At 40.4% G+C, this 57,671-nt stretch carries 53 protein-coding genes and 2 pseudogenes (1 of these 55 running past the window's edge); 25 read left to right on the forward strand and 30 right to left on the reverse strand.

Annotated elements, in window-relative coordinates; all coding sequences use genetic code 11:
• Positions 1–272 precede the first annotated feature (272 nt).
• From GC098_RS14265 to GC098_RS14275, 3 genes and pseudogenes are all read right to left on the reverse strand, one after another.
• Entirely contained in the window at positions 273–632 is a 360-nt protein-coding gene (locus GC098_RS14265) for a Na-translocating system protein MpsC family protein (protein ID WP_171643815.1), read from the reverse strand.
• 149 nt (positions 633–781) lie between these two features.
• Positions 782–1,792 (reverse strand): ABC transporter substrate-binding protein, encoded by a 1,011-nt coding sequence (locus GC098_RS14270; RefSeq protein ID WP_171643816.1) that lies wholly within the window; start codon positions 1,790–1,792, stop codon positions 782–784.
• Positions 1,793–2,177: 385 nt separating this feature from the next.
• Positions 2,178–2,900 (reverse strand): annotated as a pseudogene (locus tag GC098_RS14275) (DUF72 domain-containing protein); the annotation flags it as partial.
• A gap of 409 nt (positions 2,901–3,309) precedes the next feature.
• On the opposite strand from GC098_RS14275, the gene GC098_RS14280 reads away from it, so the two are divergent.
• From GC098_RS14280 to GC098_RS14295, 4 genes are all read left to right on the forward strand, one after another.
• Positions 3,310–4,668 carry a PIN domain-containing protein gene (locus GC098_RS14280; protein WP_171643817.1) on the forward strand — a complete coding sequence of 453 codons (1,359 nt, stop codon included), beginning with the start codon at positions 3,310–3,312 and terminating at the stop codon, positions 4,666–4,668.
• 149 nt (positions 4,669–4,817) lie between these two features.
• Complete coding sequence (locus tag GC098_RS14285; RefSeq protein WP_171643818.1) at positions 4,818–5,291, forward strand: hypothetical protein; 474 nt, start codon at positions 4,818–4,820, stop codon at positions 5,289–5,291.
• A gap of 12 nt (positions 5,292–5,303) precedes the next feature.
• Positions 5,304–6,359, forward strand: a complete 1,056-nt coding sequence (locus GC098_RS14290) for a serine/threonine-protein kinase (RefSeq protein WP_171643819.1) — start codon at positions 5,304–5,306, stop codon at positions 6,357–6,359.
• Between the two features lie 41 nt (positions 6,360–6,400).
• The gene (locus tag GC098_RS14295; RefSeq protein ID WP_171643814.1) at positions 6,401–6,592 is read left to right on the forward strand and encodes a hypothetical protein; all 192 of its coding nucleotides are present in this window, start codon (positions 6,401–6,403) and stop codon (positions 6,590–6,592) included.
• A gap of 72 nt (positions 6,593–6,664) precedes the next feature.
• Here GC098_RS14295 and GC098_RS14300 read toward each other — a convergent pair whose 3' ends face one another.
• Positions 6,665–7,513: a DUF72 domain-containing protein gene (locus GC098_RS14300; protein WP_171643895.1), complete on the reverse strand. Its 849-nt coding sequence runs from the start codon at positions 7,511–7,513 to the stop codon at positions 6,665–6,667.
• A 204-nt stretch (positions 7,514–7,717) separates the two neighbouring features.
• On the opposite strand from GC098_RS14300, the gene GC098_RS14305 reads away from it, so the two are divergent.
• Positions 7,718–9,328 (forward strand): hypothetical protein, encoded by a 1,611-nt coding sequence (locus GC098_RS14305; protein ID WP_171643820.1) that lies wholly within the window; start codon positions 7,718–7,720, stop codon positions 9,326–9,328.
• Between the two features lie 333 nt (positions 9,329–9,661).
• On the opposite strand, the gene GC098_RS14310 is transcribed toward GC098_RS14305, so the two are convergent.
• The 6 genes from GC098_RS14310 to GC098_RS14330 form a co-directional block, all read right to left on the reverse strand.
• Positions 9,662–10,120, reverse strand: a complete 459-nt coding sequence (locus tag GC098_RS14310) for a ubiquitination-like system serine protease family protein (protein WP_216625275.1) — start codon at positions 10,118–10,120, stop codon at positions 9,662–9,664.
• The gene (locus tag GC098_RS14315) at positions 10,098–11,276 is read right to left on the reverse strand and encodes a ThiF family adenylyltransferase (RefSeq protein ID WP_171643821.1); all 1,179 of its coding nucleotides are present in this window, start codon (positions 11,274–11,276) and stop codon (positions 10,098–10,100) included. Before GC098_RS14315 ends, GC098_RS14310 begins: the two co-directional genes overlap by 23 nt.
• Positions 11,251–11,514 (reverse strand): multiubiquitin domain-containing protein, encoded by a 264-nt coding sequence (locus GC098_RS14320; RefSeq protein WP_171643822.1) that lies wholly within the window; start codon positions 11,512–11,514, stop codon positions 11,251–11,253. Before GC098_RS14320 ends, GC098_RS14315 begins: the two co-directional genes overlap by 26 nt.
• Before the next feature lie 278 nt (positions 11,515–11,792).
• Positions 11,793–12,200: a hypothetical protein gene (locus GC098_RS14325; protein WP_171643823.1), complete on the reverse strand. Its 408-nt coding sequence runs from the start codon at positions 12,198–12,200 to the stop codon at positions 11,793–11,795.
• Positions 12,201–12,483: 283 nt separating this feature from the next.
• Complete coding sequence (locus GC098_RS40820; RefSeq protein WP_281367035.1) at positions 12,484–12,609, reverse strand: hypothetical protein; 126 nt, start codon at positions 12,607–12,609, stop codon at positions 12,484–12,486.
• The gene (locus GC098_RS14330; RefSeq protein WP_171643824.1) at positions 12,602–13,807 is read right to left on the reverse strand and encodes a hypothetical protein; all 1,206 of its coding nucleotides are present in this window, start codon (positions 13,805–13,807) and stop codon (positions 12,602–12,604) included. Before GC098_RS14330 ends, GC098_RS40820 begins: the two co-directional genes overlap by 8 nt.
• 72 nt (positions 13,808–13,879) lie before the next feature.
• Between GC098_RS14330 and GC098_RS14335 the strand changes: the two genes are divergently transcribed.
• The 8 genes from GC098_RS14335 to GC098_RS14370 all read left to right on the forward strand — a co-directional run bounded on the left by GC098_RS14335 (position 13,880) and on the right by GC098_RS14370 (position 19,154).
• Complete coding sequence (locus GC098_RS14335; protein WP_171643825.1) at positions 13,880–14,257, forward strand: hypothetical protein; 378 nt, start codon at positions 13,880–13,882, stop codon at positions 14,255–14,257.
• Positions 14,258–14,434: 177 nt separating this feature from the next.
• A complete protein-coding gene (locus tag GC098_RS41575) occupies positions 14,435–14,689 on the forward strand; it encodes a hypothetical protein (protein WP_376773881.1) in 255 nt (84 codons plus the stop codon).
• On the forward strand, positions 14,686–15,579 hold the full coding sequence (locus GC098_RS14345; RefSeq protein ID WP_171643826.1) for a hypothetical protein: 894 nt from the start codon (positions 14,686–14,688) through the stop codon (positions 15,577–15,579). Before GC098_RS41575 ends, GC098_RS14345 begins: the two co-directional genes overlap by 4 nt.
• A complete protein-coding gene (locus tag GC098_RS14350) occupies positions 15,576–16,253 on the forward strand; it encodes a protein NO VEIN domain-containing protein (RefSeq protein WP_171643827.1) in 678 nt (225 codons plus the stop codon). Before GC098_RS14345 ends, GC098_RS14350 begins: the two co-directional genes overlap by 4 nt.
• Before the next feature lie 259 nt (positions 16,254–16,512).
• Positions 16,513–17,502, forward strand: coding sequence for a phosphotransferase enzyme family protein (locus GC098_RS14355; RefSeq protein ID WP_171643828.1), 990 nt, complete (start codon positions 16,513–16,515; stop codon positions 17,500–17,502).
• A gap of 161 nt (positions 17,503–17,663) precedes the next feature.
• Positions 17,664–18,653, forward strand: a complete 990-nt coding sequence (locus GC098_RS14360) for a serine hydrolase domain-containing protein (RefSeq protein WP_171643829.1) — start codon at positions 17,664–17,666, stop codon at positions 18,651–18,653.
• A gap of 1 nt (position 18,654) precedes the next feature.
• Complete coding sequence (locus tag GC098_RS14365; RefSeq protein WP_216625276.1) at positions 18,655–19,017, forward strand: PaeR7I family type II restriction endonuclease; 363 nt, start codon at positions 18,655–18,657, stop codon at positions 19,015–19,017.
• Positions 19,014–19,154: a hypothetical protein gene (locus tag GC098_RS14370; RefSeq protein WP_171643831.1), complete on the forward strand. Its 141-nt coding sequence runs from the start codon at positions 19,014–19,016 to the stop codon at positions 19,152–19,154. Before GC098_RS14365 ends, GC098_RS14370 begins: the two co-directional genes overlap by 4 nt.
• Positions 19,155–19,558: 404 nt before the next feature.
• Here the strand turns inward: GC098_RS14370 and GC098_RS14375 are convergent, their stop codons facing one another.
• Complete coding sequence (locus tag GC098_RS14375) at positions 19,559–19,912, reverse strand: helix-turn-helix domain-containing protein (RefSeq protein ID WP_171643832.1); 354 nt, start codon at positions 19,910–19,912, stop codon at positions 19,559–19,561.
• Between the two features lie 140 nt (positions 19,913–20,052).
• Here GC098_RS14375 and GC098_RS14380 point away from each other — a divergent pair, with 140 nt between their 5' ends.
• Positions 20,053–21,045 (forward strand): DGQHR domain-containing protein, encoded by a 993-nt coding sequence (locus GC098_RS14380; RefSeq protein ID WP_171643833.1) that lies wholly within the window; start codon positions 20,053–20,055, stop codon positions 21,043–21,045.
• A 26-nt stretch (positions 21,046–21,071) separates the two neighbouring features.
• Here the strand turns inward: GC098_RS14380 and GC098_RS14385 are convergent, their stop codons facing one another.
• The 8 genes from GC098_RS14385 to GC098_RS14420 all read right to left on the reverse strand — a co-directional run bounded on the left by GC098_RS14385 (position 21,072) and on the right by GC098_RS14420 (position 31,659).
• Entirely contained in the window at positions 21,072–22,328 is a 1,257-nt protein-coding gene (locus tag GC098_RS14385) for a hypothetical protein (protein WP_171643834.1), read from the reverse strand.
• Between the two features lie 461 nt (positions 22,329–22,789).
• Positions 22,790–22,951: a hypothetical protein gene (locus GC098_RS14390; protein ID WP_171643835.1), complete on the reverse strand. Its 162-nt coding sequence runs from the start codon at positions 22,949–22,951 to the stop codon at positions 22,790–22,792.
• Positions 22,952–23,029: 78 nt separating this feature from the next.
• The gene (locus GC098_RS14395; protein WP_171643836.1) at positions 23,030–23,770 is read right to left on the reverse strand and encodes a hypothetical protein; all 741 of its coding nucleotides are present in this window, start codon (positions 23,768–23,770) and stop codon (positions 23,030–23,032) included.
• A 7-nt stretch (positions 23,771–23,777) separates the two neighbouring features.
• Positions 23,778–25,439, reverse strand: a complete 1,662-nt coding sequence (locus GC098_RS14400) for a site-specific integrase (RefSeq protein WP_171643837.1) — start codon at positions 25,437–25,439, stop codon at positions 23,778–23,780.
• Positions 25,426–28,650 carry a hypothetical protein gene (locus GC098_RS14405; RefSeq protein ID WP_171643838.1) on the reverse strand — a complete coding sequence of 1,075 codons (3,225 nt, stop codon included), beginning with the start codon at positions 28,648–28,650 and terminating at the stop codon, positions 25,426–25,428. The genes GC098_RS14400 and GC098_RS14405 overlap by 14 nt, the downstream gene beginning before the upstream one ends.
• Complete coding sequence (locus tag GC098_RS14410) at positions 28,643–29,989, reverse strand: site-specific integrase (RefSeq protein WP_171643839.1); 1,347 nt, start codon at positions 29,987–29,989, stop codon at positions 28,643–28,645. Before GC098_RS14410 ends, GC098_RS14405 begins: the two co-directional genes overlap by 8 nt.
• A 449-nt stretch (positions 29,990–30,438) precedes the next feature.
• The gene (locus tag GC098_RS14415; protein WP_171643840.1) at positions 30,439–31,152 is read right to left on the reverse strand and encodes a hypothetical protein; all 714 of its coding nucleotides are present in this window, start codon (positions 31,150–31,152) and stop codon (positions 30,439–30,441) included.
• 231 nt (positions 31,153–31,383) lie between these two features.
• A complete protein-coding gene (locus GC098_RS14420; RefSeq protein ID WP_171643841.1) occupies positions 31,384–31,659 on the reverse strand; it encodes a hypothetical protein in 276 nt (91 codons plus the stop codon).
• 195 nt (positions 31,660–31,854) lie between these two features.
• Between GC098_RS14420 and GC098_RS14425 the strand changes: the two genes are divergently transcribed.
• Entirely contained in the window at positions 31,855–33,744 is a 1,890-nt protein-coding gene (locus GC098_RS14425; protein ID WP_171643842.1) for a competence protein CoiA family protein, read from the forward strand.
• A 37-nt stretch (positions 33,745–33,781) separates the two neighbouring features.
• Here GC098_RS14425 and GC098_RS14430 read toward each other — a convergent pair whose 3' ends face one another.
• From GC098_RS14430 to GC098_RS14440, 3 genes are all read right to left on the reverse strand, one after another.
• Positions 33,782–34,042 carry a hypothetical protein gene (locus tag GC098_RS14430; protein ID WP_171643843.1) on the reverse strand — a complete coding sequence of 87 codons (261 nt, stop codon included), beginning with the start codon at positions 34,040–34,042 and terminating at the stop codon, positions 33,782–33,784.
• A 967-nt stretch (positions 34,043–35,009) separates the two neighbouring features.
• Positions 35,010–35,765 carry a hypothetical protein gene (locus GC098_RS14435; RefSeq protein WP_171643844.1) on the reverse strand — a complete coding sequence of 252 codons (756 nt, stop codon included), beginning with the start codon at positions 35,763–35,765 and terminating at the stop codon, positions 35,010–35,012.
• Between the two features lie 320 nt (positions 35,766–36,085).
• Positions 36,086–36,457 carry a hypothetical protein gene (locus tag GC098_RS14440; protein ID WP_171643845.1) on the reverse strand — a complete coding sequence of 124 codons (372 nt, stop codon included), beginning with the start codon at positions 36,455–36,457 and terminating at the stop codon, positions 36,086–36,088.
• A 470-nt stretch (positions 36,458–36,927) separates the two neighbouring features.
• On the opposite strand from GC098_RS14440, the gene GC098_RS14445 reads away from it, so the two are divergent.
• Entirely contained in the window at positions 36,928–37,137 is a 210-nt protein-coding gene (locus GC098_RS14445; RefSeq protein WP_171643846.1) for a hypothetical protein, read from the forward strand.
• Between the two features lie 680 nt (positions 37,138–37,817).
• Here the strand turns inward: GC098_RS14445 and GC098_RS14450 are convergent.
• Positions 37,818–38,240 carry a hypothetical protein gene (locus tag GC098_RS14450; protein ID WP_171643847.1) on the reverse strand — a complete coding sequence of 141 codons (423 nt, stop codon included), beginning with the start codon at positions 38,238–38,240 and terminating at the stop codon, positions 37,818–37,820.
• Positions 38,241–38,925: 685 nt separating this feature from the next.
• Positions 38,926–39,045 (reverse strand): annotated as a pseudogene (locus GC098_RS14455) (DUF72 domain-containing protein); the annotation flags it as partial.
• Positions 39,046–39,216: 171 nt separating this feature from the next.
• On the opposite strand from GC098_RS14455, the gene GC098_RS14460 reads away from it, so the two are divergent.
• Positions 39,217–40,392 carry a winged helix DNA-binding domain-containing protein gene (locus tag GC098_RS14460; protein WP_246358609.1) on the forward strand — a complete coding sequence of 392 codons (1,176 nt, stop codon included), beginning with the start codon at positions 39,217–39,219 and terminating at the stop codon, positions 40,390–40,392.
• Between the two features lie 414 nt (positions 40,393–40,806).
• Here the strand turns inward: GC098_RS14460 and GC098_RS14465 are convergent, their stop codons facing one another.
• The 4 genes from GC098_RS14465 to GC098_RS14480 form a co-directional block, all read right to left on the reverse strand.
• A complete protein-coding gene (locus GC098_RS14465; protein WP_171643848.1) occupies positions 40,807–41,547 on the reverse strand; it encodes a hypothetical protein in 741 nt (246 codons plus the stop codon).
• Between the two features lie 68 nt (positions 41,548–41,615).
• Positions 41,616–43,028, reverse strand: a complete 1,413-nt coding sequence (locus tag GC098_RS14470) for a sensor histidine kinase (protein WP_171643849.1) — start codon at positions 43,026–43,028, stop codon at positions 41,616–41,618.
• Positions 43,022–43,726 carry a response regulator transcription factor gene (locus GC098_RS14475; RefSeq protein ID WP_171643850.1) on the reverse strand — a complete coding sequence of 235 codons (705 nt, stop codon included), beginning with the start codon at positions 43,724–43,726 and terminating at the stop codon, positions 43,022–43,024. Before GC098_RS14475 ends, GC098_RS14470 begins: the two co-directional genes overlap by 7 nt.
• Positions 43,727–43,910: 184 nt before the next feature.
• Entirely contained in the window at positions 43,911–45,581 is a 1,671-nt protein-coding gene (locus tag GC098_RS14480; protein ID WP_171643851.1) for a glutamine--tRNA ligase/YqeY domain fusion protein, read from the reverse strand.
• Positions 45,582–45,665: 84 nt separating this feature from the next.
• Here GC098_RS14480 and GC098_RS14485 point away from each other — a divergent pair, with 84 nt between their 5' ends.
• Entirely contained in the window at positions 45,666–46,895 is a 1,230-nt protein-coding gene (locus tag GC098_RS14485) for an aminopeptidase (RefSeq protein WP_171643852.1), read from the forward strand.
• A gap of 165 nt (positions 46,896–47,060) precedes the next feature.
• On the opposite strand, the gene GC098_RS14490 is transcribed toward GC098_RS14485, so the two are convergent.
• Entirely contained in the window at positions 47,061–47,882 is an 822-nt protein-coding gene (locus GC098_RS14490; protein WP_171643853.1) for a YybI family spore inner coat protein, read from the reverse strand.
• A gap of 150 nt (positions 47,883–48,032) precedes the next feature.
• On the opposite strand from GC098_RS14490, the gene GC098_RS14495 reads away from it, so the two are divergent.
• Complete coding sequence (locus GC098_RS14495) at positions 48,033–48,977, forward strand: helix-turn-helix transcriptional regulator (protein ID WP_246358610.1); 945 nt, start codon at positions 48,033–48,035, stop codon at positions 48,975–48,977.
• Between the two features lie 154 nt (positions 48,978–49,131).
• Positions 49,132–49,632, forward strand: coding sequence for a DinB family protein (locus GC098_RS14500; RefSeq protein WP_171643854.1), 501 nt, complete (start codon positions 49,132–49,134; stop codon positions 49,630–49,632).
• A gap of 439 nt (positions 49,633–50,071) precedes the next feature.
• Here the strand turns inward: GC098_RS14500 and GC098_RS14505 are convergent, their stop codons facing one another.
• Positions 50,072–50,767, reverse strand: a complete 696-nt coding sequence (locus GC098_RS14505; protein ID WP_171643855.1) for a metal-dependent hydrolase — start codon at positions 50,765–50,767, stop codon at positions 50,072–50,074.
• A gap of 177 nt (positions 50,768–50,944) precedes the next feature.
• Between GC098_RS14505 and GC098_RS14510 the strand changes: the two genes are divergently transcribed.
• The 5 genes from GC098_RS14510 to GC098_RS14530 all read left to right on the forward strand — a co-directional run.
• The gene (locus tag GC098_RS14510; protein WP_171643856.1) at positions 50,945–51,685 is read left to right on the forward strand and encodes a PaaX family transcriptional regulator C-terminal domain-containing protein; all 741 of its coding nucleotides are present in this window, start codon (positions 50,945–50,947) and stop codon (positions 51,683–51,685) included.
• A gap of 381 nt (positions 51,686–52,066) precedes the next feature.
• Entirely contained in the window at positions 52,067–54,448 is a 2,382-nt protein-coding gene (locus GC098_RS14515; RefSeq protein ID WP_171643857.1) for a helix-turn-helix domain-containing protein, read from the forward strand.
• Between the two features lie 261 nt (positions 54,449–54,709).
• Positions 54,710–56,317, forward strand: coding sequence for a type 2 periplasmic-binding domain-containing protein (locus GC098_RS14520; protein ID WP_171643899.1), 1,608 nt, complete (start codon positions 54,710–54,712; stop codon positions 56,315–56,317).
• 86 nt (positions 56,318–56,403) lie between these two features.
• The gene (locus GC098_RS14525; RefSeq protein WP_171643858.1) at positions 56,404–57,372 is read left to right on the forward strand and encodes an ABC transporter permease; all 969 of its coding nucleotides are present in this window, start codon (positions 56,404–56,406) and stop codon (positions 57,370–57,372) included.
• Positions 57,373–57,391: 19 nt separating this feature from the next.
• Positions 57,392–57,671: the start of a carbohydrate ABC transporter permease gene (locus GC098_RS14530; protein WP_171643859.1), read on the forward strand. It continues 596 nt past the right edge of the window; only the first 280 of its 876 coding nucleotides appear in the window; the start codon lies at positions 57,392–57,394; its stop codon lies beyond the right edge, outside the window.

Here is a 57,671-nt window from a genome sequence, read left to right on the forward strand (position 1 = left end):
ATTTGCAGCTTTTTCCGATTTCACCGCTATTTAACCGTAAATAGATGCACTTTTTACATCATCTCATTGCGAAGCCAGATTGCCAGGTAGATCGGGTTGTCAGGTTTCCAAGTTTCTGGGTAGCTAGGCTGCTAGGTTACGGGTTGTCAGGTTGCCAGGCACTAGTCACCAAGTAGTCGTGTTGTCGGACTCTCTGGTTACTAATCTACCAAGCAACTTGGGTTGCCAGGAAGTCTAGAGTCGGATCCTCGTTTCACTTAGCGCCAACATCTCTACTTACAAAACTTCTTTTCCAGATCCTGATCAAAAACGAACACCGACATCCCCTCATCCAGCTCGATATCGATATCGACGAACAGCTTAACGAACTTCGCGCCAAGCAGCTCCTCCATCTCGACTGGGGGGTGGTCCTTATAAATCTCTTTCACCATTTCCGTGCGAGCCGTGCGGAGCATTTGTCTGCCATCACCGGTTTTCGCCATAAACTTTTCTACGGGAGAGAGGTTTCCTGACATTTCGCATATCGCCCAGCACTTACAAAAGGTCGTCATCACGCGCTCCGGCCCCTTGCCCATATGCTTTTTGCGATAAGCCTTCACTAGGTTACTAAATTCGGCCTCCATTCGGTTCATTGGCCAGCCACCTTTATATTTACTGCTTCAATCATAGCAAGAAAGCGTATACCTGACAACTGAACCGCTAAACTCATTTATAAAAAAAGAGCGGACAACTTTGTCCACTCTCACACTTCCTACTATAAAGTAATTCTGCTTTGAGCGAATTATTTTTTCAGAAAATACTTCTCCAAGTCATCCAGCAATAAATTAGCAGCTTTAATTCCACCTGCCGTATTCCAAACCGCATCACTTACTTTATGCACTTTGCCTTGTTTCACGACATCGAGGTTTTTCCAAAGTGGATCATTCGTCCATTCTTGCTCGATTTTGTTCGCTTCTCCCTTTTCGTTATCCCATGTGAAGTAGAATAGAATGTCCCCATTCATATCCGGAATACGTTCTTTCGTCAGATCATCTGCGAATTTATCTTGATTCTGTGAAGCTGGCCGCTCAAAGCCCAGTTTATTGAGAATAACACCGGAGAATGTATCCTTCATATAGATACGAACTTTACCCGGCATAAAACGAACAATCGATACCTTCGTCTTTAACTGATCACCTGCTTTTGCTTTGAAATCTATGATACGTTTCTCAAAATCTGCAATAATTTTATCGCCCTCAGCCTTTTTGTTCAAAGCTTCTGCATACAGCTTGAAGTTGATCTGCCAATCCCCTGATAATCTCTCCGAAAATACGGTAGGAGCAATAGCAGACAGCTGCTCATATACTTTTTCCTGACGAACCTTATTTCCAATGATTAAATCAGGCTTTAGGGAAGCGATCATTTCTAAATTCGGTTGGCTTTCATCCCCAACTATTTTCACGCCTTCCATATCCGCTTTGATATGATCATACCAATCCCCTAATGTAAAAGACTTCACCGCACCAATAGGCTTAATCCCCATCGAGAGAACGGCTTCCGTACCTTCATTCGTTAACACGACAACCTTTTTGGGAGTGCCTTTTATCTTTGTTTCGCCCATGGCATGCTTAACGGTATATTCTTCGGATTGAGCGGGTTGACTTTCTTTCTTCGTATTCGTGGTAGCTGCAGCATCCGACTTCGAAGTGTCTGTTTGTTGTCCGCAGCTAGCTAGGATCAGCATGATCATCGTAACAAGAACAAGCAGCTTAACTCCATATGTACGATTTGCAACAGAAAAATGGGTATGCATAAATAGTTATCTCTCCTTCAAAATTATGAGAATGATTATCATTATCTATAACATCCTAATTCCTTTACTAACAAATGTCAATATCTCTACAGGCTAATAAAAAAAGACCAACCTTCATTTGAAGGCTGGCGCTTTAACATTCCATTTCGTAAATCAGTACTCTATCTTTAATCCTTATCTTCTTCATCCCATTTACGGGAGTACGCTTTCTTCGTTACCCAGAATGTCAAACCCACTATGATCAAAAGGGCAATAATACCTAAGATGATGGCACCAACCATTGTCTAACTCTCCTCTTTTGCTTATACTCAGCCCCAATTACTTATAACCCTTACTATAGCCCGAAAATCTTTATGCACGCAAATAAGCATGGCCTTTTCAATTGTTAAAACAAATCCAACTGACGTGGTCCCAGCCCTTCATATTCTAAACCGAGCAGCTTCATCAATTCCTTGGCATTCCCTGCGGCATGTCCGCCTGAATTGTTATTGAAGATCACGCATACCTCTCGCGTTTGATGTTGCAACTCTAGCAGCCACGTCTTCCACTCCAGCAGCTCCTGCTGATTGTAATGGTATAAGTATCGTACGTCACGCCAGTTCGCCTCGTTGTTTTGCACCCATCCGCCAACATTGCGGCCGTGGAATCGAACCATCGTCATCTCGGGGTGTGTAACCTCAAGCACTGTCGGGACCGAACCAATCCCTGCCTGAGGCTCGTCACAGATGCTGTGCATCCAACCCTCTCGCCGCATAAAGGTGAGCGTCTTTTTGCGCATTTCCTCCGTAAACCAGCTCTGATGGCGGAATTCCAACGCTACAGGTACATCGCCCAGCTTCTCTTTAGCATCACGCAGCACATCCACATTCGTCTTGTTGCAATCAAACCATGGCGGGTACTGAAACAGAACAGCTTTAAGCTTTCCCGCTTCTTGAACAGGTCGGATCGACTGTAAGAAAACCTCAAACATTTGCTCCATCCCACCGGCAAAAGGACTCTCTCCCCGCAGATGCCCCGTCATTCCTTGGTATGCCTTAATAATGAAACCAAAGCGTTCTGGCGTCTCTTGGTTCCATTTTATATAATTCCGCTCCGGTTGGATGGCGTATTATACCGATATTTACGAATGGGCATAATTATCAACACGCTGTTCCTATACGATTATTTCAATATTGCCCTATCTAAATTAGGGCAATATTATTTCGATTATTCATTATTTATTTTAGTTTTACAAGTTATAAGGAAATGGAACCAAATTTAATATAATAGATTAATCTAATTTAATTCAGTAACTCTATTAATTGGGGTATATTGTGAACTTTTGAGGTAGAACAAACCGATAGTATTCAGTCGCCCTGAAATGTAATACAATAAATGGAAGATCATTGAAATTTGTTCCTATTCCTCACCTCTTTATGAACCACAGTTTTCTTGTGGTTTTCTGTGTTATAAATACAACAGCCCAATTAACAATATTACCGAAATTCAATAGAATAGTAGACCTTTGGAGGTAAAAAATGGACATTCATAGCTTTAAGGACTTGTGGCTCGAAGAGCCAGTAGTTGTTCTGGATACTAACTGTTTGTTTGATGGTTATCGTTTCTCTTCCGCGACTAATCAATATATATTTGATGTTTTAGAATCAGCAAATGTGAATATTAAGCTTCCTGCCCAAGTGCTTCAAGAATTTGAGCATGGGAGGGAGACTGAAAAGTCGAAAGCTTTGGCGAGATACAAAGATGCCTCAAAGGAACTCTTACAAAATATTAAGACTTTCAAAACTGATATGTCAGGGAAATTGGCTTCTTATGAAAAGTCGGATTTTCCATCCGTTGATAACTTAAGCAACCGCTTGATGGATCTGATTAATTCAATGAGAGCAGAAGTAAATACATATGAGCAACAAATTGAGTCCGAAATCCAAACGAATAAAGAAGTATTGGATAAGGATTTACCTTCCATCTTAGTACGTTCTCTCTCATCTCTTGGAAATGTGGGGATTCCGTTTAATATCTCTGAATTGATTGCTATATTTGAAGAGGGAGAGCGTCGGTATAAATATAAACTCCCTCCGGGGTATGGAGATATTGGAAAGAGTAAGAACGGCGATGATCTAAAACGGCAATATGGCGATCTATTGATATGGAAAGAAATTCTTAAATGGGCTAGTCAATTACAGAAGCCTTTTATCTTTGTGACAAACGACAATAAAGAAGATTGGTGGGAATTGGAGAAAGGTAGCAAAAGGCCTCTGCAAGCTAGAGCTGAGTTACTTCAAGAGTTTTCCAGCTACAACTCTAACGGAATAGTATTCATGAATTTATCCGAGCTCGTAAAACAAGTAGCAATTATTTACGGTAAACATTCGTATCAGTCAGAAGTTGAAATGAATGCTGATAAAATAGTCGATGATGTTTTTCGAGATAAAGCTGATTTGCTTGAATTATTGGATGAGGATTACGATCTCACAAGCTATCTAGTTCATGGTGGTGACTTGGCAGGGCATTTAGATAATATTTTAGAAGATGTTGAGTTGAGTAATGCAAAGGTACCAAGAAAATATCATTCCTTCAGAGTTACGCATGAAGGGGCTAATGTCGAAATTGAGGCCGTATTTGATGTGGAAGTAAATGCAACATTATCGCTATTCGTTTCTAATGACTATTCGGCAAGAGAGGACACTGACATTACCGTTAGAGGGAAGATCAACGTTTCATTTGAAATTGACTTTGAGCGCGAAGATACTGGGCCTCTTTTCAAAACAGAGAGTGTACGCTCTAAGGTGGTCGGATATTACGAAGTGGTAGATGTCGAAATGGATTTTGTCGATGAAGATGCCTTGTACGAGGCTTATAGGGACTCTCGTTTTGAATGATTACAGTGAAATCAAACTTATCGCCAACTTTAGGCTAAATAAATCATAAAATTTTTCTTAGAGTACTGATTGCTGTACAAGGGAATTAGTTCAGATGTGAGCGATGCGTGACTCTATTTTTCTATATTCATATAAAAGGTGGTTATTTTGTGATAGCGATAGGCATAAGGGTTTCTCCCCAAACTATATATTATTCAATATTAGAGCAACAAGACGATGGAACAATAGAAATCAAAACAGTTGATACAATAATTGTTCCAAAAGCAATGGACGTTCCTAAAAGGCTAACATATATTCGGACAACCCTAATCTCAATTATCGCTGAGTATAAGGTTAAAAAAGCAGGAATTCGAATATTCGAAGGATCCTCAATGAATATTAGTACTGATCGTATCTATATAGAAGGTGTTGTCCAAGAGTTGTTTGCCAATTCATCCGTTGAAAAATACTTCCTTGGAACGAAAGGAACATTAGCTAAACTTCTTGAAGTGAAAGTCACTGATATAACCAAGTGGATTGATGAAAAAGGGCAATCAGAAGATCTTGAAATTGAAGGTTGGGAAACAATGAAAACTGAATCAAGAGAAAGCAGTCTTACTGCATACGCAGCCATTAATTCTTAGAGGAGAAGTTAAATGAGAGTAGAAACTAAATTAACATTTATACAAAAAGAAAACATTGGCGCAGAAGGTAGAAATTCTGATGTGTTTATTGCTGAAGATATTCAGTTAGGAACGGATATCGTGGTAAAAACCATTAAAAAAAAAGACTTAGACAGACTTAGAATTTCTGACTATTTTGCCGAATCAAAGATACTTTATGCGAGCCAACACCCTAATATCGTTGAACTTAACTATTCCTGTGAAAATGATGATTATATTTTTCTCTCTATGCCTTTATATAAGAAGGGTTCAATTAACTCCTTAATTAACAAAAGATTTTTATCTGTAAGGGAAATTATTACATACTCATTGGAATTTCTAAGTGGTCTTCATTTTGTACATAGCAGAGGGCTTCTTCACTTTGATATTAAACCGACTAATATACTAATTAGCGATTCAAACACAGCATTGTTAACCGATTTTGGATTAGCAAAATATACTGATGTAAACGGGTTTGCTACACCTGACCAATTATATCCTCCACACATGGCACCAGAAAGATTTAGCGTCGATAAATTTGATATTTTTTTCGATATTTATCATTGTGGTTTAACATTATACAGGATGTGTAATGGTAACGAAGAATTCATTAACCAACGCGATGTTGCAACCACAGACGATATCGAAAACGGAACTTTTCCGAATAGAAATAAGTTCCTTCCGCATATACCTAAATCATTGCAGAATGTTATAAAAAAGGCTTTATCTGTGAACCCTGTAGATAGATACAACACTGTTCTTGAAATGTTAAATGACTTAAGTAAAATTGACAAAAATTTAGATTGGTTATACACTCAGGATAACCAAACAAGAACATTTGTTTGGAAAATTAATGAAGATAAAACCGTGAAATATATAACTGTTTCTGAAATGAAGGGTAAATGGAGTATCGCTGGAAAACAATACAGCAAGTCTTCTAATAAAACCTCTAAAATAACCAAATGGGATTCTGACGGATATAAGAGTCTAGAAGAAGCCTTTAAAAAAGCAGCTAAGTTAATTTACGATTACGAAAACACTAAAAAATAACGTTTTTGATGTCGATGTAATTCATAAGGAGGATGAGTTGAATGGCTAAAATTGTGATGAAAAACAAATTACAGTCCAGACATCAACTAACTAACCCCTTTTCAAGTGAAACTCGGCACGAGAGACTTATTAAAAGTGGTGCGGTTGATATAAAAGACAATATGATTATTCAAGATATGGGCAATGGATATGCCACGATCTTACCTATTGATAAAAACAAAAGGTTGAAGTAAAAAACAGCACTGGGAAACTCCTGTGCTGTTTTTTTATATTTATTTTGAAAGCTTATCTCAAAGTATTACCAGTTAATCAAACATTTCTATTTGTTTTGGGGGAAGCTGCGGCTCTTCCAGTCCAAAAATATTCGTAAGTTGAAATGCATTAGAAGCTGCATCTCCTCCAGAGTTATTATTAAATATCACACAAATCTCATCTGTCTCTTCTTCCAGTTTCATAAGGTTCTCTTTCCACTCAAGTAATTCATCGTCATTATAGCGATAGAGGTATCGCACTTCTCGCCAGTTTGTTGTCCCGTTCGATGTCCAACCTGATGTATTTCTACCATGGAAACGAACAATTGTTAAATCTTTATTTGTTGGTCTTAAAATTGTCGGGATCGACCCCGGAAAAACTTGAGGCTCATCACAAATACTATGTATCCAGCCTTCATTAACCATATATGACAATGTTTTTTCTTTCATTTCTGGACTAAACCAGCTCTGATGGCGAAATTCGAGGGCTACAGGGATATCTCCCATTCTTTCCTTAGTCAATCGTAATAATGATACATTGTCACGATTGCATTCAAACCAAGGAGGGTATTGAAAAAGGACGGCTTTTAATTTGGATGTTTCTAGAACAGGATTTATAGATTCAATAAAATTTTGAAACATAGCTTCTATTTCTGTATTAGAATAATTCTGCCGCGTATGTCCTGTCATACCCTGATAAGCTTTTATTAAAAACGAGAAATTATTTGATGTGTCTGAAACCCACCTACGGTATAAACTTTCTTTATGAATGGCGTAATAAGAACTATCTACTTCAACAACTGAAAAATATTTGTTGTATTCTTTTAGCTTGTCTTGCGGTCTAGTACCAGCCTTATATAACTCCTCATGATCTCCCCATCCAGCAAGCCCGATTGATATCATTTTCCCACCACTCTTTAAGAAGTTAATACTCATACTATATTTTATCGGCATGTACCAATAAATCCAAACTTAATTAAATAATAAGCAGCATCTAAAAGGTGTGCCTTTCTACAAATTAATAATAATATAATTATATTCAGTTATAATATTTTAGAAATATCACTTTAACAATTACCCCCAGAAAGCCGGTGAGCTATGAAGACAATGGCTAAATATATAGGCACTTATGCTACCTATAGTGATATTTTCGGGTATAAATATAACCAAGATAAGCTAATCGAACTGATCAAAGAGGTGCCCCTTGGCGGGGTGCTAAACGTGTTATCTCAACTTAACTCTATCCCAGGAAATGATAAAACGATTAGATCTAATTTTTTTAATCACTTGCATGAAGTAGCCCCTGAATTAGAGTTTGTTGAGAAGAAAGTTGCTCCACATTTTCTTTATAGCGGCCAAGGGTTATTAGCGGTTTGGAAATGGCTATTAGCTCACGGTGATATGAAAAAACTAGACGATGAAATTTTAATTGTTAATGCAATTAATACTATAGTCTATCTTAATCTGCTTATCTCAGACTATCTGTATGATGAGAAAGTAGATGTTGAAAGATTGAAATACGACATGTTTTCTAATGCCGTATTTAATTCTGAATCCGATTTTAGAAATTCTTTGGCAAGAGCTGCCCTAATGTTTGATGAGATCGCAGGGGATAGTAGCTACTTTAATCCCAAAGAATATCTTGATATTAAAAAAGCCTTCCTTGATCATTACGGGTATTCGATAAAAGAATATTTGTCTGTCGTTTTCGCATTATTTGCTGGGTTTATGAAGTCAAAAAATGAAGTTATTCCTGAATGGAACCGAGCAAATGATTACTTTTCTGCTTCAAAGATACCTACAATTGCAAACAGCATTCTAGAAGAATTGTCAATGACAATATCTGAAGGCAGTACGTGGTCTAAGGATACCTTGGATGAAACTTGGAACTATACAAAATTTCGCCAAAAGCCAATTCTTAAACTTGAAAATGGAACCTTCTTTCCAATCAATATCAAATATTTATACGAGCAAGTTTTTGATGAACTCTACTTTAAAATAAGACAAGCATATCCAGGAAGTAGCACACAAATCTTTAGTTTTTATGGAAGGTGCTTTGAAAAATATATTGAAATTTTAGCTCAAGAAGCCATTGATAGTTCCCCACTACCGTATACAATGATTAAGGAATTCTCTTTTGGATCCAATAAGTCACCCGATGTAATGATTCGGTTAGGAAGTAAACTGTTGGCTGTGGAAGCGAAAGCAAAAAGGCTTAGCATGGATGCTTTTATTTCTGGATCAAAAGAGGCTATAGAAAAAGATACGCACCGATTGGTAATAGATCCTATTTTACAGCTTCATAACTGTGTAAAAGAGTTAAAGGAAAGAGGTCACGAAGCCTTACATGGAATTGATGAAATTTATTTAATGTCTGCTACATTAGGTGAATTTCCTACTTTATCACCATTTGAAGAAGATATTCGACTAAGTGTCGAAAAGGGCTTCGAACTACCTATTAAAGCTTATTATCATGTTGATATAGAAGAATTTGAAATGTTTGTTGAAATTATTTCACGCAAAAATGCGAAGCCTTTATTTAAATATCTCGATAACAAAAAGAAACACTCAAATCATCTTCCCTTTAAAAACTTTTTGATTAGCAGCTCTTTAAAACCAAAGAGGCTAAGATATATTGCTAAGAAATTCAAAAAACATATTGATGAAATTTCAGGGATTATCTTTAATAATCCTGAATTTGACAAGAGCATCGACTAACCATCTGACAATCAAATACACACGCAGCTATGTAATAATCGATAAATAGATGCTTCTTCTCTACTAGGCGAGAAGTGTTTATTTCGCGAGCTTGACCGCGTCGTGGACAATATAAAGGATCGGTTCGGGAATAAGGCGCTCATTCGTGCATCTAGTCTAATGAAGGCCGGTCTTGCAGCGGATAGGGCAGGAAAAATCGGTAGCCATTACAGGTAGAGTTTAGTGAAATCGCAATTCATTCCACTTAGCTTACGCTTGAAGTAGGGGGATGAAATGCTAAAATGAAAAAAAGAGGATGCTCGACTAATAAGCAATCCTCTTTTTGTTTCTTCCTTACTTGAAGAGATTTTTGATGAGATCCCAAAAGGTTATTGGTTTGTTTGTATTTTGGTTTTGTTCATCTCCTGTTAGAACCTTTGTTGTTGTTTTCTGCTGATTACCGTTTGAAGCGAGATTTTTCTTTTGTGCTTCCAATTGCCTTGCTCGTTTTACTTGTTCATCAGACCAATCCTCAGCCCATAGGATCTGGTTTTCCCTGATCCAATAATGGGATCTGCACTTGTATGACCAGTTTCCTATGGATGGATGTAGCGATACCGTTTCGCCATCATAGATCACTTTCCACTCCGAAGGCTGTAGCGGAGTAACAACTTCCTCACCGCATCCGCAGGCGCATAGGTGTGCCACCGTATTGTAATCAAGACTGATATACACCTTGTCTCGATCCAAGATATCTGGAATGATCGATGTAAATACAGGGTAAATCTTTTTAGTTTTCATGACGGTCTTCATTTATCAGATCCCCTGTATATGTGGAATAGATGCTGTTAAATTCGTAACTGTGATGATTATAAAATCCGTATAACTTCTTCCATTGAATCACCGCAAGTGAAGCATTCAGCGAATTGAGTTCAGCAATTTGAATGTTCGTTGAATACGCATCTGCGACTCCATCGCTAAACGAAATCCGATCATAGATATGGTCGTACTTTTGGTGGTTTCCTGTTGTTAATCGAATCTGACCCATCAGAGAATCATCCACGATCTCAACACCGATGCCAACATCAATAAATGGTTTCCCATGTGTCAGCAAGGTGTTTACAATCTCACGCTTTGTACTGCCTTCATCAATAGCGATGAACACAAAATCAGCAAACTGAATATTTCCAATGTTTGTTGCGGTAAGGAATTCGGAATGATTATGAATTCCCTTGTGCATGTTTGAATAAATGCTATGGAAGTATTCAGATTTGTTTTTTCTCTCTTTCAATGTCTCCATTGTGGGTGCACCCGGTGCTCGAAAGGCATTGTGTTGCAGAAACTCATCCCCATCAAAGAGATGAATTTCCGAAACAGGGGTTTTTGCTACAAGATCCAAGATATACGAACCAGTACCGCCAAGACCGATAATCGCAATTTTTTGCCCTTCTAATTTGCTAGATATCGTTGCAATATTTGATCTACTGGCATTAGCGTCATAGTATTGAAACACCGATGCCTCATCCGATTCAATAGGTCGATAGGTTTGTGCTGTAACCGAATCATCTAACGCCTGAGCGGGTGCTAAGATGATTTTGATGTATTGAATGAACTTATCGTAATAATTCGCATAGCCTGTGTCTGGCTTGTTTGAGAATGAGTGATTACTAATTATGTAGTCAACAAGAGGCTGATCAATCGTTTGGTGCCGGATGCCCTCAATGGCGGTTCCGTACATATCACATGGATGTTCTCCGCAGAAAAACATAACATGGTTGGATATCGGATTTACGGTCACGTCGCCCGAGAGCACAAGATCCGAAACCAAGGTTCCATATTTAATTTCACGATTCACATTCACGTAAGGAACGTGATGGACTAAGGCGTATGCACTTCTTACTTCAATCTCATACCCTTCATCTCGCAATCGCTTTAAGTCGGGACTAAGACTTATCAGTTTTTGTGACATGAAACACCATCCCTTTGTGAGCCATAACATCCTTTCCATCCACAAGCGAGCCTTTTTCATCGTGTATCCCTTTGGAATACGTTACGGTATATACGACATTTGGGTTAGGGTCAAATTGACCGTAAGCCAACTCTACTACATATCGGTAAGACAGCTTGTCTTTTGCCACTGTCCTTGGTCTGGCGTTAACAACGATCTCCACAGTTTTATCTTTTTCTTGACCTTCTGTATTATTCATAGATTCCTGCCTCCATTTTTGGTTTTTATTTGTTTATTGGCATTGGCAGGAATACAGCGTATGAACGTAGAATATAGTGGCATACTTATCTAACAGGAATGCCAGTATTTTAGTGTTTATCAATTACTTTTGGCGAAGGTTGATAAACACATTGTTCACGCTGGACTCCTACGAAAGCTCTCTAACCTCTATGTTAGAGGGCTTTTTTAGTTCTATTAAGTGGTTCTCTCTCCAGAGCCTGTACTATCAGATTGATCACCTCCTTTTAGTCAAAATATCTATGTAAACACCTGGTATTCTGATCTAGCAAGATCCAGATGGGCCACTCTAACATATTCCATGTTTCTAGTTATTGTTTGGGCTTTCAAAAAATGACCTCCTACGAGTAGCTTGTATTCTGAACCTGTCAAAACCAAGTATGTAGTAAAATCCTCTTTGCCCTTCATGTTAAAAGATACCAGTTGATTTACAGTGTATCTACTCTGGTAGCTTTTGCTTGTTTCTACTTCATAGATACATCTTTCAAAGGAATTCATCGCGATAATATCAGGTTTGTACCCGTTAATTGCAATTGGTTGGTTTGAAAGTGGCCAAGATCCATGATCAGCTAAAACGTTATATCCCCTTTTAACAAGTTCTTCAGCCAAAAAAAGAATAGAATCGTCGTGAAGTTTCTGGTCCCTCATTGAACGAGGTTGATTAAGCATAAAATCTTCTTCTCCTATTATGAATTAATTGGTAATTAATTAGAGTATATCAAAAGTTATACACAGTTAATAGAGGAACATGTGTTCTATGTTTCGACAATTAAACTATATATTGAACAAAAAAAATAACTTCACACAATATATTGTATATTGGAATCATGTTGTTCGCAATAAAAATTAGGAACAATTGGGTATATGAGTATTCTTGAAAACGAAGCACCTTCTCTTTAATAAAAAAGTTGCTTTTTTATGCTTATATACATTAGTTCTTTGCTTTCTTCATTAAATGTTTTGCTCCGATTACTGCGAAGCCAATGATTACAAGAATAAACCAAGCAGGAGCTGAAAAGGCTTTACCGCCACCTAGAGCTATTTCGACGTTACCCATTGAGTATCACCTCCTCTCGGTTCTCTTTTAATAGAGAAATTGCTGCGACGAACTGTTTCCAACCATTTCTAACAACTGGGTCGGCCAAGAACATCAATAGAACTTGGCGAAATCCACCACTTAGCAAAATGAGAATTACAAATCTATAAAACCATGGGCGGTCTGAGAAGATCTTGATTTGAAAGTTTTCCTCTAATTCTTGTACAAACCTACCAATGAAGGGGATATCATATATGTTACCGTTGTTTGGTATCAGGTCTGACCAATATTCTTTAAGTATGGTTATTAGCTCATAGGTTTCGATATAATCTTGCTCATCAGATTTCTTTACAGCATTTCGCCATGTCTTCATCTGAAGCCAGTTGTTTGCATGAACAAGAACGGATTCATTAAAATACTCAGAATCGATATTGGATTGTCGATTAAAGTCTTGAAATACATCCAGGGAGATGGCTTCTTTATCAAATATGTCAGAGATCAGCTTGCTCATGAGGGTGATTCGCGTAGATGTTTCACGTGCTGCTTTCTTTTGAGCTTCAATTGTGTATTTAGAAGGTCGACCGATAGATTTGTTTGTGTTCACTTCATCGGCGGCAATATCGTCAATTATCTCTTTGTAACTAGGGTTGGCAGTGAAGCCAGCGATGACTTTGAATGAATCCATGACGCTTGAATGAAATTCTAGAAGCCTTGCTTTGAGCTTGTCCCATTGGATAGGATAGCCTTTCCAGAATAGAATAAAAATGTAATCCTTCTGGTGCTTGAATAGCTTCATTAATTTAAGCTCATCAATTAACAAAATTGCTTTCAACGTACTCTCGTGGTAATGGGTGAAAACCCCTTTTGAGTATCCTTGGCTATCCTTATTACTGACAATCAGTCCGTATTCGACATATCTTTCTATCATACTGCTACTAAGTGCTATCCCATGTTCCTTAGCTTGTTGGAGAATTTCCTCTTTCAACATTTCTCTCACCTCTTGAACCGATTGTAGCCTTCCTAAAATATGAAAACAACGGGTATTGAATGCGGAAATGAATTCTGACTTCATAAATCTTAAAACGAAAAACGAAACGATATCCAAAAGTAAGAGAATCCGCGCTGATGATGCTAAGTCAATCGATAATGGGGCTTTCATAGTGATCACATTGACCTGGTCGTCATTAAAATAACAGAAAACGATTGCTCTTTGATCCATTAAAATTCCCGCATCTTCGCGAAATAGCTTTGCTGTATAATCGTTGTTAGATGAATTGGGGAGGCCTGAGCGATGAAATATAACGTAATTAGCAAGAGAACAGGTAACGTAAAAACGCTACTCCATTCTGAAGTAAACGATATGGACTACGACAGCAATGGACGGGGAATCAGAAGCCTATTATTTACTGGTAGATTCGGATCTAATAGCAGAGGATTAATGGCGTACGATTTAGGGGAGTTATCAAAAATTATCGGTTTTCATCGTAAGCATCAACGCGTACCTATGATGAAAGAAGTCGAACTAGTATATTTAGCAGCAAAGAATGGAGACATTGATGGGGCACTTCGGCTACTCGATTGGAAGCGGCATTGCTTCTACGTAAAGGATGAGGAACAGCGAGCGATAATGGCAAGAGTTTTTGAATGTGCTAGTGAGTTAATAAAATAACGCCAGGTGCAGCGGAATCTCCGTTACACTGGCGTTATTTCTTTAAATTCAGATTGTCTTCTTTAGCCTCAATCGTTTCTCTCACATTAAAAGCTATGGAATTTTATTGGCTATTAAACATTGAATAGCTATACATTTTAAACGTTTATACTTCCAAAACTGTGTGCGAATAATACACTGAAAGTATATCGATCAGTACGTGAGGTATTTCACCGTAATTGGAATGGTCTTCCGGTACGCAAGGTCGGCGTTACACTTGGCTCACTTGTCGATGAAAAACAAGGAGCAGTTCTTACCGCGGCAGCTGCTCCTTTTATTAAACCTAAAATGCAGATTAGCTCAATATTGGCATTGTTCCGCAGGAGTCTAAAACAGCCAAGTAATGGTATAATGTGGATATTCGTCATTTTCGGAGGGTGGAGTTTAGATTGAGAACAAAAACAACGAAAAGCAATGTTCCAAAGGAAGTTCACTTGCAGCGATTTAGTATTAAAAACCGAACATTATATCTAGGTTATGAAAAATGGTTAGATAATCACCCGAAGAAATACCAAATAGGAACTAAATCCCAGATGTCAAACAATGCTCTTAATTTGTTAGCAGCTTACCCAGATATAAATGCTGATAGTTTAGACATGCGAAATATCGAAGAGTTTGTTGGTGGAGTGGCTAGGGCTTCAAGTAACAACAACAAAATCAATTACACTAAAAATTTCTTGGTTTATTTGGTTGAAAACGGCACAGAGTTATCTTTTTCGCCTGACGTGCTGAACGGATATCTATTTAAGAACAATGAAGTGAAAGATGATTTCCAAGAGGAAAGACAACCGTTAACGATTGAACAAATCATTTTAATACGAAATGTATTTAAAACAGATTATGTGCGCCTATTTGTGTTTGAAATGGTGTATCAGTATGGCTTAAAACTGAACGAATTACATCAATGCATTGAGAAGAATTATGACTTTGAAAATCGCAACTTTCAACTAAAGGGTAGAAGCGAGCCTCTTCAGGTCAATGAACGTATCCATCAAATAATTGTTAACAATAAAAAAGTGTTAAAGTTGGTCAATAGTAATACGAACCAAGACAGATTAAGCGAGATTGGCAAAAAGCTTCAGGAACTAGGTCTTATGGATAGATTAGTTCGTTGGAAAGACGTCGATGAAACTCGAAACGTCAATTTCTTTAAATGTCCAAGGTGTAGAGAAATTTATGAAAACACTCCCGATAACTGGGCGTTGATTCAATATGAGTCCGATGAAACCGAAACAAAGTGGATTGTGTGTAAAAAAACATGCTCCCAAGGTGCCAGCAGATGAGCAAAATTAGAATTTACGATATCGCAGCTGGACTGCAACTGTATATGGTTAACGATAAAACTTCTGTTCGAATACAAGAGAAAATGGATGTAGAAATAGGCTCGTTTGATACAGACCTTGGTGAACGGCAAGTGGAACTGGAGCAACAAAACATACATTTTGAAGTTGCCAACGAAGACGACCCCATACCCGGGTGGGTGAAGGTTAATTCTGCAATTGGTCGATTTGGGGAAATGCTTGCAATTGAACACTTGGAAGTCGTGCATCCTGGTATGGTAAAGCTGGTCTCCGGAAATGCGAGGATTGGGTACGACATCGAAGTTTATATAGATGGCGAAACGCACGCGTTTGAAGTCAAAACTACGACGCAAAATAACAATAAATTTTACATCAGCCATAACGAACTACGGGTCGCTAACATGAAGCGAAATTGTTTTCACATCATGTTTATCAAGATTAATGATGATGAAAAAATAATTACTGGGTATATTCTGGATAACCCGATTGAAACGCTGGAGTTTGATTATGCAGCTATAACCCAATTGACAAGGCTTGCGAACATTGAAATTAAAGCCGACGGGTTTATCGTTAACATCAATGAAGAATTTATCTTGAATCAAGAGGGAATTTTACTGAACTCATACATTTCAAAAATAAGAAAATTATTGAATTAAAGGAAAAGAATTATAGATGATTCGGCTTCTAGGTGGTTCCCTATTTTGATTATTGACGGGCAGGTTAAAGTAATGGTTCAACCAAATTTCGTTTACTGTAAAAATCCGGATTTGCATGATTGCTAAGGAATAAAAATTTCTCGAAAATGAGGCTGTCACATGTCACCAGGTATTCATGTTATTAAGTTGAGGTAACAACCGGAGTTTGGGAAAAGTTCATTCGATTTTTCAATAACGACTCAATTACCAAGGAGAACTCATGGACCCAAAGATAAAATCAGTGTTCCTGGACGAACATGCCGTAGAAGGCGCTGCGCGGTTTGGCGTCAGCCCAAAGGAGTTGACTTTCATTGGAGGCTTCCAGAACTTTATTTATTCCTATAATCGCGATAAATTGAAATACATTCTCCGTTTTACCCCGAGCACTCTTCGCACGTGGGACGGACTTGCAGCTGAAATTGAATGGATTCGTTATCTTTCTGAGAATGGTTTGTCGGTCTCGGATTCGGTATATTCGGTTGATGGAAAGGACTTCGAACGAATCCAAGGAAATATGATTGATTTCTACGTGACCTCCTTCAGACACGCACCCGGTCGTAAAATTGGTTACCCAGAATGCCTAGGTAATTCCATACTTTATGAACAATGCGGACGAATGACCGGCCGTCTCCATGATCTTGCTAAGGAGTACAAACCTACGGCCAAAAGACATACGTGGGAGAATAATGAATACCTCTTACGGGCCAGAAATTACATACCGTCAGAGCAACAACAAATTCTTCTTGCCCTTGATGAACTTAAATCACTTTTGGCTAGTCTGCCTGTTACTGTTGATAACTTCGGTTTAATTCACGGGGATATCAATGTAGGAAATTTCACAGTTGATGAATCAGGGGAAATAACGCTCTTCGACTTCGACGAATGCCAGTACAGTTGGTATACCGAAGACATTGCCATCCAGCTCTATTACTTGCTGTATGTATTCGGGGAAGATTCGAAGTCCGAACGGAAGGTGCAGTACGAACTTTTCATTAAACATTTCGAGCAAGGTTATACAGAGGATGGCCGTCAAATGCCTGAAGGCTGGAAGGAACAGCTTGGGCTCTTCCTTAGACTAAGAGAAATTATCGTATTCGTCGGTATTCACCGGAGCTGGGATTTAAGTCAACCAGACGATTGGACACGAGATTTTTTGCAAGATAGTCGCATGCGGATTACAAAAGGAATTTCGTTAATCGACGAGTTTTGAACACCTAAAATGGCAGATATTATTAAACTAATGGAAACTATAGTTGAGGAGCATGCTTCGCGGCAGTTCCTCTTTTATTTATTAAAGTAACTGGCAGGATTGCCTTGTAATCTCCCGAATAACTAGTACATATTTCATTCAATAATGGGGAGAGAAGTGAAATGGATTATATTAAATCCAATAATGGTTTTGATGAACTTAATCGTTATGTTTTGAGTATTAGGAATCTGATATCTGCCTCTGCAGCATCGGTTTTAGTTATGCAAAATGACCATATCGTGAACGAGTGTTATGCAGGCAATCATGATAAATCTCCGAACAGTCGATCAATAGATGCAAAATCGCAATTCAATGTCGCATCCATACGTAAAACTTATCTGGGCTTCGCAATTAGTCTTGCTCTATATGAAGGAAAAATAAGAAGCATCAATGATTATGTAACTGAATATTTAGAGGATCTGGATGAAAATGTGTTAAATAATACAACGATACGACATCTCTTGACCCACACTCACGGTTTACAAGGCCCCAACAAAAGACTTTTTCCGCCTGGAACAGACTGGAAGTATAACAACGCTGGTGTTAATTTACTTATTAGGATTATTCAAAAGATTTTTGATAAGTCTCTTACACAGGTATTAGAGGAAAGAATATTTAAACCTCTTGGATTCACAGAGACTGGGTGGAGAAAAGAGAAAAATGATAAGTTGGTTTGGCTTTATGAGGACTACAGAGGAGACCAAGGCGGCGAGGCTAATCTATTTGTAAGTACACGGGAGTTAGCCTACTGGGGACAGATACATCTTACTAAAGGGAAATATAAGGGACAACAAATAATACCTAGTTCGATATTTGAACAATCTATTTCAATTGTGACTCCGAGCCGTCTTGATGAAACTTATCCTCGAAATGGATTCTTCTGGTGGGTACAAGACAAGCCCCGCCCCTTGTCCGAACTAGGTAATGAACTTCCTAAGGGGTCCTATCAATCGCTTGGTTTTTACGGCAATGCTGTGTTAGTTATTCCTGAGTATAATATTGTGGCCGTTCGAATGTTAAACCAAATTGAACCGAACCCAACAGAATATGATTATTTGAAAGACATTCAAAGCTTTGGAAACCTAGTGCTAAAAAGTTGCTTGTCACAATAATTTGATTCTTTCATTAAGCGTAAAAGACTGGGATATGATTGTCATTAAAAGTTTAGATGATGGTACAAATAGACTTTTAGCAGTTATTGAGTTTAAGTCCATGCATGGATCTGTAGGTAATATTTTAAACAACCGCACAGAGGAAGCAGTAGGTAGTAGCCATGATTTGTGGAAAGCTTTTGAACATGGTGCCTTTGGAGCCTCTCGTCCCTTTCTTGGATATATATATGTCATGAGCGACCATCCATCAAATCTTTTAGGAATTGATAGAAGAAATATGCTTTTCCAACCACTTGAAGAGTACATGAGGTTTCCACGTACGAGGATGCAGCTAATTATGAGGAACGTGCGGAATTATTCATGATTAAAATGGTTCAAGAACAGCTTTATAATAACTGCGCTCTTATAATCGCTGATACAGTAAATCACGGGAATTATCGTACTCCTAATGAAGAGTTGTCGATTGACATTTTGGTTGGTCATATCGTTGCTTATCAATAGAATAAATTGATTAATATCGAAAACCAACATCCCGATATTTGGCATGTAGGTTTTTTTATTAAATAAAACCCTAACCACCGGAGCTACCATCATCAGCAGATTGAGACGTTGGGAGGATCAATTGTAGATGTAGCTCACCCCGAAAAGAACAAATATCGGGCATTTTTTAAAAAGAAAAACCGCCGAAATAGGTGGCGAAGCTTAAATGGTATCATCAACCTAGAACGTAACTTGATTTACATACTTATAACCAAATAACTGATTTTCACGCGATTCAGCTTCCAGATCCTCTTCAGCAGATTATATCTACTAGGCATTGTAACACTAAATCTAACTTGCTATTGTAGAAACAACCCAAGTACATAAATTACGGTACTTGGGTTGTTTCTAAATTAACAAAATAGTTATTTGGCGTCATACGCCTTCAAAACGTCCTCGATCAATCTTGTAATAGTTGCTACTTCTCCAAGTTTACGACCCGTAAGTAAATGAATTAAGTAATCAATCAACCGATCCTTTTCTATTTGGTCTTTAGACTGTAATCCAATATAGGAACTAAACAAATCACCTGGTCGAATTTCTAAGGCTTCTACAATTCGTTCAAGTGTATCCAGCGATATATTTTTCTCTCCACGCTCTATTCCACCTACATATGATTGAGGCTGTTGTACTTTCTCACCCAATTGCTCTTGAGTAAGCCCTCTATTTTTGCGAACCATTCTTATTCTTGCACCTACATGTACTGATAGTTTAGGCATGTGTCCACCACCTCACTATCAGCTTAAGTAAGTAGACATCTAAGTTAAATACACCTATAACATATATAACCAATTGATTTTAGATCTTATAAGATCTATATTTAAAGTAAATAATCCATATAATATAAGGGGTAATCAGCATGAATACACTTCCAGCTCAAATCGTTATCGAAAATGTCCTACAGTGTAAAATGCGCGGAAAGGTAGCTTATCAAAGCCATTTTCCTTCTTCGGTCGGGCTACAACTCATATATGTAAAACCTTTTGACTTACCTTCTGGTAAAGGATATCAACGGCCTGTAGATTCTAAAAGGTGCGAGGATTTCGCGAGCTATTTATCTAAGGGGGAAGACGCTCTTTTTACTCCTATTTTATTAAACGCTGCTTCGAATTGGGAATTTTCATACTACGATAGGCAACGACCATCTTACGGTCGACTGTTTTGTAGAGGAAAGGCTTCATTAATGGATGGACAGCATCGAATGGGCGGAATAGAGAAATACACACGGGAAACAAACTCGGATTTAAATGTTCCTTTTCTTGCCTTTCATTCTTTAGATGAAGATGAGGAGGTAAAGCTATTTGATACTATCAATACAAAAGCAAAGGGTATAGGTCCGTCACTCAGCAAGTTCTTGCGTCGAGACTCCGATGACATCAGCTGGGTAGCTACAGAGCTCATGGTACGCAAAGAAAGCCCTTTTTATAATATCGGTAGTATCATTGGAAAACGCAGTAAAGGTCGTCACGTGACTCTCCAGAACGTCTACAGAACACTTCATCATTTAACAGCAGATTACCGGATTTCCAGCTTATCAAAAGAAGAAAAATTGGCTGTGGCTATGACTTATTATGATACCATTCGGCAAACATTTAATTCTGAATGGTCTGATTATAAAGGCTTTCGATTAACGCATATCGTCTGCTTAGACGCTCTTTCTTTGGCAGGAAATCATGTATTACTTAAATGTATGCCCGAGGGCAAGAAACGTATCGATCTCACAGCCATTCAGAGGCACGTAAAACGCTTATCTTTGGATTGGTCATCCCAAGGACCACTTAAGTACTTAAAAGGCATGAGTGGGTCGAGAACGCTTGCTACAGACTTAAAAGAACAAATGCTTCCCGCTTAATGGGAAGCATTTGTATTATATATTACTTATTCTTTTATTACATCCAGTACAAAATTGTGAAAATGAGCGTTAGTTTTGATCATAATCTCATATGTGCCTCCACCATAATAAATACTTCTCTTTAATTCTCGAACGACTTCAGCTTTATTTCCTTCACAACATAAGTTTATCGCACGTGAGTATGCTTTTTTAGCTTTTGATTTGTATTTTGCTTCTCTTTCATCAAAGAAATATCCAAAGATCATTGAACCAATAACATACGGAAATAAAACCACTTTAAATAATCTATCTACGAATTCTTTCAGTTCTTTATAATTAGATGTTTGAATCTTAATTATAGTTTCGTGGTAAAACTCATTGTTAGTTGGGAACCAATTTAAAAAGCTACTCAATAGGATTGCAATTTGGTTAGAGTACATTAAAATTAGAGCTGATATGATCCCAAAAAAGATACTGTTAAACTTAAAAGAAAGTTTCACTTTTTCGGTCAAGTAAGCAGGTGTTGCAAAAAACAACAATCCTTGGATAATAAAAGAAACCCCTAGATCAATAATTACATATTCAGTAAAATGATCTGATGCAAGAAAAGGTAGTAAGATCACATTGCTCAAAATATTGTCATAATAAAATGAAATAAAACTAGAATCATTTTCAAAATAAGAAACAGTAAATCCTAAAATAAATGTAATGGAGGCTAGCAATACAAAAAAACTAAAAATAGTCGAGAATGCTATAATAAATTGAAAGAAAAGACGATGACTAAAACGGAATATACAATACTTAATTCCTAAAGCAACAATACTTAGCAAAATAAATAACGCTATATATTCGACGTTCGAATTAAATTTATAACTTAAATTAAGGTTATTAGAGAATAAACCTAAATATACACTTGTTTGAAGTAAAAAACTGTAAAAAATATATACTATCATTTCAATCCATTGTCGCCTGTTTTTCAAATCTGATCGATATTCATTTGCCTTAAAATACTTTAAGTCTGAAATATCTCTTCTTAATTTAAGTAGGTATGTAATCATTCTATAGCCCGCACAAATAAAAAGAGCATAAAAGAGAATATCCAGAAAAAATATGCCTATTTGAAATCCTTTATACACTAACCAAATACTTGTAAAAATGCAAGGCAAATTTAATGCAAAAAATAACAAAGGTAAGTTTCTATCATTCATGGTAAGTATTTTCTTAAATATAAAAATAATAGATAATAATAATATTCTTAGAGTTATCTTGGTAAACTCCCATGCATATTTAGTTATATTATTCATATAATTTCCTTTATACACTTATTTTATAATAGTATAATTAACGTCTCAGAAATTTCGACAATAATTCCCAATTTCCTTCTTTAGCTTATTATTTGACCTTTTGGAAGCAATTTCACTAAACCCAAGGCCATTCAACGGTAGTAGAACGATACCTTTGGATTGGACAACTTAAGGGATACATAGACCTAAAAGGTATGAATGGGTCGAAATTGCTGGTACAGACTGTAAAGAACAAATGCTCCCCACATAATGGGAAGCATTTGTTTATTTATAAATCAAAAATATTTAATTGTTTCGGTGCTAACTCCAATGGCTCCATTCTGTTTTCGTCAACTTAATTTTGAGCCACAGCGATCACGTTAAAATTGAGCCACTTGTGAATCTTTGCACACCATTTATGGTGTATAATGTAAGAGATGGGGTATTAAGAATTCCCACCCCAAGTTGGAGTTGGAAAACGCTTAAAAGTGTACCTGTTTAAGCTTGAGATAGATTTCAAGATTACCATGAATGAGTGCATCTCGTTCTTCTGTAAGGCGCTGTATTTCTTCTCTGATTCGCTCTACTGCTGCTTGCATCTCATGGATTCCTTCTTGAAGTTGCTGTGTATTCACTTTAGGCATTGTCGTTCTCGACCTCCTTATCTCGCAGTTCCATTGTTTGTCGGAAGCGGTAGGATTCGCCGTATATCTCCACACATTTTATTCGAATCGTTGCTTTAACACACTTGAAATCCTCTTCTCAGTTCTAACATTATCTATTGATACTATTTTCCCACTCTCCTCCTCAGCCAATACCCTATCATCGTACCAATTATAAAAATCTACGGGTTTATCAAAGATACGATTTAATGCATTACTTACAACCTCAGTTTGCTTATTTCCTGTACGCAATTGGTTTATTAGAGGCACACCAGGATTATCACTATATCTAAATATTTTAAATAAAATACTTTGCATCTCGTCTCTTTGCTTTTGTAAATCTACGTTATTCTCCTTCATAGTAGTTATTATTCTTTCAGCATTATTCAACTTAATTTGGTACTTTCGCTCCTTTTCGCGACTGGCCGCTATTTGTTTCTCTAAAGGCAGTAAATTTTGTATAAGTTTCTCTCTGTCCTCAAAGTGCAAATTGATGATATTAATAACTGAAATATTGGGAACCTCATTGTCCACTAGGGGGGCTAATTGCTGAAAGTACACTAGATTAGCTTCATCTATCATTTTTTTACCCAATCTACCATCTTTTCTCCAGAAATCCTCACCTACTAATTTATTTGATATTTGATTTCTATAAAGTGATTTATGGTACTCAAACATTTCGCTATACTTGATCTTCCCGCTAACTTTATATTCTGTCTTATATAGGTAAATTTGCTCTCTAACTTCGTCCTTTGTTAACTTTGTTTTTCTCCCCGCATTCACATTCTTCTCTTTAATCATGATCAGATCATCTCCAGGAATGAAATTTCATTTTGGCTAACGCATTTATTTCATCATTTATTTGTTTTACAGTTATTTTTATTTCCGAGTAATTCTTAGGGTTAGATCTTTCTAACACATCCGAAAAAATAATTCTGTGCAGATTTTCTAAAAAGGCAGAGAGTTCATAGACATTGTTCCTTCTAATACTCATCCGTTTCTGTATTACTTCTATTTTTTCAATAAGTTCTTCTGGATCAATCCGCCAGTGGTCGCATAACATGCACTCACTTGTCATACATCTTTGAGCCTCATCTGTACAATAACCTACTGATAGCTTTTTCTTTATTTTAGAAAGAGCAGGTTTATAAGCTTTCGATTTAATCTCATCAGGTAAAAACCAATTCATACTCAGGTTATTATTTAATTCAATTTGTGCATTATGTTGAAATTTATTCATTAATTTAAAGACCTCTGAATCTATCCAATATTCTAAGTGATATGAATAATGGTACTGTGCTCTTATCGTTCTATGTCCCCCAAGTCTAGCAATTTCCACTGGGGAAATACCTTGCATCATTAATGAACAAAAAGCGAAATGCCGAGTGTCATTAGGACTTACTCTATTATCAGCTTGGATGTGTATGTTATATTTGGCTCCTATAATCTCTTTGTAAAATCGCTTAACTAAATTATCAAGCGCCTCTCTAGAAAAATAATTATGATCATTTTTGAAGGATTCTCTGACCTCTGTCCTATCTGCCCAAATAAGTGACCTATATGAAATTAGCGTTGCAGTTTCTCCATATTGTTTGGTTGCAACTAGATATTCCTCAATCATTGAATACATCTCACACGTTATTTCAATTGTATCAATAATCTGTATGTTTTTCTTTTCCTTTGGTTTCTTTTCCCTAGGTAAGCGAAGATAATACTTATCATTTATGCTGAAAACACATTCTCTCTTTATAAGACAAAATTCTGATGCTCTTATTGGCACTATATTAGTTAATTTCCACCAAATTAAAACCGGATAGTACATAATTTTCTTTTTGACCCAACCAATATTCTGATCATAGAGTTCTTCAAAATATTTTTCTAAGTAATATGAAAATTTCAACACCTCAGTTGAGGGTGGTAATTCCCTAGGACTAACTTTTATTTTAAACTTCTTTCTGACTTCAAGGAGTCTTGGAACATATATTTCCCCTGCTTCGAAATCGGAATAATCGAAGAAATTACATACGGCATTTATTATTGTTGCTTTTCGATTGTCACTTCTTAAATCATAATGAAAAAAATCAATGAACTGATCAACGTTTTCTTTGTGGAATCCATTTGTAATTTCCAATGCCTCGAGTAGATCTGAATATAATGGTACAACTGAGCTAGGGTAATATTCTCCCAACAATTCAATTACCCAGCATTTTATTACTTCTGTGTACTTTTCATTACAGCCTGCTTTTAGGCACTCATTAAAAGAAAAGTAAATTTTCCTCCCTGGCGAAAGATGATTAGAACAAACTAAGTAATTTTCATCAAACCCACCCTCTATTAACAAACCATCTTTTTGTAAAGCTTCAAGTATCCCTTTCGCACGGCTCTCAAAAAATTTAAAATCAAACGCTTCGTCAGACATTATCTCTAACACTATATCATTTTCACTTTTTCTTTCTTTAGCTGTCCACACTTTCTCCGCCCCCAAACCATTTATCTTTATTTTTTTTCGATAAGAACTTACTAATATTTAGCTCATCAATATTCTCTATTAGCAAAAAGTACTCATCTCTACCTTCTTCAAAAAATTTAAAAACCTCATCTTTCCCGAATTTCTCACATGCATCTGCTAGAAGGTCTGTTTGTACAAAAAGCATATTAGCCATTCTAGAACGCTCTGCTTCATATTCAGTGTTTTCAAATTCAACTTTATAATTATTTAGCAAATTCTTAATGCTTAATACTAGAGAACTGATAGCATAGAAGTTTGGAATTGAATAGGGACAACTTTTGCAATCTAAGTTAGGCTTTAAGCATTCAGTTTCCGAGTACAAACATGATATATTCTTTTGCCGACTAGGAAGTAGATTCGACTCCAATTTAAATAAAAGGTCACTAGCTTCTTCAATCCCCATTTGTAGGATCATATCAGCAACTTGGTACCTTTCAGTTTGAACTGTATTTATAAATCCTGCGGTTGCTTCGATATGATAAATATCTTTAAACCGACTCTTTAAAAGAGTAATTTGTTTCGTTCGCTCTTCTCTATTCTCACTAGTTCCCAATAGAACTTCTGCCAATAAGTTTGGAATATAACCAAAATGCTGTCTCTCAAATAATTGCCTAGTCAGAAAGTTAAACTCTTTTTCTGGAATGTAGATATATATATTAGTTGTCTCAAAATCCTCATGAGACCTTAGTCGTTGTGTTATCTCATGCGCAGCCGTGCCCTTGCCCTGATCAACCAAAATAACATACAAATATGAAAGTAATGATCTGTTGAGTTTTCGAGATTCAAATTTAAAAGATTCAGAATAATGACTAAAAAATTTGTTTCTTGCTCTTTCTGAAAATACTGGCCTACTTAATCCAAAATCAATAATCCTTGTCGCCAGAGGTGTAACTTCTCTTGTTATGATTTCGCAAATAATAGCAGCAGTTGATAATGCAATACTTAAATCTTCCGAACAAAAAAAATTAGCAATAGCGCCCGTTTTATTCACTAATATATCTTGGCGCATTACTTGATTTATTACTATACGTGCCTGGTCTAAACACAAAGTATTACTCTTAAACCACTCCAAACTTAAAATGTTGACTTCTTCTAATTTAATTCTAGGAAATTTCTCAATGACATCGTAGTGTCTCCATGCATTATTCAAATGTATTAGCACGTACAACCATGAAGAGGAATAATAATAAGTTTTTTTAGAATTCATTTGATTCATAGCATCTTCTAAAGCAAATTTAACATGCTCATCTAAATTCTTTGCATAATTAAAAAGTGCCAAATATTCTTCATAACTATATATTGATTTGTCTTTAGAAATAGCAATTGTTTTAAAGGGATTTATTAATCTTTTAAAATCGAATGATTTCATTTTATTGATTAAAAGTACGCTATTAAAATGTTTTAAGAACGTATACATAATTCTTCTATGAGTAATCGGTATATTATCGTTAAACAAATGGAGATTAATATCATTTGGACTTCTACTATAAAGTTCTTCCCCATCACACAAACCAATAATATTACTTGTACATGCAGCATATTGCATTATTCTCGGTCTAAGAGAGACTTCACTTGCGGAAGATGTTCTAAATATATTGTCACAATAGTTCAGCCATTCAGTTTTTGTAAACTTAGGTTTATATGAAAATGAAATATCCATAACGTTTAGAATCTGTTTAAATGCCATTGCTGGTTGACCGTAATCAATGACATTCACACTACTCTTCAATTCTGCTTCTCGGTTATATACTACAAAGAACTTGTTTACATCGGCTCGTTTGAAAAGATACTCCGAATTCTTTGCACCACAAGCAACTCTTTCAAGAGTGGTGCATTTAACTCTGAACTTGGATAAAAGGACATGAACCTGCTTCTCGTTTACACCGAGTTTTTCACTTATTTCTTTAGAAGTATAGTAATTCCGCAGCGCTTTATTAAATTTATTTTGTAGAATATTAACATCTTTTTTATTAAATAACATGTAACCTCTTACGTTGACAGGTGCGATCTTTTCTTCAACTAGGACTTTATGATATCTTGCCTCTGTTAACTTTAACATGGATTTAAATTCATCTTTTTTATAGTAATCTTTTTCATTAATAGTGATTGGAAGCTGCATTGCTTGATCTAATTGTTCACGGTTAATAAAACAAAATACCTCAGTAATTCTAATTGTTTCAATACAATTTTCCCTTACTAATTTGTCTAAATAATAGGCATTTAAACTAATCCATTTTAATAACTCTGATTTTAATTCGAATACATTTAAGAAGTCATTTAGTTGATTTTTGTGGATGAACTCAAATGAAGAGTTAATTGGTTTTTCTAATTTCACTATTTCAATAGCACCTGTAGCAGCTAATTTGTAAAAATGGGTTTTAGTAAAGTACTCATTTTTAAATAATTTAGCTGCTTTGGAAAGCGGAAGATATTCATTAGTGTATTTCTTCTCGATATGTATATATTTTTTATAAGAGTCTAGATGGATATATGAGACCCCATTTACATCTTTGATTACCTCTACATGTCCGTATTCTGCTAACCTATATATTGTTTCTGGAGCCTTTTTAATATGACTATATTGGGGATCTGTAAAAATGGCCCAAACCGTTACATATTCTTCTTTATTGATATTCGAAATGAGACTAGGTCTGAGCAGTTCAAGGTATTCTTTTAATACGTATGTAAACTCTTCACTGAAGCTGAGTTCTATAATGCTGTGTTTTCGTTTTAGCTGTCTGTACTGGTAAGAATTTATTCCTAAGTTATTTTTCAAAGATTTGATTTGTATATATTCATCTCTAATCATATTTAGGCTTTTAACACTTACATATAAATTGTTTAGGTAATTTATTGTCTCTATTACCCCAGCATTTCTAAGTGCCTCTATTCCTTGTAGAAAACCTCTCATATCCGAACTCTTACTTCCACCTAGTTCCCTATAGAAATCTCTGACAATAATATAATTAGATAAAATCCGATTCTCGTTTTCAATAAAGGCTTCTACTTCACTGATTGACACAAGATATTTCCGCGTTCCATAATTATCTTTAATAAACTTGATTACCCCTTGCTTATTTAATGATTTCAGTCTTTTCAAACCAATGTTTAAATATCTATACTTAGGACCCAATGTGATTGCATTTAAACTTACTAGATCATCATTAGCCATGTTTCAATCTATCCCTCCAATGATTTTTGATTACATCCACATCTATCCGCCCCATTTGTTCAACTGACATATTTTTTAGCGTATTGATAGCCTCTCTTAGGCTCTGCAGTGTTACTTTCTCATCAACATACTCCATTGCTGAATCTATGCTTGTATCTCCTCTGGCAATAGCTATTTGTGTGATTGAAAGCCCCATATCAAACAGGAAATTCGTGAAATTACCTCTTCCGATATGTGTTGACCAATGCGTTTCACTTAAAAGCTTGTAGTCCTCATATCTACCTTCAGTTGTCGATAATTCTAATAAAAAACTTCTTTTTAATTTATTAAATCTTCGCTCATACACAGTACCTGACATTGGTTTTCCATCTGAATCTACAAAAAGAGCTGATAAATTTTTAATCTCATTCCTTTTAGCTCTTAGATCTAGCATTTTTATATGTTTACTATAAACTTCCCACACAAGGTCATTATCAAGGATAGTTTGGTTAGCTAGATGATGTTGCAAATAGTTCAATCTCTTTGGATATTCCTTACTTGTATCTTTTAAATGTTTAAATAAAAGTTCTCTATTATCTTGGATTTGAACCTGAAATGACTCACGAAATCTAACCAACACATCCCCGCGGGTTACATTCACTAGCTCACCTCGACGTATTCCCCCATAAAATTGCAAGCATATTCCTAGTGCAATATCCGGGGTGAACTCTAACGCTTTTTGAATAAATTCCGTAACTAGTAAGTACCTGTTTTGCCCGAAATCCTTTAATTTATGCCCCTTATTCGCGCCGTTACCCTTAGTTTTCTTTGAAGGATACTTAGTGTGAAATGAAGCATGTCGGAACGGAGATTCAATAATTATTTGATTATTTTTGCTCGTATATCTTTTCATCGGGAACTCAGGTGAAATTAATCTTTGTTCCTCAAGAAAAGAAAAAAATACCTTCAGGAAATTTTCGTAATATTCAACAGTCGACTTCTTATTTCCCAACTCTGTATGAGAACTAATAAACCTACTACCATGCAGATACTTTACTCCACTTATTCCTACCTCTTTTAAAGGTGTAAATTCAGCGTCTCCTTCATCAATTTTCTTATACAAAAAATTTAGAAAGTCACACACCACCCTTGCAGGTGCTAGTTGTGAGTTTAATGATTTCCCTCTATATTCATACATTACTCTAATAAAATTAGTTAAAGGGTGAGGTATGAGCATCCCACTGACTTTATCTTTTAGTGCAATATTAACCACCCTAGTCCTTTTCAGTTTATTATTGATCAATTCCTCAATCTCAGTTTCCCGAACAACAAATTTGAAACTCGATAATACATTGCCCATAATTATTAACCTCTCACAGTTTAATTTTAAATAGAAAAAGCCATTTTACGCATAGTTTCCCTAATGGGAAATGCAACTTTTTAAGGTTGCTACTTGCGTAAAATGGCTCATGGCCGAAACAAATTTATTACATTATATTCCTATCTAATACTTTAATCAATCTATATTTTAAAATAGGCTATGCCCCATACTTACTAATGCATTTCAATGTCGACAGATTGCACTTTTGAGCTATAAGTTCACCGCTACGAGAACTAAAGTGGGCTAGGTTGAGTGGAACGATCTCAAAATGGCAACAAACTCCACGTGATAACTACCCTCCATTTGGTAAATTATAATCTAACTCACCTTCATAAAGTAATTTCCCATAAGGATTAAAGCCCAAAAAGAGACCAGTTTCCTTTACTGGTCTCTTTTTCTGCACATTCAATTCGATGGGTCCATAATGTTTATGGTTTGAGGTACATTCTTTCTGGCAGCTCGTCCCAAAATAAGTGTATTGCATCCCTATAATTTACGATCTCATTATCATCAACAGCAAGTACCTTCTCATTCAACGTCGTTAAATACAGATCCATTAGACGAGTATGGCTTGTTGCCGCGAAGAAATCCGGTCGGATGGCTGCAAGCTCTTTGGCGGAAGGACCGTCACCATGCTTTATCACATTCTGGAGATGTCGCAGTTCATTAATTTTGTCCCAACTTGCTAGGGTAGACACATCGACACCACACTGCTTGAGCATGGCCTCAATATCAGCGAATTTTGTACAAAATGACGGGAAATCGATGATCTTTCCCTTACGATTTTGTAATCGATGATGTCTGGTAAGCTCCTCAAATGCAAGCTTCCTGATCTGTTGTTCCCAAAATTGATACAGGGTAGCAATACTCATCATCTTGAGATTGTATTGAAATAGTGTTACTCCTTGCCAATACTCCAGCCCGCGTTCCATAGCCTCTTCTGCAATATCAGCAGGATCATGCCGATCTGGATCAAAATATCTACCAGACTCTTCAAAATATTCTTCGGCTTTCTCGTTGGCTTCCTCTTCTACATTATCAAACACAGACGCGATTCTCCCAGTATATGTGTTCACATAAAAGGTAATAGCATTCTTAAGACTTTCGCGCATATACCCAGGCAAATAAATAAATGCTGTCATTTAAACTCCCCCTTTATATTAAGCCAGACTTTCGCCTTCCAATCTACACGATTCTAATTGCATTATCCCATCCACCTGTCTCGGTTAACAGGGTGAAAGTATTACGACTGCTCATCATTCCCACCAACGTTAGCTTCTGAAGAGCTCAATCGATTAAGAGCTGCCGCTGGCAGCTTACCTTTCCCCGCACAGAAAAAGGCCAGTATACGCAACTGGCCTTCTGGAGACTATTCATTTTTTCTTCTTTTTACTACGGCCCTTAGCAGTTATTTTTGCCATTTTCACCTTCCGGATATAAGCAAATCTATTCATTTCCCCGGTAGTCATATGGCAATTACTACACAAGGGCATTTCCCCTATCAATTTTTGAGGCTCAATTCTCGTATGCCCCTTGGGGCATTTATACTCAATTTGAAATTCTGTTCCTGGTTCTACCCATCCTTTTGGTCGCTTAGGAGCACGCTCTATATTCATCGATGTTCCAGTTGTCCCTTTGTAATATGACATGCAGCTTCCTCCAATTCACTCACAACTCACTCTTACTATTGGCCTTTTCTCCCTAATAGAATAGCATGTAGCGCATACAGCCAACTAGAATATAAGCATGAATTTAGCGTGGGAAATATTGCTAGTATTGAAAATGAATACAATGTACAATTTCATGTAGAATTAAAGCTATTAAAGGATAGGAGAAATCTCATTATGGACTATGCCAAGTATGAAGGTACAGATCTTACCATCTCTGCTTTTATTAATCAACATCACGATATTGGAGAAAAAAAGGCAATCGATAAATTGAAGCGATTTGGTGAGAAGAAAGTACTTTTCTGCCCTTTCTGTAATGAGAACTTGATACTGCGTGCCGGCTATAAGCGTGAAGTTCATTTTGCACACATCAAAGGCCGTACTTGCCTTATCTCCTCTACTTACGACCTTTATACAGCTCAAACTCAAGGACAAACCAAGGGGCATTCGGTTATTCGTAACCTGATTTACGATGAGTTAAAGAGCCAGGAAAAAATAAAGAAAGATGTTCGTGTCGAATATGGGTATGCAGCCAAACCAGAAGAACAATGGAAGCTTATACCTGACATTTTTTTGCAAGTTGGCAGTCGTGAAATTGCCATTAACATCATTACCAATGTGAATGATTTTGGAGATCGAAAAACACTAAACCAATTTATCAAACGAGACCGTTTCTTTCGTGAAAAGGGTATGGATGTGGTTTGGTTTGTAGAAGATCGAGAGCTGGCCGATGACATGGATAACCGGGTTATCCATCTATGGGAAGCTGAGTACAACCTTACGATTAAAACCGAACAGGATGAGGTTTGGGATGCTCTGCTACATGAGCTTGACCATGCCAGCGTGGAACGTGTGTATGAGATCATGGGCTACAAAGCAAGAAAAGATCTCGCCCTAGACGTCCGCAGTTTGTACTATGTACACTCACTTGATGAGGGGATACAATTCTCCGTTCATCGTATCATCCTGGATGAGAAGTTCTCCCCCTTTCGTTCCTTTGCTGTCAATCGAGGATACCGTATGAGTATGTCATCTGCGCTCACCGTATCGGACACCATTCATCTAAGTGATACTAAGCAGGACGAAATAGACCGAGAGGCATTTAAACAGGAATACTACAAACATAAACAAGAAATGAAAGAAGCTGCAGTAATAGCTGCAGAACAAATAAAGCGACAGAAACAAGAATTGGCTGAAAAAATAATCGTTAACCGTAGAAAGCATTATGTGGACATTATGAAAAAGCGACATGATTTAAAAATCTCGCTTACGCAAGCTGAGCTGAAGCTTTTTGAGAAACTGACTCTTAAGCACAATTACACACCCGACAACTTTTCGGGAATTTTAAACGTTCAAGTGAAGTATGCTGATCTGATCGCTACCCCCGCCCATGTCTGGCAGTTATGGCTGTTTGATCGTTATATATTCAGGAAAATCGAAAAATCGGATAAAAATGAGCTGCCTAAATTATGGCTGGAATATACCGTTGAAGAATTCAAAAGGCTACGCAATGAGGGGACCTTTCGCACGAATTCGTCTAATGACCACGCAAATTATACTTTTGCACTTTATAGCTATATTTCTGTGCTAAATGATGCTAAAATTCTGCAGAATCTCGGCAGCATGACAACCAAATATCAACGAATCATTTGTGATCGTCTTCCGCGCTTTGATTCTCACAAGGAGAATGCCCTCTTACAAATGTATTTCGAAGGATATAATCACGAAACAACGATTGAAGTGGCCGATAGATTTTTTGATGAAATAGATTCCCTTCAACAAGAAGCTCTCGAAAAAATAAAAGGGAACAAGCCAAAGCAGCTTCAAGTACCAAATAAAATGCCTAATCTAGTGCCAAAGTCAGTTGAACAAACGGCGATTATAAATAAAACAACCATTGACTTCGTTGTATCACAAATCCAAAAATTTAAGGTAGAAGGCACAATGAACACAGAAATGAGTCTTCAGATCAAACAGTGCGAGGTAATCATTTCAGAGTACAACAAATCTGGTCTCATGGACTGGAATCAGTACACAACACTCTATCAATTCATGATGAGGATGTGACGTATCTCGCCGATACGATTTTGTGTCATACGTTGTCTCATACAATACCTCGCAGTCTTTGGGCGTACGTACCTTTGAAACCAATAACACCTTCATGCACAGCTACTTCATTCGCCAGATCTCTGTTCTTTGGTGTATCTTTTGCCCACCAAATCCCCATTGGCCAAGAGAACTGAAAATCACTTTTGCGTAATCGATCAAGCACCTGATTTTCCGGCCTATGAGGAAATTGGATCTCAATTTTTTCTTTCGTATGATCGAGGACCCAGCCGCCTGCTTGGTTGGATGTATTTTTCATTTAGAATCTACCCCTTCACTATTTGTATTAAGGAGGGAGAAGGCGCCCGGGCCCCTCCTCTCCTAGCATTTTGTGTTGTTTTAGCGGCCCGTGTACAATCGCCTTGGCTCAGCGGCACCCCTAGGAGGCTCCGACCAAAAGGAAGTTGGAATACCGGAGCGTAGTGAGGATATGCCGAGAAAACTTTTGGTTGGAGGGGCCCATAGTACGCTTTAGAGCAGGCGGTTAGAGACAGCCTTTAAGAGCCGATAACCGAAGGCTTCCGATAGAATCGGGAAGGTATCCATAGTTAAAGAAAAATCAGTTTATATTTACGATCCTCCACCCCGGCGGGTACCCGCGATTGCGCAGCAAAAAAGCCCCATGGAACAAGAGGGATTTACTCTTGGTCGCTTGGGCTTTTAGTGGGCGGCGGTTTCCGGTGGCGAAACATCTCTTCTATTGTTTCATACGATGTAATGGGGATCTGGAACGGCGAACGGCCCCATGGTTGGGATATAGTCAACCCGCCGCGCCGATCGAGTGACTGCGGATCTGGGCAGTCACCGATTGAGTGCGGCCGCAAACGCCTACGGTAGGGTTTACTGCACGATCTTCCTGGCTGCGCCGCTATAGGACGCTGCGGATTTGGGCAGCGTTTGAGCGAGTGCAACCTGCGCGAAATTACGACCTCGTAGGGGATAATTCAGGTAAAATCAATCAACACGTGAAAAGCAAGTAAAAATCGAAAATATTATTTCTAAACCAGCAGGCCACGCCACATATGGAATTCGTGGTTTTTTAGCGAGAAATACGGTCGAACAGATGTAGAACGTGTTGTGTTCTTATGATACGATAGGCCACCACTTCAATCCAAAGATACCGCTTATGGCGGTGTCATCCTTGCCTGCCCACAATCAAAGGCAGCGGCAGCGACATATCGCGTCTTGCCGATCTGAGTCATTCTATAAGACTATGCTTAATCGTTTTATAGTGTATCACAGTGTTTGAAGAGCACAGCGAGATCTTCTAGTTCAGCTAGATTGACAATCCCTTTGGATTTTTCAATAGCCTCAATCTCATGTTTACTCTTTTCGATGAATTCCTTTGCTGGATTGGAAGAGGCAAGTGCTTCCCAATTTATCAATTGTGCTCTAGCATGAGAGAGTGAATAATACAAATCAGATAGTTCTGCAGCTGCATCGATTTTTGTTAAAGTCTTTGCCATATAGTCCTCTTGAATTTCTGTCATCCCTACAAGCATATATTTTTCTTGAATCCGCTTCGCTCGAAACTCTGAATAATATAAGAAATATCCACCGATATTATATTCCTTTGTACCAGGTCGCGAAGATAAAACATCTCCATACCTACTGACAACTTCACTTGGGTATGTGAAATAGTAATCAAAATAATGTATTAGCTCGTGAACTATAACGGATTGAATACTATCTTGTGAAGCTGGTATAGCTGCAAGCTTCGTGACGTTAAGAATAATAAAGGGTATATCAAGCTTTTTAGTCTCTTCATTTTGAAATACCTTTGGGATAAACATAGCATTTGAATTATCTTTTAGATTCGGATCCATATGTCTTTTTTGCAACTCACTAATATAATCCCTCGAAGCTACAATATGAATCTTTAATTGGTCGACAGAAAGACCTGTTTCCCTACAAAAATAATCAACCGCATTTTTAGCATACTGTTGATACTTTTTTCTGATAAGTTCAGAATCTGTTTCCAAAGTTATGTTTCCACCTAATGAAATAACCTTAATTAGAATCGGCTCCTTCTCTCTACTAAATGCATTCGACTAACTTTAACTTAATATGTTCACATAAGCAGATCCTCAAAGTCAATAGTTTCCAAATAAGAAAGACCGAGGGCTCTTATACATATCGGCTTGCTCAGCCAACCTGCTAATCCCATGGATCTCTCCTGCAGGTGCTAGGATAGATTCGAATGAAAAACGGCTAATCTCGGTGTAACCGGGATTAACCTTATCAGCATTTTACAAACAGCGGCGCTAGCTGCTAAAAAGTAAAATGCCGTTCGATCTTTCAGTTACTTTTCCCCAGGAAGCCAATCATCTTGCTCAAGTACCTGACACCCCGTTCTCACCAGCTCCACACATGTTTCGCATACGTTGCCGTCAAAATCACTAAGAATGAGCGGTTCTAGTTTTTGGGGGGCGACCAATCTCCCACAACAATCGCACTTCGATTCACTCACGGGTATCAGCTCAGGCTCACGACCAATGGTTTCGACGACATCACGCCAATTCCCAACTTCGATGGTAAGCTCATCGAGCGAGCACTCAAAAGGATAGGCATGACATAATTCTATAGAGTCATCGTGGTTCGAATCCCAATCTTCCCAAAGTTTCGTAAATGCTTTATTTAAACCCCTACCGTATGTCTTTACAAAAGAAAACAAAAAAATATTCTCTACATGTTATACATTTATAGAAAACGAGCAATATTGTAATTGATAGAGGATAAAGCTTTAAGGCGAAGCAGGTTAAATGAAAATATCAATTTAGTTGCCGGCAGAGTGTCTTCCACTCCGCTCAGAGCCTTCGGAGGCTAAAATATACAGTTTTCGATCATCATTTGGCTCGCAATGGAGATCTTGTCTAGGAAAGAAAATATTAATTTTCGCTAAAAAAAAATAATTTTATTTCAAAATTTTCATTTTAACCATGTCCACAGCCGCGTATAATGTACAAAAATAGCAAATTAGAATGATATTCAAAAAAATTATTATATAAATTGCTCTGATACATAAGTGCTTAATATTACAAGAAAAGGCATATAATAATTAGTGAGCCCATTATCGCGACGAAGGGATGTGATGAATCGGATTAAAAGTTGCTAGGGTTTATTCTAGGAAAGGAGGACTACACAATGGTTTATGTAGACAAGATGAACGAAACGAATGTAGTGTTTGACTGGCTTGGAACTCATTCTGAATTAGCAAGGATTCTCAGCATTTATGTCCGACTACTCGCGGCATTGCTAGAGCTTCTCTCCAAGCTGTTCAGAAAACGCGAAAAACCGACTCATCAAGGACAAGTCGGTTCATCGAATGGCATTACAACGAATCACTCTTCTTAATCGGCTCACTAATCCTAATTAAGAAGACGAAAACCCTGACCTTAATCGCTGTAGGAGGCGATTAAGGTCTTTTCACTTATTATACTGGCCAATTGATGTCTTTGCTATACACACGGATGCTTATTTATATGTGAATCCCCTAGAATTAGAATGCAAAACAGCTAGGTGAACGATGAAATTCCATAGCGAATGTCCACACAAATACTCGCTTGCTTCAAGTTAGCTGCTAACTCCTTCTCCTAGGAAGGTACACCGATCGTGCTGGATAGAAGCTCATGAACTAATACATCTTGATCAAATGCATCATAAATGTTTATCGGAATCGCGACACCTTTTCCGTGCTAAGCTCCTGCAGATCGTATCGAACTAAATCTTGATACTCATACCAGCTACACCCAGCAGACAGTATCATGTTGTAGATATCCTGGCGATGACGTACTCCAAAATGCTGCATTAACTCCTGCATGCTATATAGCTTCTCAGGAATATCTGCAGCTGGAGATTCAACAACCACTGTCAGCAGAAAATAAAGTGTTAGACTGGGGTTCTTGATTGGACGAGGTTTTGGAGTTGAATAATCGTCAGCTTTTGAAAAAAAGTTTTAGACTGACCCTAGAAATTGAAACGGCGACAACCAAGGACGAGAAAATAAAGTCCTAGAGTGTCACCGTTTCATTCAGCTAACTTTTCCCGTTAGCTTTCATTGCATCAATTAAATTTATAATAAAAGCACGTGGTGAATTAGCATCAGAAAACGATTGAAAAGTAGTTACAATCTTGCCTGCCGAATCCATTGTATATCTTTCCGTAGCAGTTAATTTACCAGAAGCAGACTTAAACACATACTCCAATGTGTCACCATCAATTACTGCTTTCACACCTCTAAATGTATTTGAGACTATCTCATTTATCTGACTTTGCGTGAGTCCACCAAAAGACTTTTCTGCAATAATTGTAGAATCAGAAACAACTTTGGCAATGTCAGAAACCAACCTAGATGATAGAGGGAATTTCCCCTTTTTTACAACGTATCCAACAAAAAGTGCTCCTGCTGTTACTGCTGTTACTGCTGTTGCTAGCTTAATCACTTTTGATTTTTTCATATCGACATTTACCCCAATTTTAATTTAATTTCCGTGTCATAGTAACAAATTCTTCAATGTGACCTGTAATACAGTTTCAAATTAATCAACTAACCGGCCTGTTAGCTTAACGGCACTATCAGTCTAACACTATATTTTCCCAGTCTAACATTTTATTTTCTTCTGACAACCACTACACTAGACTTCCCAAGACTGCCGCTGGGTTATTGCAGTTATCTTAATTGCCTTGCACTAAATCATTCTTGGCTAATTCAAATGCTACTGCAATTTTAATCTGATAATTTTTACTAAGTCCTTTCATCCAATTCTCAATTGGATACACATCGACTATCGGAGCAATTGTTTTTAATTATAGAATGAGTATCTACAAGTAACTAAAGTATCCTCACCTTGTTCAGGTGTCCATGATAAAGTGTGCGCTGTTTTTCATCTCGGGAAATGTCATTTCTATTTATGTTTAAAAACATACTCATAGATATTATACAGCCAATTCACGAACGGATAAGCTAAAATTTGCTAAGCATTACTCTTCATGAATAGAAATTTGTACATTATGGTTGTATACGTAAATTAGAATAATTAAACTTCCATTAAATTAAATATTTTAACCAAAATGGGTAAAATACCCCTTACTAAATCCCTTCAATATCAATTTTCTCCGAAATACACCCCATACACGTACCTATAACGCGTAAAAAGAAGTATCCACTTCCACAATCGGAAAGTGTGCGCCATACTCCCGCAGCTTCCCTTTGCTGCCGCCTAACTCATGGTCGCCCCATCCGGCTAGACCGATGTTGATCATGCCTTTCACCTCTCGGATATTCGTTAATTCCATTGTAGCGTGCTGATACCAACAGAAACAACTTATCTGGTCATAAAACATGCATTCCTCCCTGACATTACGTTGTCAGCAACTTGTTATATAATGGAATTTATATAGCAAATGGTCGTTCAAATCATAGGAGGCATGTACATGTCGTTAATCAATTCTTCAGACGAGGGCTGCGCGAAAATGGACATTTCAAAACCCGCCATGACGGGCTGTGCCAGCCCCATCCTCAGTCAGCGTGCCTTAAACCGAGCACTATTAGCTCGGCAATTGCTCCTCGAGCGCTCGGACATGCCCAGCCACCAGGCTGTCCGGCACCTCGTTGGCCTGCAGGCGCAAGCTCCTAACCCACCCTATGTGGCGTTGTGGACTAGACTGCAGAACTTTCGTCATGAGGAGCTGTCTCAGCACATCATGGACAGAAGCATCGTGCGCATCGCCCTCATGCGCTCGACGATCCACCTCGTCACGGCCGAAGACTGCCTGACGCTGCGCCCCGTCCTGCAGTCCGTGCAGGACCGTGCCTTAAAGGGCACGTTCGGCAAGAAGCTTGCCGAACTGGATCTTGACGCGCTCGCCGTAGCCGGGCGAGCGCTCTTGGAGGCGCAACCGCTCACCTTCAGTGAGCTCGGCAAGTGCCTCCAAGCCCAGTGGCCGCAGCGCGATGCCACTGCTCTCGCTCAAGCGGTGCGCTGCAGCCTGCCGCTTGTCCAGGTGCCGCCCCGCGGCATCTGGGGCGCCAGCGGGCAGGCCGCCCACACCACAGCGGAGGCTTGGCTCGGCCGCCCGCTGGCACAAGGGCAGGACCCCGAAGCCATGCTGCTGCGCTACCTGGCGGCCTTCGGACCTGCATCCGTCAAGGATATGCAGGTCTGGTCCGGGCTTACTCGGCTGCGCGAGGTGATCGAGCGGCTGCGCCCAAACCTGCTCTCCTTTCGCGACGAGCAAGGAAACGAACTGTTCGACCTGCCGGATGCTCCTCGGCCGGACCCTGCAACCCCAGCTCCGCCACGTTTCCTATCGGAGTTCGACAATATGCTCCTGTCCTACGAGGATCGCACCCGCATCATGCGTGATGAAGATAAGCATTTGGTGTTCACGGACAATGGCATCATCCGGGCCACGCTGATCGTCGATGGTTTTGTTCGCGGTATTTGGTCCATCACACAGAAACGCAAATCGGCTATTTTGACCATCAACTTATTCGAGCCATTATCCCAGGTTGATCACGCAGAGGTTGCCGAGGAAGCGGAACGGTTGTTTGATTTCATCGCACCTGATGCAGATTCGCGAGATATTCTCTTTATTAATCAAAAATAGGAAACCCCGAGGCTGCCCTCGAGGTTTCCTATTTTTATGGAGAACTCCTAAGTTCGAATCTTCATTAATAAATAAAATGTGCTTGTCTCCATGCTTGATCACAGGGATTGTTGTACTTTGTACAACAATCGGCTGGCTATTCCGTGTTATTCCGGCGACTGTTGTAGGAAATACAACATTTTCTCCTAAAATTAACTCAATCGGACGAAATAGAGCTAAATTGTTGCAAAATATACAACAACTACGTCATTGGCGAAAAAGAACCACGAAATTGTTGTACGTTGTACAACTTTAGCCGACAAAGACTGACACACTGCTTCATTAATCCGTTAGCTAAAAAACAAACCCCGAGGCCGTCCTCGAGGTTTGTTCCTATCCTTACCCTTTTCCATACTTCTCCTGTACTCTTCCAACCTACTTCTGCGCCTGCTTCTCCCATTTCGCTTTCAGTGCACTTTCTATCTCAGCAAATACCTGCTCGGATGTCTTACCTTCCGTGGTGATACCTAATTTAGCAGCTTTTTTATTCACTGCTTCTGCCCTTTTACCTTCTTTACTCGCCTTTAAAGCAGCGCGTATCTCTTTGGCTGTCTTGCCTTCCGTTGCAACACCCGCTTTTGTTGCTTTTTCTTGCAGTTTCGTCAAAGCTGCCGCTTGCAGCTCAGTTCTAATCTCTTTATTTGTTTTTCCATCGGTGGAAACACCGAGATTAGCCGCTTTTTCCTGAAGTTTCGGTAAAACAGCTGCCTTAAGCGCTGCTCTCAGCTCTTTATTCGTTTTCCCATCCGCGCTAACACCAAGCTTAGCCGCTTTTTCTTTCAGCTTCACTTGAACAGCAGCTTGAATATCAGTCTTCAGCTGTTCCGCTGTTTTGCCGTCTGTGCTAATACCCAGCTTCGCTGCCGCTTTGTTCAATTGCTCCGTGTGTTTGGCCGCGCTTAAAGCTTTAAGCTCCGCTTTGATCTGCTCACTCGTTTTACCATCTGTTGATACGCCAAATATTTGCGCTTTATCCTGAAGCAGCTGCTTAACTGGTTTAGTGGATTTGCTTGTTGGCGCTGGAGCAGTGCCCTGTGCATTCTCAGCAAAAGCCGCAATCGGAACTGTTAATACAATTGCACCAACCAACGCAAGGCCTGTTAATTTTTTCAACATAAGTATCGCTCCTCGATTCGTTTATGGTTATGTTTACCTTACGAACCCTATCTTACCGAATAGTTATGTCATAAGTTTGTCATGCGGCGAAGAATAGGCGACTGCAAAAATATTTTAAATACCGTACCCATTTGAGGTTGAGATTCCACTCGAATCGAACCGCCATGAGCTTCTACGATGTGTTTGCTGATTGTCAAACCGAGGCCAGCACCGGAACGGTTGCGGCTTTCGTCCGTTTTATAGAAACGGTCGAATAGATGAGGCAGTTTCTCTGGCGCGATACCTCGACCGTTATCCCACACTTCTATCCAGCGTTCGTTCTTGACTACTTTTACTCGAATACCCGCCGAGGACCCCTCAGGAATATGGTTAATGGCATTGTCCAGCAAATTGATAAACACCTGCCTCAACCGGTCTGCATCCGCATAAACCAAGTAAGGCCCCTCCGCCTCTGAGCTCAATTCGATCTGCTTTGCTTTAGCTTTCATCTTGAGTTGGGTAACCACCAGCCCTATTAATTCAGGCACATCGACATCCTGGAGGTTTAATTTGACCTGCTTCTCCTCAAAAGACGACAGCTCCATCAAATCATCAACCAAATGGCTTAGTCGAAGGGTTTCCTGAAGAGAAACTTGGATGAATTCTTTCGCATCTTCAGGCTCAACGACGCCATCCGTTATCCCTTGCAGGGAAGCTCGAATTGTTGTCAAAGGCGTCCGCAGCTCGTGAGAAATTTCGGATAGAAATCGCTTGCGTCCCTCTTCTACCTTCTGCAGTTTACCGGCCATGCGATTCAGAGATCCTGACAGCGAGGCGATCTCGTCCTTGCCTCTAACTGGTACTCTTCCGCTGAAATCGCCCAATGCCAAAGCCTCTGCGGTTTTACTCATGAGCTGAATCGGCTTCATAAAATGTCTGGAGACGAAGTATAGGACAGCAATTGCAAGTAACGCAACCGTTAAGGCAGATAGGAATATCGCTCGATTAATGCCATTGATAGTATCTTGAATATTTATAATTGGAGTATATAAGAAAATCCCGCCAATAACGCGATTCTCCTGCATGACAGGTCGCCCGACAATGAGCATTTTCACCGTACTATTTTGAGCAAAATTGCTTTGCACCGTCACTTGATTACCCAACAGTACTTTATCCACCCATTCCTTACGTGCTGGGGCCTCGCCCACCGACTGAATCTTATCCAGATTTGCTTTGGGATGCTTAATAACGGCAACGCGAACGTTCGACGTTTTCTCCATGGCGCTAATCTGCTTACGAAAATCCTTCAGCTGTGTCGAGTTATCGAACAAATCCTTGGCCAGTTCACCAACTTGCTCCACCTTCTCTAGTAGGAGCTTCTCGCTGCGTTCATAGGTTTTCTGTTTCATCGAATAGCCAATGGTTCCTGAAATGGCAAGAATGGACACAACGGTAATAGAAATATAAATAAATAATAGCTTGCGATAAAAGGAGTTCAGCATGCACCAGGACCCTCAAACTTATACCCGACTCCCCAAACGGTACGGATGCTCCAGTCCTCTTTCCTGTCCGTCAAAGCAGAAAGCTTTTGTCTCAAACGTTTAATATATAAATCCACGACGCGGTCTTCACCCTCGAAATCCCAACCCCATATCTTTGCGATCAGGTCCTCCCGGGTAAATACTTGATTCGGGTTTCTTACGAAAAACAGCAGCAGCTCATACTCTTTCTTGGGCAAAGCAACGAACTGCCCTTCTACAGTCACATCATGAGACAGGCTATCCACTCGCAAGCTGCCAACTTCATATAGATGAGCAGGTGCAGCAGCTTCTGTGCGGAGCAGCGTCCTGCGTAGAATCGTGGTCACACGAGCAACCAGTTCATTCGGGTCAAAGGGCTTCACCAGATAATCATCGGCTCCCATCTGCAAACCTTCAATTCGCTCATCCACGTGACCTCTTGCCGTCAGCATGAGAATAGGAACATCACTCTTCGCACGAATTTTCTGGCAGACCTCCCAGCCATCGCGCTTGGGCATCATAATATCGAGCACAATGAAGTCTGGGTGCAGCTCATCGAACTGGGTTAGCGCCTGCTCACCGTCATTTGCGGTTACCACCCTATAGCCATTTTTTTCCAAATATAACTTCGTAATCCGGCAAATATTAAGATCATCATCTACCACCAATACGGTTGTCACGCGGCACTCTCCTTAAGAAATAGGATTCATCATTTATATTACTGGATATTTGTGAACAAAAAATTTATTTTTCAAAATCGTTTTTTTACCGCGTCGGGCTGCGGGCTGCCTGCACAACAAAAAAATCCTAGCTTTCACTAGGATTTCCTGTCTAATCTTTATATGAACTCAAGTGCGCCCAATCTTATATTTCAAACGAGCTTTTCAGCGAGACAATCAGGTTAAATACCAATCGGTCGCTTGTTGTATGTTTCGGATCTACGTTGAAATAGCCATGGCGGAAAAATTGGAACTTATCATGCGGCTGCGCTTGCTTCATATTGTCTTCCACGAAACCTTGCACGATTTGCAACGAGTTCGGATTCAAGTTCTCCAAGAACGAAGCATCTTCGTTCTCTTGGTTATCGAGAATCAGCGGCTCATACAAGCGGAACTCCGCAGGTACAGCGCTCTTCGCATCCACCCAGTGAATCGTTCCTTTGACTTTACGACCCGTAAAGCCGCTGCCGCTTTTCGTTTCCACGTCATACGTACAGTGCAGCTCAACCACTTTGCCGTTCTCATCTTTGATGAAGTCATTGCACTTGATGAAGTAGGCGTTTTTCAACCGCACTTCGTTACCAGGAAATAACCGGAAATATTTGTTTGGCGGATTTTCCATGAAATCGTCTTGCTCGATGTAGATCTCGCGGGAGAACGGAATTTGGCGATTGCCCATCTCCGGATTCTCTGCGTTGTTCTCCATATCCAGCATTTCGACTTGATCCTCAGGGTAGTTCGTGATTACGACTTTGAGCGGATTCAGAACACCCATCGTACGCATCGCCTTCAACTTCAGATCCTCACGGATAAAGTGATCCAGCATGCGAGTATCAACGACGCTTCCTCCGCCTCCTTTGGATACTCCAAGCTCACGAACAAAATTGCGAATCGACTCTGCAGTTAAGCCTCTGCGGCGCAGACCAGATATTGTCGGCATACGCGGATCGTCCCAACCGTCAACTGCTTTCTCGTCGACGAGCTGTTTAAGCTTTCTTTTGCTCGTAACGGTATTCATTAGACTAATACGGGCGAATTCGTATTGCCTTGGTACATTTGGCATTTCGCACTCTCGAACGACCCAGTCGTAGAAAGGACGTTGATCTTCAAACTCACTTGAACAAAGGGAATGTGTGACGCCTTCAATCGCATCCTCTAAAGGGTGGGCATACGCATACATCGGATAGATGCACCAAGCATCTCCTGTATTATGGTGATGTGCGTGAAGAATGCGATATATGATAGGGTCTCTCAGATTAATATTCGGCGACGACATATCAATTTTTGCACGTAATACACGCTCACCGTCTTTGAATTCTCCAGCACGCATACGCTCAAATAGGGACAGATTTTCCTCAACGGTGCGTTCACGATAGGGACTATTCGTACCTCCCTGCGTCAGCGTGCCGCGAGTTTCACGTATTTCATCCGCTGATTGGTCATCTACAAAAGCCAGACCTTTGCGAATCAAGATCAATGCACGGTTATACATTTCTTCAAAATAATCCGAAGCAAAGAAAAGACCATCCCATTTGAAGCCGAGCCAAGCTACATCTTCTTTAATGGATTCCACATACTCAATATCTTCTTTGACCGGATTCGTGTCATCAAATCGCAGGTTCGTTAACCCATTAAAATCATCAGCAATTTCGAAGTTCGTGCAAATCGCTTTCGCATGTCCTATATGAAGGTAACCGTTCGGCTCCGGGGGGAATCGGGTAACCACCTGACTGACTTTGCCTGATTTCAGATCTTCGTTTACAATGTTCTTAATGAAATTGGATGGCGTGTTTACTACTGCGCTCTTCGTTTCCATATGTTCCCAGCCTTTCTCCCACGGGTTAAAGTTTTATTTTCTATCATACACTAAATCTCACTTAAATATAAAGGAGCCAGCGATATGGAGACATTCGAACATTATTTAGATAAATATGCAGAGCTTGCGATTCGTGTAGGATTAAACGTACAAAAGGACCAAACCGTCGTCATCATGACGCCGATCGCCTGTGCTGACTTTGTGCGCAAGCTAACGAAAAAGGCTTACGACGCTGGGGCCAAAGATGTCGTCATCGATTGGGACGACGATGAAGTGAAGGCGTTGCGCATCAAGCACGCCCCGGAATCCACGCTGCGCGAGTACCCCATGTGGCGAGCAAGCGGCCTGGAAGAGATGGCGAAGGAAGGTGCAGCCTTCCTCCAAATCTACGCGCCTAACTCCGATTTGCTCAAAGATGTAGACCCTGAGCGGGTCGCCATTTCTAGCAAAACTACAGCAACTGCGCGCGAGGGGTTCCTGAAATATTTGCGCAGCAATCAGGTGAATTGGTTGATGGTCTCCTTCCCGACAGCGGAATGGTCGGCTAAGGTATTCCCGGATTTGAGCGAAGCCGAGCGCATCACGAAGCTGTGGGAGCAGATTTTCAAGTTAACTCGCGTGGATAAAGATGATCCGGTTGCAGCATGGAAACAGCATGTCGAGACGCTGACAGAAAAGCAGAACCTGCTGAACAATAAAAAGTACAAGCAGCTTCATTTCAAAGCTCCTGGTACAGATTTATACATAGAGCTAGCCCCTAAGCATCAATGGGTTGCCGCAGGAAGCGAGTCAGAGCGAGGCATTTTCTTCGTGCCGAATATCCCAACAGAAGAAGTATTTACGATGCCTGCACGAAATGGCACGAACGGAACCGTTCGCAGCACTTTGCCACTGAGTTATCAAGGTTCCCTAATCAATGGCTTCAGTCTGAAATTCGAAAATGGCCGAGTTGTCGAAGCGACCGCTGAGGTGGGTCAAGAAGTACTAAATAAGATGCTGGACATGGATGAGGGCGCTCGTTACTTGGGTGAAGTGGCACTCGTGCCTTATGACTCCCCCATTTCACAGTCAGGGCTCATTTACTACAACACCTTATTTGATGAAAATGCTTCCTGTCACGTAGCTCTCGGTAATTCATATCCGTTCACGATTGAAGGCGGAACGACGATGAGCCCCGAGGAGCTAGTTCAGAATGGCTACAATAAAAGCCTAATCCACGTAGACTTCATGATTGGCTCCGCCGACATGGAGATTGATGGCATTCTGGCAGATGGAAGCCGCGAACCTTTGTTCCGCAAAGGAAACTGGGCATAAGAACGGCAAGCAGGATTTAATAGAAAGAAAGACCGCCACATCATGGAACCATGAACTCCGTGAGATGGCGGTCTTTTTTTAGTAGATAAGAAAGTATAAGTTTTATACTTTTGCTTCGCATCTACCTTGACAAACGCGCTCGTCCCAGAAGGACGATGGAGTCGTTTATCCTTGACGTAGCTTGCCAGGCAGCGTTTTGACAATCGAGGCGTCTTTTAAAATCCATTTCCCTTTTTTCCATTTCCAAACGGAAATGGCGTATCCAAGTGTATCTGCATTCGCAATACCTGTGATTCGCTGAACACCTCTCAGCTCACAGTACCCATCCCGATCTACATCCATCGGCTTCAGAGCGCCATAACCATGAACATCCACAATAATAGGCTTCACTACTATGCCATTTTTGTACACACCGAATTTCTCGTAATCGTCCTTGCGGTCTTTGATATCAATTTTGAAAGACCTCCCTGTCTCTTCCAGTTTCATCTTTACCACATAATTTTTCTTGAAGGTAGCCTTTACATGAAGTGGACTAGGCAGCGGGATAGCAGTCGGAACATTATTTTTCAGTGAGTAAATATAGTAGTTGGATAGCCCACCACTTCCCCCTGTTTCGGCGGATACATAGATTTGAGGCAGCTTATCCTGAATAAAGTCACAAAAATCCATCAGTGGGTTATACCCACCCTCAAGCGGGATGACAACATGGGTCTGAGCCGGTCCTATGACGGTAATGAATAGCTTATTATAGTACGGACTGCTAGTATCCGACTTCATCCCTATCAGGGATACTGTATCAGGTTTGCCATCACCAGTGACATCAATCTCACGCGTTTGTATAAGCTCGCCCTGCTGTGCAGTTTGCGGCGGCGGTGGTGGCGGTAACTCTTCAGCAGACACGAGTCCCCCTCTCCATAAGGATGAGCTGCTCAATAGTAAACTAATTACCGCTGTGTATAGGGCGATTTTAACGCATTTTCTAAACATGTAATCCGACTCCTAATCATAGATTTGAATTCGGCTTATTATTTCAAAATTTTCCATTGGGTATGCGGGCGTTTTATTACTCCACAAAGGAATTCCTTTTCTGGAATCGAATGTTTAAAGTTATATATATGAATCGATGAGGTGCTTCTCTTGAAAATTGATCGTCTGCTTGCCATAACTATGCTGCTTTTGAACCGAAGAAGAATCAGTGCTAAAGAGCTTTCGGAGCGTTTTGAAGTGTCTTTACGTACGGTTTACCGAGACGTTGAGGCCATTAACCAAGCTGGCGTTCCTGTCGTTTCTTATGCAGGGATGAGCGGTGGCTACGAAATTATGGACCAATATCGGCTGGATCGCCAATTTCTGTCCCTCGATGAGCTGCAATCTATTATTGTCGGCCTCAAAGGAATCCGCTCTACTGTCGGCGACCAAGAGATCAGCAACCTTCTTGATAAAGTCGGCGCTCTCGTGGCGAAATCGGAACAGAATACCGTCGCTAATCTAAACAATCAACTTATTATTGATATGAATCCTTGGCGTGGCAGCAATCAGGACAAAGAGAAGCTGAGCACTCTGCGCACTTCAATTAAAGAATCCAAACTGATTTCCTTTCAATATATGACTTCCCAAAGTGAGCAGTCTGTGCGAACAGTAGAACCTATGGGCATTGTGGTCAAAGGCTTTGGCTGGTATTTGTATGGCTACTGCCTGCTGCGTCAAGATTTTCGCGTCTTCCGATTATCTCGTATGAAAGAGATTGAAGTGCTTCAGAGAACCTTTGAACGTAAAGAAGGAACCTTAGAACAGCTAGATCATACCTGGGGCAAAAGAGACCCCTCCTCGCTCATCAAACTCGTGCTGCATGCGCAGCCGAACGTTCGCGCTCAAGTAGAGGATTATTTCCGTCCTGAGCAAATTAACGTTCAAGCTGACGGCACTTTGATCATTACCGCCACTCAACCGGATGAATCATGGCTTCATGGCATGCTTCTTAGCTATGGTCCCAACCTGCGTATTCTCGAGCCGGCCCATATTGCAGCCATCATCAAAGATAAAGCTGAAAAAATTGTTCAACTCTACGCAAATGAACACTGACAGGACGTTGTCAGTGGTGGTTGTCTATAATGAGGTTATGAAGTAGGCGAAACCAATAGATGACTACTTACGATGCCAGTTTTTCTGGCGAAAAACTCAAGTTAATGCTTACGATGCCAGTTTTTCTGGCTAAAAACTCTAAGGAGGCTCACCCATGTTTAGAACAATCGAAGATTTTGTAAATGAATGGAACAATGAAGCAAAAGCTACCCAGCGCGTGCTGGACACTTTGACAGATGCTTCACTTAAACAGCAAATTGGGCCTGAGCTCCGCACACTAGGTCAAATAGGTTGGCATATCGCTACAACAATTCATGAAATGTCCTCACGTACAGGTCTCAAATTCGACGCTCCCGAGGGTGAAGAACTCGCACCAGCATCCGCCAAGACAATTGCTGACACCTACCGCTCCTCTTCAGCCGGGCTAGCCGAAGCTATCCTGGCCCAGTGGACGGATGCTAAGCTCGCTGAAAGCAGCGACATGTATGGCGAGCAGTGGCGTAATGGTTTAACGCTACGCATCATTATTTCGCATGAAATTCACCACCGCGGTGAAATGATTGTCTTGATGCGCCAAGCCGGACTACGCGTACCGGACATTTACGGTCCGACTCGCGAGGATTGGTTGGAGCGCGGCATGCAGCCATTGGTGTGATTTAAAGTAGATGAATGAAAGAGCACATGGATGTGCTCTTTTTTGGCTTTTTAGGGGTTATATTTGGGGGGGTTGTCCCCAAAGTCATATCTGGAATATTCAGCTCCCACCTGTGAATTCGAAGCCTGAATGTTACTTCCATTGGAATAAATCCAATAAAATTGGGCTTTTCGAAGTATGAGAGTCGATTCCATTGCATTTTCTACAATTAAGTGCCAACCTAGGAAATTTAAGAGAAAAAGCCGGATTGTCTTAGAGACGAAAATCCGGCATTCTTATGTACTTATTGAACAATTACAAAAGAACTCTGAGATTCAAACCAGTGATTTGACAGTATTAAGTATTATGGCTTTAATCATTCGTTATCTGGTTTCGCTCAAGGCTCGTGACGGGCAGAACGAGATGATCCAGGTCGATATGCATAGCGTTGACACCCAATTTATTTTACGAGTGTAAGCTGTTCTCCAGGCTGAAGAGCGAAGCCTTCGATTCCTTGCTCCTTCAGCTGTGCGGTGAAGGCTGCACTATCTTGCACGATGCCTGGGAATGTGCTGTGATGAACCGGGATCACGTTCTTTGCTTGCAGCCACTTTGCTGCAATCAGAGCATCCTTAGGTCCCATTGTGTAAAAATCCCCGATCGGCAGTACCGCGTAATCAATATCGTGGAGCTCGCCGATCATTTTCATATCTCCGAACAAGGAGGTGTCTCCGGCATGATAAAGCGTAATTCCGTTCCAATCCATGACAAATCCGCCCGGCATGCCTGCATAGACGATGCTTTGGGAATCGTCCGATATGATAGAGGAGCTGTGGAACGCGTGAACAAGCTTTGCTCTGGCAAATCCCAAGTCCACAGTTCCTCCGATGTTCATTCCGATCGTCTTCAGACCCTTCCAAGAGTAATAGGTAGCAAGCTCAAAGGTGGCGATAATGGTCGCATCGTTAGCTCTGGCGATAGCTTCCGCATCAGCAGTGTGATCCGTGTGTCCGTGTGTAAGCAAGATATATTGAACTTGAATGTCCTCGGCTTTCGCTTTGGCAACGGGATTGCCGCTCAGGAACGGATCGATGATGATCGAGCGCTCTCCATCCGAGATCTGAATGCAAGAGTGTCCGTGAAAAATAAGGTTCATTTTTTCTCCTCCGTATACTATTTATTATTCGTTAGACGACAATTCGAGTATATTATTTATTTCTTTTTTTGTCAAATTACTGTAATATGAGGATAGCAAGTATTCTGGAAGGGGATCAAAAACCGAATGCTGTCAATCGAGAAGCAGATACTTTTCCTGCTGACAAAAAAGCCTTGCATGCACGCTAAAGAATTAGTACAAATTTATACGAAACGCGGATATAAGGAGCAGTCGATCAGGAACGTTCTATCACGAATGAAGAAAGAAAAGTATATTCATGCGGAAGAGCGTTCCCTGTATTCTATAATGGACAAAGGGGAGCAGTTTTTATCCTTCGTGAACCGGAAACCGCGGCAATACGATGTGGACTGGAACCGCAAATGGTATTTCGTGCACTTCGAGGTACCTGAGCCGGAGAGGCAAAGAAGGGATCAATTCCGTTTGCAGCTGCTGCAGCTTGGCTTCGGTCAACTATATAAAGGCGTATATGTCTCTCCTTGGGATTACAGAAAGCAGCTTTTGTCATTGATTCAAGCGACCTCCATGGATGAATACGTCACTATCTCGGAAGCGTCGATTTTGTTTCGGGATATTACCCCCGAGCGGGCAGCCGACATTTGGCCTCTAGCCGACATCCATCGCCTGTATCAGGAGAAGTGGCAATGGTATCAAGACGAATTCGTGCCGGCTTTGAATAAGGAAATCAGAGGCAGGATGGATCCCTTAGAGCTGTTTGTCCTTTATTTGCATGTCGGAGAGGTTATCAGCGAGATTAGCCTTAGGGATCCCATGCTTCCGGTGTCGCTGCTTCCATCCGATTGGATGGGGCACCGCGTAATCGCCGAATTGTATCGTTCGTTTCAGTCATTCGCCACCCTCATCCCCAGCTCTTCAAATTATTACCAATTTCTCGTGTAAACACATGAGTAACCGGACAATGCTGCCCGTTATGTGAGCAGCTTCAGGAAGAGGTCTAACTGGGCTTAGTTTATTATCGGATTGTAATAAGAAAGCGGTTTTCGGGTACCGAAAACTTATAACGCGGCATGGAAGTCTTATGTGGTAAAAATGACGAGCAAACGCTGTTCTGATAGCGTCCGTTCGTCTTTTTGCTTTTAAATGAGAAAGCGTTGGATCTGTCATTTAAGAAAGCGCTTTAATATATCTGGAATTACAGCTAAAATATAACTAACATCGTTATGGAATTGTTTGGAGCGATTCTTTTTTATCGGGATAACGTTTGGGTAAAGGTGTTCGACTCAAACAAGCAATTTGAGGAATGAGGTGACCTTATTGAAAATGCCGCAGTTTTGGTTTCAAATTGGCAGTCGCAAAAGTGCGCTGACGACGATGATCGCCTCTAATTTATTCATCCTGTTGATTCCACTTGCAATGGGGCTCTTTTTGTACGCCAAAGTGGAGCAGAGTCTGGAAACAAACGCCAACCGTTCCAATACGGCGATGCTAGAGCAACTAAAGCTGTCGCTGGACTATAAATTATCGGAAGTAGATAATTTAATGCGCCAGGTCGCGCTCGATCCGAAGTTGGATTATATGTTGAAAATTCCGAAAGATGCGGATAGCGCCGATACATACCGTTTCGTGGAATTCATGCGCAACCAATTGAGCAGGTACCGCAGCATGGTTAGCAGTTTTATTTTTGACTATTACGTTTATTTTGACAGCAGCGATACCATCGTCAAAGCAGATTTATTGACCGATTCTCGTACGTTTTATTCCACCTACTATACTTTTAAGGACATGACGTATGAGCAGTGGCACAAGGAGATTTTGACAAGCGCGCACAGCATGTCTTACTTGCCAGCCGCCTCCCTTGCTCGCGGGAATGAAATATCCACTAACACCGAATACGTTCCGAAGGAGGTCGTCGTCTATGAACAATCGCTTCCCCTTCGTTCGCAATCCGATGTCCTCGGTAATTTTATCGTTCTGATCGATGTCGACCAAATCAAACAAATGTTAAAGCAGTTGGAAACAGCTAGCGACAGCGCGATTTATATCATTGACCATACAGGAAAAACAATTATGAGCACGAGCGATATACCATTTTCGCCCGACCTTCTCAATCGCATTGAAACCAATAGCAGTCCATTCGATTACCGAATCGCTGGCGTCAATCAAATGGTATCGGTTACGTCCTCGCAAAAAGCGGGCTGGAAGTATGTGTCGGTAACGCCGAATGACGTGTTTATGCAGCAGGTCAATCAAATTCAAACATGGTCCTTAGGACTTTTCATTATATGCTTGATCGCTGGGCTACTAGCCGTCTATGCCGGGGTTTACCGCAATTACAAGCCGCTTCAGAAGACAGTGAACGCGATTATGCGCGGGAAAGACATGATCGGGCGACCTGCCTCCAACGAATACGAGTTTATCCAACAGACGTTCGAAGGCTCGATTCATGAAGAGAAAAACTTGCGCAACATGCTAGCCCAACAAATTCCGTTAATTCGAACCAACTACTTATCCCGCCTCATACGCGGTTATATGGACGTGGACGTTTCCCCAGAAAACGAAGAAACACTTCGGTTCATGGATCTATCGTTCGTAAGCGATCGTTTTGCCATACTCCTAGTCAAGATCGAAGACATCGATGATTTCAGTGAAGAACAATCCGAACAAGGCTGGGCGCATGCAAGGTTTATCGTATCGAATATAGGTGTCGATCTCATTCAACTGAACAATAATGGGCATTCAGTTGAACTCGATCGCGATCGTCTTGCCTTTCTCATCAACCTGGAGGATCGGCGAGGGGATCGCGCTGCTGCCGATATACGAGAATTCGCAGAATCGCTTAACAGCATGATCTCACAAAGATTCAAAATCAACATTACCGTAGCCGCTGGAGAGATCCATCAGGGGCCAAAGGCGATTCGCGAATCCTATCCGGAAGCTCTATCAGCACTTGAATATAGACTCATTAAAGGGAAAAACGCAGTCATCCACTTCCAAGATATCATAGATGCCACACAGCACTATTATTACCCGCTTGAAATCGAAATACAGCTTATCAATTTCGTTCGGAGTGGCGATTCCGATAATGTGGAAAAGCTGCTCTCTACGATTTATTCGATGAATTTCGATTCTAGCCATATCACGCCCGAACTTGGTAAGTGCTTGTTCTTCAATGTCATGAGCACATTTTTGAAAATCGTGAACTCCACCAATACGAACCCGGAAGAAGTGCTTGGTGCGAATTTTGATCCGATCAAAGCGGTTTTCAGCTATCCGACGGCGGATGGCATGTACCTGAAAACGAAGGATTTGTACGCAACGCTCACAAGCTTGTTTAAAGTAGAACGGTCCGATCACAGCACGCAATTACTGCAGGATATCGTCCATTTCGTGGATCAAAATCTTGATGATCAGAACATGGGGCTGGCGCTTGTCGCCGACCGCCTTAAGATGACGCCGCCATATATTTCCACCTTTTTCAAAAAAAATCAGGGGCAAAACCTGTTAGATTACATCACACGCAAACGGATTGAAAAAGCGAAGGTGTTGATGGACAATAAGGAGCTGACGAACGCACAAATAGCGCAAATGGTCGGTTACAATAACGACGTCGTGTTCATTCGTGCTTTCAAAAAGCAGGAAGGTATTCCACCTGGAAAATACCGCGAGGCGATGAGGCCGGACAAAACCGGATCCGACGCATAAAGGGCAGCCTCTAAGGGGCTGCCCTTTTTTGATAAGCTGCAACAAGTTGTACACTGACGTTTTTTAATATCTCACTGATTTGTTTTCTACTTGCCCGCATTTCTTACAAAAATACAACCCAAATGAAAAGTAGAAAGTATCCTTTCTTGCGTGCAGAAGCTACACTCGGAACAAGAAGGCGGGACAATAACAGCGATCCCGTTTCAATAGCAAATGCATTCACTCACTATGAAAAGGGAGGCGTTTTCATTGAAGAAAAAAATGAAACATGTAAGTTCCGTCATGCTGATTTCTTTACTCGCGGCTTCAGTTGCCGCATGCAGCAGTAACGGCGGAGGCGAGACGTCGTCGTCACCGCAGCCTGGCAAAGAAACACAGTCGCCGAAGCTGACCAATCTGACGTATTGGGTAGCGAACCACTCCAATGCCGCTTCACAGATGAAGACATACGCAGAAATGGAAATGTATAAGGAACTCGAAAAAATATCAGGTGTAAAGGTTGAATTCCAGCATCCTCCGCTCGATGCCCAGCAGGCAAAAGAACAGTTCAATCTAATGCTCGCCTCCAACCAACTACCGGACGTTATTGAAACGGGCTGGACGGGGTATCCGGGTGGACCAGAAAAAGCGATTCAAGATAACAAAATCATTAAGCTGAACGATTTGATCGATAAATATGCGCCGAACCTAAAAAAACTGTTTACAGATCATCCGGACTGGAAAAAGCAAATCATGACGGACGATGGCAGTATCTACTCATTCCCGTTCCTGCGAGGCGGTGACAAGGTCAGAGTATTCTTCGGCCCAGGCGTACGTCAGGATTGGCTGGAGAAACTAGGGTTGAAAATGCCAACAACGATCGACGAATGGTACGACGTGTTGAAGGCGTTTAAAGAGAAAGATCCGAACGGCAACGGCAAAGCGGACGAAATCCCGATTTACCTCGATAAAGCGGCATTCGCTACCGACGCTCCGTTCCTAGGCGCATGGGGTATCAATTACGGTTTCTACCAAGATAGCGGCAAAGTGAAGTACGGCCCAATCCAACCGGAGTTCAAAGATTTCCTTGCAACGATGAACAAATGGTATAAGGAGGGTCTGCTTGACAAAGACTTCGCAGCCCCGAACGATAAATTGTACGACAATAAAATGACGACAAACCTACTGGGAGCATCCGTGTTCTATAACGGCGGGGGCATTGGCAAATACGCCAACCTGATGAAGGACAAGGACCCGAACTTCAAGTTAGTCGCCGCTCCTTATCCGCTGTTGAAAGCTGGGGATAAACCAATTTGGGGCCAGAAAGATTTTGTTTCGAACGGCATTGGTGCTGCTATCACGACGAGTAACAAAAATCCGATTGAAACGGTCAAATGGCTTGATTATGCTTACGGCGAAAAAGGCGATCTGCTTTTTAACTATGGCAAAGAAGGCGTCAGCTACAAAATGGAGAACGGCAAAGCCGTATTCCTCCCGGAAGTTCTCAACCCGCCGAGCGGAGTCAGCCTTGCGCAATCGTTTGCGAAGCATAACCGATCGACGTGGAGCGCACCGTTCGTGCTTAGCGATAATTTTCAATTGCAGTATCTCGCACTCCCGCAGCAGAAAGATGCGCTTGCCATCTGGTCGAAGCCGACGGCTGAACGCAAAATGCCGCTCGTGACGCCAACGAAAGATGAAAGCAGCAAGTATGCTTCCGTCATGACGGATGTTGAGACGTATCGCGACGAAATGCTGCTCAAGTTCATCATGGGCGTGGAGCCGATCGAGAACTTCGACAAATACGTTAAGAAGATTCAAAGCATGGGCATCGAAGATGCCACCAAAATTCAGCAGGCGGCGCTCGAACGATTCAATAAACGCAGTTAAATGAATCGAAAGATCGGACTGGGAGATGATCGGATTCATCTCCCAGCTTTTTATATCGAAACCATGCAGAAAGGCAGGGAGAAACGATGGCGCAAAGCTCTGGAAACGTACAGGCAGGCACTGTAACCAAAATCTATCGCGATCCGACATTACTTCAAGTCATTCGCTCAGATCTTAAGCGGCATTGGGCCATTTATGTGATGGCCCTGCCTGTTATCGCTTATTACCTCCTGTTTCATTACGGGCCGATGTACGGTTTACAAATCGCATTCAAAGACTTTTCAACAGTAAAAGGCATCTGGGGAAGTCCGTGGGTCGGTTTCAGGCATTTTGAAAGCTTTTTTAACGGAATTTATTTCTGGCGGTTAATTAAGAACACCATTTTAATCAACGTATATGAGCTGTTATTTGGCTTTCCGGCTGCTATTGTATTAGCGTTGTTGCTAAATGAGATTCGTAACAGCATGTTCAAACGTGTTGTGCAGACAATCTCGTATTTACCTCACTTCATTTCAATCGTCGTCGTGGCTGGGATGATGGTCGACTTTTTAGGCCGCACCGGTCTCATTAACCAAATCATCGCCTCTTTCGGAATCGAACCGATCGACTTTTTGAAAGAAGCGAGCTGGTTCCGTTTCCTGTTCGTTTCATCCGGTATTTGGCAAGGAATCGGTTGGGGCTCCATTATCTATTTGGCGGCGATGGCCACCATCGACCCGACCCTCTATGAGGCCGCCCGCATGGATGGCGCGAACCGTTGGAAGCAAACGCTGCATATCACAATTCCCGGTATTATGCCCACGATCGTTATTTTGTTCATTTTGAATATGGGTAACATGCTCTCGGTCGGCAGTGAAAAAGTACTCCTTCTGTACAATCCGCTCACTTACGAGACAGGGGATGTCATCTCGACCTACGTATATCGTAAAGGGGTTCTGGAGGCAAGCTACAGCTTTACGGCAGCAGTGGGGCTTTTTAACTCCGTTGTAAGCTTCATTCTGATTGTGTCCGCCAACAGCATCAGCAAGCGGCTCACCGAGAATAAACTTTGGTAGTCAGAAGGGAGATTCGTCGATGAAACCAACAACAGGTGAACGATCGTTTGGATATTTGAATGCACTCCTTATGATCGGCCTTTGCATAGTCACTTTGTACCCATTCTTATACGTTCTGTTTGCTTCGTTTAGCAATGCAACGTCTTTCCTGCAGCATCGCGGACTGATGTTCAGCCCGGCCGGCTTCGATCTCGGCGCTTACAAAGCTGTGTTCAATAACCCAATGATTGTAAAAGGGTACCAGAATACGTTGCTCTATGTGGTGCTTGGTACCGCAATTAATCTCGTCATGACGGCGA

It is taken from the genome of Paenibacillus phytorum, assembly GCF_013141715.1.
Lineage (GTDB): Bacteria > Bacillota > Bacilli > Paenibacillales > NBRC-103111 > Paenibacillus_E > Paenibacillus_E phytorum.

Bases quoted from the DNA above. Each gene is read 5' to 3' on its own strand.
- GC098_RS14270 (WP_171643816.1), bottom strand. From the start codon at position 1,792: ATGCATACCCATTTTTCTGTTGCAAATCGTACATATGGAGTTAAGCTG.
- GC098_RS14425 (WP_171643842.1), top strand. From the start codon at position 31,855: ATGGACTATGCCAAGTATGAAGGTACAGATCTTACCATCTCTGCTTTT.
- GC098_RS14405 (WP_171643838.1), bottom strand. From the start codon at position 28,650: ATGGCTAATGATGATCTAGTAAGTTTAAATGCAATCACATTGGGTCCT.
- GC098_RS14485 (WP_171643852.1), top strand. From the start codon at position 45,666: ATGGAGACATTCGAACATTATTTAGATAAATATGCAGAGCTTGCGATT.
- GC098_RS14480 (WP_171643851.1), bottom strand. From the start codon at position 45,581: ATGGAAACGAAGAGCGCAGTAGTAAACACGCCATCCAATTTCATTAAG.
- GC098_RS14490 (WP_171643853.1), bottom strand. From the start codon at position 47,882: ATGTTTAGAAAATGCGTTAAAATCGCCCTATACACAGCGGTAATTAGT.
- GC098_RS14350 (WP_171643827.1), top strand. From the start codon at position 15,576: ATGAGCAAAATTAGAATTTACGATATCGCAGCTGGACTGCAACTGTAT.
- GC098_RS14290 (WP_171643819.1), top strand. From the start codon at position 5,304: ATGAGAGTAGAAACTAAATTAACATTTATACAAAAAGAAAACATTGGC.
- GC098_RS14295 (WP_171643814.1), top strand. From the start codon at position 6,401: ATGGCTAAAATTGTGATGAAAAACAAATTACAGTCCAGACATCAACTA.
- GC098_RS14395 (WP_171643836.1), bottom strand. From the start codon at position 23,770: ATGATTAAAGAGAAGAATGTGAATGCGGGGAGAAAAACAAAGTTAACA.
- GC098_RS14465 (WP_171643848.1), bottom strand. From the start codon at position 41,547: ATGTTGAAAAAATTAACAGGCCTTGCGTTGGTTGGTGCAATTGTATTA.
- GC098_RS14445 (WP_171643846.1), top strand. From the start codon at position 36,928: ATGGTTTATGTAGACAAGATGAACGAAACGAATGTAGTGTTTGACTGG.
- GC098_RS14315 (WP_171643821.1), bottom strand. From the start codon at position 11,276: ATGTCACAAAAACTGATAAGTCTTAGTCCCGACTTAAAGCGATTGCGA.
- GC098_RS14500 (WP_171643854.1), top strand. From the start codon at position 49,132: ATGTTTAGAACAATCGAAGATTTTGTAAATGAATGGAACAATGAAGCA.
- GC098_RS14355 (WP_171643828.1), top strand. From the start codon at position 16,513: ATGGACCCAAAGATAAAATCAGTGTTCCTGGACGAACATGCCGTAGAA.
- GC098_RS14320 (WP_171643822.1), bottom strand. From the start codon at position 11,514: ATGAATAATACAGAAGGTCAAGAAAAAGATAAAACTGTGGAGATCGTT.
- GC098_RS14505 (WP_171643855.1), bottom strand. From the start codon at position 50,767: ATGAACCTTATTTTTCACGGACACTCTTGCATTCAGATCTCGGATGGA.
- GC098_RS14330 (WP_171643824.1), bottom strand. From the start codon at position 13,807: ATGGATCAAAGAGCAATCGTTTTCTGTTATTTTAATGACGACCAGGTC.
- GC098_RS14520 (WP_171643899.1), top strand. From the start codon at position 54,710: ATGAAACATGTAAGTTCCGTCATGCTGATTTCTTTACTCGCGGCTTCA.
- GC098_RS14325 (WP_171643823.1), bottom strand. From the start codon at position 12,200: ATGAGGGACCAGAAACTTCACGACGATTCTATTCTTTTTTTGGCTGAA.
- GC098_RS14390 (WP_171643835.1), bottom strand. From the start codon at position 22,951: ATGCCTAAAGTGAATACACAGCAACTTCAAGAAGGAATCCATGAGATG.
- GC098_RS14305 (WP_171643820.1), top strand. From the start codon at position 7,718: ATGGCTAAATATATAGGCACTTATGCTACCTATAGTGATATTTTCGGG.
- GC098_RS14515 (WP_171643857.1), top strand. From the start codon at position 52,067: ATGCCGCAGTTTTGGTTTCAAATTGGCAGTCGCAAAAGTGCGCTGACG.
- GC098_RS14420 (WP_171643841.1), bottom strand. From the start codon at position 31,659: ATGTCATATTACAAAGGGACAACTGGAACATCGATGAATATAGAGCGT.
- GC098_RS14470 (WP_171643849.1), bottom strand. From the start codon at position 43,028: ATGCTGAACTCCTTTTATCGCAAGCTATTATTTATTTATATTTCTATT.
- GC098_RS14375 (WP_171643832.1), bottom strand. From the start codon at position 19,912: ATGCCTAAACTATCAGTACATGTAGGTGCAAGAATAAGAATGGTTCGC.
- GC098_RS14335 (WP_171643825.1), top strand. From the start codon at position 13,880: ATGAAATATAACGTAATTAGCAAGAGAACAGGTAACGTAAAAACGCTA.
- GC098_RS14385 (WP_171643834.1), bottom strand. From the start codon at position 22,328: ATGAATAATATAACTAAATATGCATGGGAGTTTACCAAGATAACTCTA.
- GC098_RS14370 (WP_171643831.1), top strand. From the start codon at position 19,014: ATGATTAAAATGGTTCAAGAACAGCTTTATAATAACTGCGCTCTTATA.
- GC098_RS14410 (WP_171643839.1), bottom strand. From the start codon at position 29,989: ATGGGCAATGTATTATCGAGTTTCAAATTTGTTGTTCGGGAAACTGAG.
- GC098_RS14300 (WP_171643895.1), bottom strand. From the start codon at position 7,513: ATGATATCAATCGGGCTTGCTGGATGGGGAGATCATGAGGAGTTATAT.
- GC098_RS14460 (WP_246358609.1), top strand. From the start codon at position 39,217: ATGTCGTTAATCAATTCTTCAGACGAGGGCTGCGCGAAAATGGACATT.
- GC098_RS14265 (WP_171643815.1), bottom strand. From the start codon at position 632: ATGAACCGAATGGAGGCCGAATTTAGTAACCTAGTGAAGGCTTATCGC.
- GC098_RS14380 (WP_171643833.1), top strand. From the start codon at position 20,053: ATGAATACACTTCCAGCTCAAATCGTTATCGAAAATGTCCTACAGTGT.
- GC098_RS14450 (WP_171643847.1), bottom strand. From the start codon at position 38,240: ATGAAAAAATCAAAAGTGATTAAGCTAGCAACAGCAGTAACAGCAGTA.
- GC098_RS14525 (WP_171643858.1), top strand. From the start codon at position 56,404: ATGGCGCAAAGCTCTGGAAACGTACAGGCAGGCACTGTAACCAAAATC.
- GC098_RS14415 (WP_171643840.1), bottom strand. From the start codon at position 31,152: ATGACAGCATTTATTTATTTGCCTGGGTATATGCGCGAAAGTCTTAAG.
- GC098_RS14360 (WP_171643829.1), top strand. From the start codon at position 17,664: ATGGATTATATTAAATCCAATAATGGTTTTGATGAACTTAATCGTTAT.
- GC098_RS40820 (WP_281367035.1), bottom strand. From the start codon at position 12,609: ATGGGTAACGTCGAAATAGCTCTAGGTGGCGGTAAAGCCTTTTCAGCT.
- GC098_RS14430 (WP_171643843.1), bottom strand. From the start codon at position 34,042: ATGAAAAATACATCCAACCAAGCAGGCGGCTGGGTCCTCGATCATACG.
- GC098_RS14310 (WP_216625275.1), bottom strand. From the start codon at position 10,120: ATGAAGACCGTCATGAAAACTAAAAAGATTTACCCTGTATTTACATCG.
- GC098_RS14510 (WP_171643856.1), top strand. From the start codon at position 50,945: ATGCACGCTAAAGAATTAGTACAAATTTATACGAAACGCGGATATAAG.
- GC098_RS14280 (WP_171643817.1), top strand. From the start codon at position 3,310: ATGGACATTCATAGCTTTAAGGACTTGTGGCTCGAAGAGCCAGTAGTT.